This window comes from Veillonella atypica KON (assembly GCF_002959915.1).
GTDB lineage: Bacteria > Bacillota > Negativicutes > Veillonellales > Veillonellaceae > Veillonella > Veillonella atypica.
Genome location: NZ_PPDE01000011.1, coordinates 1 through 57,671, shown reverse-complemented (window position 1 = coordinate 57,671; position 57,671 = coordinate 1). Strand labels below are relative to the sequence as shown.

General features: G+C 40.4%; 54 protein-coding genes and 2 rRNA genes (1 of these 56 running past the window's edge). 53 read left to right on the top strand and 3 right to left on the bottom strand.

Annotated elements, in window-relative coordinates:
- The 22 genes from lptC to VAHSUH02_RS09135 all read left to right on the top strand — a co-directional run.
- Positions 1 to 523, top strand: the 3' portion of a protein-coding gene (gene lptC / locus VAHSUH02_RS09240; RefSeq protein WP_005376610.1) for an LPS export ABC transporter periplasmic protein LptC. 14 nt of this gene lie to the left of the window's left edge; only the last 523 of its 537 coding nucleotides appear in the window; the start codon falls outside the window, past its left edge; its stop codon occupies positions 521 to 523.
- Between the two features lie 15 nt (positions 524 to 538).
- A complete protein-coding gene (locus tag VAHSUH02_RS09235; RefSeq protein ID WP_005383033.1) occupies positions 539 to 1,258 on the top strand; it encodes an LptA/OstA family protein in 720 nt (239 codons plus the stop codon).
- Positions 1,259 to 1,271: 13 nt separating this feature from the next.
- Complete coding sequence (lptB, locus tag VAHSUH02_RS09230; RefSeq protein ID WP_005376602.1) at positions 1,272 to 1,991, top strand: LPS export ABC transporter ATP-binding protein; 720 nt, start codon at positions 1,272 to 1,274, stop codon at positions 1,989 to 1,991.
- Positions 1,992 to 1,999: 8 nt separating this feature from the next.
- The gene (locus VAHSUH02_RS09225) at positions 2,000 to 3,091 is read left to right on the top strand and encodes an LptF/LptG family permease (RefSeq protein ID WP_005376634.1); all 1,092 of its coding nucleotides are present in this window, start codon (positions 2,000 to 2,002) and stop codon (positions 3,089 to 3,091) included.
- Positions 3,092 to 3,136: 45 nt separating this feature from the next.
- A complete protein-coding gene (locus VAHSUH02_RS09220) occupies positions 3,137 to 4,345 on the top strand; it encodes a DUF3084 domain-containing protein (protein ID WP_005376558.1) in 1,209 nt (402 codons plus the stop codon).
- Between the two features lie 96 nt (positions 4,346 to 4,441).
- On the top strand, positions 4,442 to 4,966 hold the full coding sequence (locus VAHSUH02_RS09215) for a RuvC family protein (protein WP_005383030.1): 525 nt from the start codon (positions 4,442 to 4,444) through the stop codon (positions 4,964 to 4,966).
- A complete protein-coding gene (locus tag VAHSUH02_RS09210; RefSeq protein WP_005376568.1) occupies positions 4,959 to 5,828 on the top strand; it encodes a YitT family protein in 870 nt (289 codons plus the stop codon). Before VAHSUH02_RS09215 ends, VAHSUH02_RS09210 begins: the two co-directional genes overlap by 8 nt.
- Before the next feature lie 10 nt (positions 5,829 to 5,838).
- On the top strand, positions 5,839 to 6,411 hold the full coding sequence (gene lepB, locus VAHSUH02_RS09205) for a signal peptidase I (protein WP_005381809.1): 573 nt from the start codon (positions 5,839 to 5,841) through the stop codon (positions 6,409 to 6,411).
- Positions 6,412 to 6,665: 254 nt separating this feature from the next.
- The gene (locus VAHSUH02_RS09200) at positions 6,666 to 7,937 is read left to right on the top strand and encodes an S-layer homology domain-containing protein (RefSeq protein WP_005383024.1); all 1,272 of its coding nucleotides are present in this window, start codon (positions 6,666 to 6,668) and stop codon (positions 7,935 to 7,937) included.
- A 462-nt stretch (positions 7,938 to 8,399) separates the two neighbouring features.
- Positions 8,400 to 9,662 (top strand): S-layer homology domain-containing protein, encoded by a 1,263-nt coding sequence (locus tag VAHSUH02_RS09195; RefSeq protein WP_005383021.1) that lies wholly within the window; start codon positions 8,400 to 8,402, stop codon positions 9,660 to 9,662.
- 559 nt (positions 9,663 to 10,221) lie between these two features.
- Positions 10,222 to 11,502: an S-layer homology domain-containing protein gene (locus tag VAHSUH02_RS09190; protein ID WP_105112060.1), complete on the top strand. Its 1,281-nt coding sequence runs from the start codon at positions 10,222 to 10,224 to the stop codon at positions 11,500 to 11,502.
- Positions 11,503 to 11,609: 107 nt separating this feature from the next.
- Complete coding sequence (locus VAHSUH02_RS09185) at positions 11,610 to 12,422, top strand: Cof-type HAD-IIB family hydrolase (protein WP_005383014.1); 813 nt, start codon at positions 11,610 to 11,612, stop codon at positions 12,420 to 12,422.
- An 11-nt stretch (positions 12,423 to 12,433) separates the two neighbouring features.
- Positions 12,434 to 13,345, top strand: a complete 912-nt coding sequence (gene rapZ, locus VAHSUH02_RS09180; protein ID WP_005383013.1) for an RNase adapter RapZ — start codon at positions 12,434 to 12,436, stop codon at positions 13,343 to 13,345.
- An 11-nt stretch (positions 13,346 to 13,356) separates the two neighbouring features.
- Positions 13,357 to 14,706 carry a uridine diphosphate-N-acetylglucosamine-binding protein YvcK gene (yvcK, locus tag VAHSUH02_RS09175; RefSeq protein ID WP_005383012.1) on the top strand — a complete coding sequence of 450 codons (1,350 nt, stop codon included), beginning with the start codon at positions 13,357 to 13,359 and terminating at the stop codon, positions 14,704 to 14,706.
- A 12-nt stretch (positions 14,707 to 14,718) separates the two neighbouring features.
- Positions 14,719 to 15,666, top strand: coding sequence for a DNA-binding protein WhiA (whiA, locus tag VAHSUH02_RS09170; protein ID WP_005383011.1), 948 nt, complete (start codon positions 14,719 to 14,721; stop codon positions 15,664 to 15,666).
- 4 nt (positions 15,667 to 15,670) lie between these two features.
- A complete protein-coding gene (locus VAHSUH02_RS09165) occupies positions 15,671 to 18,352 on the top strand; it encodes an ATPase (protein WP_038148742.1) in 2,682 nt (893 codons plus the stop codon).
- Between the two features lie 289 nt (positions 18,353 to 18,641).
- Positions 18,642 to 19,592: an aspartate carbamoyltransferase catalytic subunit gene (locus VAHSUH02_RS09160; RefSeq protein ID WP_005383009.1), complete on the top strand. Its 951-nt coding sequence runs from the start codon at positions 18,642 to 18,644 to the stop codon at positions 19,590 to 19,592.
- Positions 19,576 to 20,862: a dihydroorotase gene (locus VAHSUH02_RS09155; RefSeq protein WP_005377927.1), complete on the top strand. Its 1,287-nt coding sequence runs from the start codon at positions 19,576 to 19,578 to the stop codon at positions 20,860 to 20,862. Before VAHSUH02_RS09160 ends, VAHSUH02_RS09155 begins: the two co-directional genes overlap by 17 nt.
- The gene (gene carA / locus VAHSUH02_RS09150) at positions 20,862 to 21,929 is read left to right on the top strand and encodes a glutamine-hydrolyzing carbamoyl-phosphate synthase small subunit (protein ID WP_005383007.1); all 1,068 of its coding nucleotides are present in this window, start codon (positions 20,862 to 20,864) and stop codon (positions 21,927 to 21,929) included. Before VAHSUH02_RS09155 ends, carA begins: the two co-directional genes overlap by 1 nt.
- Position 21,930: 1 nt before the next feature.
- Entirely contained in the window at positions 21,931 to 25,131 is a 3,201-nt protein-coding gene (gene carB, locus VAHSUH02_RS09145) for a carbamoyl-phosphate synthase large subunit (RefSeq protein WP_005377909.1), read from the top strand.
- A gap of 4 nt (positions 25,132 to 25,135) precedes the next feature.
- A complete protein-coding gene (locus VAHSUH02_RS09140; protein WP_005377896.1) occupies positions 25,136 to 25,903 on the top strand; it encodes a dihydroorotate dehydrogenase electron transfer subunit in 768 nt (255 codons plus the stop codon).
- Positions 25,903 to 26,853 (top strand): dihydroorotate dehydrogenase, encoded by a 951-nt coding sequence (locus VAHSUH02_RS09135; RefSeq protein ID WP_005377911.1) that lies wholly within the window; start codon positions 25,903 to 25,905, stop codon positions 26,851 to 26,853. The genes VAHSUH02_RS09140 and VAHSUH02_RS09135 overlap by 1 nt, the downstream gene beginning before the upstream one ends.
- 89 nt (positions 26,854 to 26,942) lie before the next feature.
- Here the strand turns inward: VAHSUH02_RS09135 and VAHSUH02_RS09130 are convergent, their stop codons facing one another.
- Positions 26,943 to 27,833 (bottom strand): LysR family transcriptional regulator, encoded by an 891-nt coding sequence (locus VAHSUH02_RS09130; protein WP_005377941.1) that lies wholly within the window; start codon positions 27,831 to 27,833, stop codon positions 26,943 to 26,945.
- Positions 27,834 to 28,023: 190 nt separating this feature from the next.
- Between VAHSUH02_RS09130 and VAHSUH02_RS09125 the strand changes: the two genes are divergently transcribed.
- The gene (locus VAHSUH02_RS09125) at positions 28,024 to 28,212 is read left to right on the top strand and encodes a hypothetical protein (protein ID WP_005377902.1); all 189 of its coding nucleotides are present in this window, start codon (positions 28,024 to 28,026) and stop codon (positions 28,210 to 28,212) included.
- Between the two features lie 28 nt (positions 28,213 to 28,240).
- Here the strand turns inward: VAHSUH02_RS09125 and VAHSUH02_RS09120 are convergent, their stop codons facing one another.
- Positions 28,241 to 28,891: a YigZ family protein gene (locus tag VAHSUH02_RS09120; protein WP_038148740.1), complete on the bottom strand. Its 651-nt coding sequence runs from the start codon at positions 28,889 to 28,891 to the stop codon at positions 28,241 to 28,243.
- A 339-nt stretch (positions 28,892 to 29,230) separates the two neighbouring features.
- On the opposite strand from VAHSUH02_RS09120, the gene VAHSUH02_RS09115 reads away from it, so the two are divergent.
- Both VAHSUH02_RS09115 and VAHSUH02_RS09110 read left to right on the top strand, forming a co-directional pair.
- A complete protein-coding gene (locus VAHSUH02_RS09115) occupies positions 29,231 to 31,405 on the top strand; it encodes a heavy metal translocating P-type ATPase (protein WP_005383004.1) in 2,175 nt (724 codons plus the stop codon).
- Positions 31,406 to 31,552: 147 nt separating this feature from the next.
- The gene (locus VAHSUH02_RS09110) at positions 31,553 to 32,080 is read left to right on the top strand and encodes an ECF transporter S component (RefSeq protein WP_005383003.1); all 528 of its coding nucleotides are present in this window, start codon (positions 31,553 to 31,555) and stop codon (positions 32,078 to 32,080) included.
- A 129-nt stretch (positions 32,081 to 32,209) separates the two neighbouring features.
- Here VAHSUH02_RS09110 and VAHSUH02_RS09105 read toward each other — a convergent pair whose 3' ends face one another.
- Positions 32,210 to 33,535: an FAD-containing oxidoreductase gene (locus VAHSUH02_RS09105; protein ID WP_005383001.1), complete on the bottom strand. Its 1,326-nt coding sequence runs from the start codon at positions 33,533 to 33,535 to the stop codon at positions 32,210 to 32,212.
- A gap of 190 nt (positions 33,536 to 33,725) precedes the next feature.
- Here VAHSUH02_RS09105 and ylxM point away from each other — a divergent pair, with 190 nt between their 5' ends.
- The 28 genes from ylxM to VAHSUH02_RS08965 all read left to right on the top strand — a co-directional run.
- The gene (ylxM, locus tag VAHSUH02_RS09100) at positions 33,726 to 34,049 is read left to right on the top strand and encodes a YlxM family DNA-binding protein (RefSeq protein WP_005382996.1); all 324 of its coding nucleotides are present in this window, start codon (positions 33,726 to 33,728) and stop codon (positions 34,047 to 34,049) included.
- A 1-nt stretch (position 34,050) separates the two neighbouring features.
- Positions 34,051 to 35,403 carry a signal recognition particle protein gene (ffh, locus tag VAHSUH02_RS09095; protein ID WP_005381771.1) on the top strand — a complete coding sequence of 451 codons (1,353 nt, stop codon included), beginning with the start codon at positions 34,051 to 34,053 and terminating at the stop codon, positions 35,401 to 35,403.
- A gap of 58 nt (positions 35,404 to 35,461) precedes the next feature.
- Positions 35,462 to 35,725, top strand: a complete 264-nt coding sequence (gene rpsP, locus VAHSUH02_RS09090; protein WP_005377914.1) for a 30S ribosomal protein S16 — start codon at positions 35,462 to 35,464, stop codon at positions 35,723 to 35,725.
- Positions 35,726 to 35,746: 21 nt separating this feature from the next.
- A complete protein-coding gene (locus VAHSUH02_RS09085) occupies positions 35,747 to 35,974 on the top strand; it encodes a KH domain-containing protein (protein ID WP_004695567.1) in 228 nt (75 codons plus the stop codon).
- 14 nt (positions 35,975 to 35,988) lie between these two features.
- Complete coding sequence (locus VAHSUH02_RS09080) at positions 35,989 to 36,396, top strand: YlqD family protein (protein ID WP_005377933.1); 408 nt, start codon at positions 35,989 to 35,991, stop codon at positions 36,394 to 36,396.
- On the top strand, positions 36,396 to 36,893 hold the full coding sequence (gene rimM, locus VAHSUH02_RS09075; RefSeq protein ID WP_005382994.1) for a ribosome maturation factor RimM: 498 nt from the start codon (positions 36,396 to 36,398) through the stop codon (positions 36,891 to 36,893). The genes VAHSUH02_RS09080 and rimM overlap by 1 nt, the downstream gene beginning before the upstream one ends.
- Before the next feature lie 113 nt (positions 36,894 to 37,006).
- Positions 37,007 to 37,822 (top strand): tRNA (guanosine(37)-N1)-methyltransferase TrmD, encoded by an 816-nt coding sequence (gene trmD / locus VAHSUH02_RS09070; RefSeq protein WP_005382992.1) that lies wholly within the window; start codon positions 37,007 to 37,009, stop codon positions 37,820 to 37,822.
- Entirely contained in the window at positions 37,819 to 38,865 is a 1,047-nt protein-coding gene (locus tag VAHSUH02_RS09065; RefSeq protein ID WP_005382990.1) for a DUF4178 domain-containing protein, read from the top strand. The genes trmD and VAHSUH02_RS09065 overlap by 4 nt, the downstream gene beginning before the upstream one ends.
- A gap of 44 nt (positions 38,866 to 38,909) precedes the next feature.
- Positions 38,910 to 39,482: a hypothetical protein gene (locus VAHSUH02_RS09060; protein ID WP_005382988.1), complete on the top strand. Its 573-nt coding sequence runs from the start codon at positions 38,910 to 38,912 to the stop codon at positions 39,480 to 39,482.
- Positions 39,483 to 39,496: 14 nt separating this feature from the next.
- Complete coding sequence (locus tag VAHSUH02_RS09055; protein ID WP_005382987.1) at positions 39,497 to 40,804, top strand: glutathionylspermidine synthase family protein; 1,308 nt, start codon at positions 39,497 to 39,499, stop codon at positions 40,802 to 40,804.
- A 104-nt stretch (positions 40,805 to 40,908) separates the two neighbouring features.
- On the top strand, positions 40,909 to 41,979 hold the full coding sequence (locus VAHSUH02_RS09050) for a hypothetical protein (RefSeq protein WP_005382985.1): 1,071 nt from the start codon (positions 40,909 to 40,911) through the stop codon (positions 41,977 to 41,979).
- Between the two features lie 10 nt (positions 41,980 to 41,989).
- Complete coding sequence (locus VAHSUH02_RS09045; RefSeq protein ID WP_005382984.1) at positions 41,990 to 42,421, top strand: DUF350 domain-containing protein; 432 nt, start codon at positions 41,990 to 41,992, stop codon at positions 42,419 to 42,421.
- A gap of 11 nt (positions 42,422 to 42,432) precedes the next feature.
- Positions 42,433 to 42,993, top strand: a complete 561-nt coding sequence (locus VAHSUH02_RS09040) for a hypothetical protein (protein WP_005382982.1) — start codon at positions 42,433 to 42,435, stop codon at positions 42,991 to 42,993.
- Positions 42,994 to 43,050: 57 nt separating this feature from the next.
- Positions 43,051 to 43,623, top strand: coding sequence for an RNA methyltransferase (locus tag VAHSUH02_RS09035; RefSeq protein ID WP_038148738.1), 573 nt, complete (start codon positions 43,051 to 43,053; stop codon positions 43,621 to 43,623).
- 9 nt (positions 43,624 to 43,632) lie between these two features.
- Entirely contained in the window at positions 43,633 to 44,370 is a 738-nt protein-coding gene (locus tag VAHSUH02_RS09030; protein WP_005381764.1) for a YebC/PmpR family DNA-binding transcriptional regulator, read from the top strand.
- A gap of 186 nt (positions 44,371 to 44,556) precedes the next feature.
- On the top strand, positions 44,557 to 45,054 hold the full coding sequence (ruvC, locus tag VAHSUH02_RS09025; RefSeq protein WP_005381796.1) for a crossover junction endodeoxyribonuclease RuvC: 498 nt from the start codon (positions 44,557 to 44,559) through the stop codon (positions 45,052 to 45,054).
- Entirely contained in the window at positions 45,051 to 45,659 is a 609-nt protein-coding gene (gene ruvA, locus VAHSUH02_RS09020) for a Holliday junction branch migration protein RuvA (protein ID WP_005378323.1), read from the top strand. Before ruvC ends, ruvA begins: the two co-directional genes overlap by 4 nt.
- Before the next feature lie 2 nt (positions 45,660 to 45,661).
- Positions 45,662 to 46,666, top strand: coding sequence for a Holliday junction branch migration DNA helicase RuvB (ruvB, locus tag VAHSUH02_RS09015; protein ID WP_005378326.1), 1,005 nt, complete (start codon positions 45,662 to 45,664; stop codon positions 46,664 to 46,666).
- Position 46,667: 1 nt separating this feature from the next.
- Entirely contained in the window at positions 46,668 to 48,263 is a 1,596-nt protein-coding gene (locus VAHSUH02_RS09010) for a SpoIID/LytB domain-containing protein (RefSeq protein ID WP_005382979.1), read from the top strand.
- A gap of 8 nt (positions 48,264 to 48,271) precedes the next feature.
- Entirely contained in the window at positions 48,272 to 49,297 is a 1,026-nt protein-coding gene (gene queA / locus VAHSUH02_RS09005; protein WP_005382978.1) for a tRNA preQ1(34) S-adenosylmethionine ribosyltransferase-isomerase QueA, read from the top strand.
- An 8-nt stretch (positions 49,298 to 49,305) separates the two neighbouring features.
- The gene (tgt, locus tag VAHSUH02_RS09000) at positions 49,306 to 50,421 is read left to right on the top strand and encodes a tRNA guanosine(34) transglycosylase Tgt (protein ID WP_005382977.1); all 1,116 of its coding nucleotides are present in this window, start codon (positions 49,306 to 49,308) and stop codon (positions 50,419 to 50,421) included.
- A gap of 78 nt (positions 50,422 to 50,499) precedes the next feature.
- Positions 50,500 to 50,790 (top strand): preprotein translocase subunit YajC, encoded by a 291-nt coding sequence (yajC, locus tag VAHSUH02_RS08995; RefSeq protein ID WP_005378318.1) that lies wholly within the window; start codon positions 50,500 to 50,502, stop codon positions 50,788 to 50,790.
- Entirely contained in the window at positions 50,790 to 51,356 is a 567-nt protein-coding gene (locus VAHSUH02_RS08990; RefSeq protein ID WP_005382975.1) for a 5-formyltetrahydrofolate cyclo-ligase, read from the top strand. Before yajC ends, VAHSUH02_RS08990 begins: the two co-directional genes overlap by 1 nt.
- Positions 51,357 to 51,371: 15 nt before the next feature.
- A complete protein-coding gene (secD, locus tag VAHSUH02_RS08985) occupies positions 51,372 to 52,646 on the top strand; it encodes a protein translocase subunit SecD (RefSeq protein WP_005381799.1) in 1,275 nt (424 codons plus the stop codon).
- Positions 52,643 to 53,533 (top strand): protein translocase subunit SecF, encoded by an 891-nt coding sequence (secF, locus tag VAHSUH02_RS08980; RefSeq protein WP_005378319.1) that lies wholly within the window; start codon positions 52,643 to 52,645, stop codon positions 53,531 to 53,533. The genes secD and secF overlap by 4 nt, the downstream gene beginning before the upstream one ends.
- A gap of 143 nt (positions 53,534 to 53,676) precedes the next feature.
- Entirely contained in the window at positions 53,677 to 54,852 is a 1,176-nt protein-coding gene (locus VAHSUH02_RS08975; protein ID WP_038148734.1) for an MFS transporter, read from the top strand.
- 507 nt (positions 54,853 to 55,359) lie between these two features.
- Positions 55,360 to 56,922: ribosomal RNA gene (locus tag VAHSUH02_RS08970) — 16S ribosomal RNA — on the top strand.
- Positions 56,923 to 57,497: 575 nt separating this feature from the next.
- Positions 57,498 to 57,671 (top strand): 23S ribosomal RNA (locus VAHSUH02_RS08965); the annotation flags it as partial.

The window sequence follows — 57,671 nt, the reverse complement described above, 5'->3', positions numbered from 1 at the left end:
AAAATTAATCGCTATTGTCGTGGCTATCGTCATTGCTCTAGTTGGTCTAATCGCGTTCATTTTGCACGACTCTGGAGACTCTTCTTCTAAAGGGGCTAATAATGGGCAACTGGTGAATTTCCAAGGTGCCGAGCTTCAAGAAGAGAAGGACGGTAAGTTGGTATGGGCCCTATCTGCAGAGAAAATCGAGTATGACCCTCGTTCAAAATCGATTGTACTCACTAATTTAAAGGGTCTTTTCTATCAAGATGATGTGACAACAACGATTACGGCACCTCATGCTGTATTGTCTGGCGATCATAGTTCCCTTGATATTGATGGTGGTGTAACAGCTACCAATACGGAAGGGGCTAATTTTAAGACCGATGCATTACATTTTGATAACAAAACTAAAATGCTTACATCAAAAACGGCTTTCACTTATGATTCAAAAGATATTACCTTAACTGGTGATAAGTTAGAAGGTAATATGTCGTTGAAACAAATCAAAGCGATTGGTCATGCTAAATTGACGAAAAAGTAAAGTTGAGGAATTGCGATGAATAAGAAAAAATATATGGGATTAGCTGTAATCTCAGCAATGATGATGCTATCTGTTACCGCTTGGGCTGCCAATGAAGGTCCGTTGACCATTAGTGCGGATACATTATCCTATGATGGTAATACAGGTCGTGCAGAGGCATCTGGTAATGTAGTAATTACACAACAAGATAAAACGATGACTGGTGCGAATGGATGGTACAATACTAAAACTCGTGAAGCATCTCTAGAAGGTGGCGTTTCCATGATTGGTGATAATATGTCCATGTCAGCACAATCTGTACATAGTGTAAATGATAACCAGTTCAGTGCACAGGGGGATGTTCATTTGCAACGGGATGATCGCCAAATCTTTGGTGACTCTGTTGAGTACAACTCTGATACTGAATATGGTAAGGTAGTGGGAAATGCTAAATTAATTGCAGAAGGCACTACATTGACAGGTAACCAAGTAGAAGGTTGGTTGAAAGAAATTCGCGCCGTTGCACAAGGTGGTGTAACATTTAATAATCCAGATAAAAATGTATCTGGTTCGGCAGATCGTGCTACATATACGCAAAGGCCTAATCAAAATGATGGGGTTGTATTGCTTACTGGCTCAGCACATGCAGTACAAAATGGCAATGTGTTGAATGCGCCTGAGTTAAAATTGTACTTGAAGGATAACTCTGCGGAAACATTAGGCGGACGTAGTACATTAGTTATCACACCGAACTAGTAAGGATTAATGTATGTATATAGAAACTAAGAACCTAGTCAAAACATTTAATGGTCGGAATGTAGTAGATGGTGTAAGTCTTCATGTTGAAAAAGGACAAGTCGTGGGACTATTGGGGCCTAATGGGGCTGGTAAGACTACATCGTTCTACATGATTGTAGGCATTGAAAAACCGACGACAGGTATTATTACAGTTGATGGTAAGGATATCACGATGTTACCGATGTATAAGCGGGCAGCGGAAGGCATTGGTTATTTACCCCAAGAGGCATCGATTTTTAGATCTATGACTGTTGAGGAAAATATTCGTGCCATGTTGGAAACAACAAATAAAAATCGTGATGAAATCGATCAAATTGTAAACTCTCTTATTGATGAATTTAATATTGGTCATGTGCGAGATCGTAAGGGGATGCAACTATCCGGTGGTGAACGGCGGCGTGTAGAGATTGCTCGTTGTTTGGCTTTAGAACCGAATTTTATCTTATTGGATGAACCATTTGCCGGCGTAGACCCAATTGCAGTTGCCGATATTCAACAAATTATTTTACAAGTAAAAAATAGAGGAATCGGCATTCTTATTACAGACCATAATGTGCGAGAAACATTAGGCATTGTTGATAAGGCATATATTCTAAGCACAGGTAAGATCTTATTGGAAGGTACACCTGATGAAATTGCCAATAACCCAATTGCTCGTGAACATTATTTAGGTAACAATTTTAAATTATAGGAGGGACCATGCGCTTATTAGATAAATATATTTTAAAAGCCTTTGTAGGTCCATTCCTATTTGGGGTATTTGCTTTTACCAGTATTTTCATTGGTACAGGTACATTATTCCGCATTGCTCAATATATAACAGAATATGGTGCTCCGCTACTACTCGTTATGAAAGCCTTCTTTTTAGCTATGCCAAGCATTATTTTATTGACATTCCCTATGTCTGTATTGCTTGGTTCGCTGATGGCTTTCAGCAGACTAAGTAGTACTAGTGAAATCGTAGTTATGAGGGCTGGTGGCCTTAGTTTTTTACGACTTGCAATGCCTGTATATATTTTAGCGTTGCTTATTTCTATTGGTGCTGTAGCATTTAATGAATTTGTCGTACCACGTACAAACAATATGTATCAAACCATTGTGCGCGAAGAAATTATGAAGAATGCATCGCCACAAACGCAAAATCATATTGTGCTAAAATCTATGAATGGTGACAATCTTAGTACATTGATGTATGCTAAACACTATGATAGTGAAAGTAAAAAACTAAGCATGATTACGGTCCAACAATTCAATGACAAAGGTGAACTACAACAGGTAGAAAATGCGGAAAATGCTGAATGGAATGGCCAAGTATGGGTCATGCATAGCGGTATAATCTATGACGTATCGGCCGGTGAAGGTGTAGAGCGGACAATGAAGTTTAAAGAACAAGTATTGCCAATTAAATCTTCACCAAATGAAGTACAACAAGATCAACGTAAACCAGAAGAATTGACGATTAAAGAATTGCGTCATCAAATTAAAGCATATAAAGCTGCATATACAAATTCTAATAAGTTAGAAATGGAAATGTATCAACGTTTTACCATTCCGTTGGCAAGCTTTGTATTTGCCTTAGTAGGCGCACCATTGGGCTTGCAAAAACAAAGGTCTAGTTCGTCTATCGGATTTGGTATCAGTATTTTAATTATCTTTATTTACTATGGTGTCATGACCTTTGCCGGAGCTCTTGGTAAGGGTGGTGCATTACCAACGTGGATGGCAGCAATGATTCCTGATACATTAGGTATCATTGCCGGATTATATTTAAATTGGCGTGTTTCACGCTAATAGATAGTATGTTGGATTACAATTTATTTTGAAAGGAGGGACACCATGCTTGTAGGATTAAAGATTCTCGTTATTATCGCTATCATGGGCGGGCTTATTGCCTATATGGGTGATAAACTAGGAACAAAGGTCGGTAAGCGTAGAATGTCCCTCTTCGGATTGCGTCCTAAGCATACATCGATTATTGTAACGATCGTAACAGGCCTACTCGTTGCAGCTGCAACGGTTGGTGTTCTTACAATTACATCGCAAAGCGTACGTACTGCGCTTTTTGGGATGGATCAATTGCGGGCAGATATGAATCAGCTAACAGCAGAGGTAGCTGCTAAAAATGCTGAATTAGAACAAGGTCAAGCCCTATTGGAAGCTAATAAAAAAGAATTAGCGGACCGTATGGCTGAGATTGAAACAATTCGCAAAGAGGTTGAACAAAGCCGTCAAGAATTAGCTGATGCAGAGGCTGCAAAGGTTGCTACAGAGGCAGAATTATCTGCATTACAAGCCTCCTATGATGAGGCCTCTAAAAAATTAGCTGCCTTGGAAGCTACACGGGCTAGTATGGAAAAACATATTGCGGACTTGCAGAAAACACAAGAAGAGTTAAAAACGGGGATTATTCATCTTAGAGAAGGTACGATTTTATTCCAAGTTGACCAATTATTAGCACAGGCAGTAGTGCGTAATGGTTTATCTCCTAATGAAGCGCGTGATGCGGTTAATAGTATTGTGGAAGATACAAATAAACTCGTTCTTCGTCGCTTAGGCGTTGAAGACCATGGTGAATCCGTCGTGTACGTGGACCGTCAAAATATTGAGGTCGCCATTTCTAAAATTGAAGAATCTAAAACGCCTATGGTTATCCAAGTGGTGGCAGCTGGTAATATCATTGCTGGTGAACCAGCAGTTGCGACGATTCACGTGTATCCACAACAATTTATTTATAAATCAGGTGACGTGATTGCTACGTCTGTTATCGATGGTGGTAGTAATGCTCAAGTCAATATGCTTCGTTTCTTGAAACAAGTCAATGAAGAGGCTAAGTCTAAAGGGGTTATACCAGATTCGTTGTCCGGTGATATTGGTACAATACCTGGAGATGAATTATTTTCGGCGATACGTCGCATTAGCATGCTACATGGCAAGGTATATGTAGAGGCGTATGCCGATGGTGATACATATTCATCTGGCCCTGTACACATTAAATTGCGTATTACACAGATGACAGATACGGGTAAACTTATAAAATCAAATTAGTTTCTATATAAATGGCCTATGTATTAAGATTTAATACATAGGTCTTTTATTTTGTGATAAAATATAACTATTGTATTGAGGAATGAGGAAAATAGTATGAATAATATATCGTATATAGCCGCTGTTGATCCGGGGAATGAAAAGACCGGCGTAGCTATTCTTTCACAAGCAGGTGAGCTAATATATCGAACCATTGTAGAAACTAAGACATTTAATAGTTCCTTTGAAAGTATATTAAGTACTTATCTTGGTATACATCATATCGTATGTGGTAATGGTACCAATCATAAGCATTTGTATCCATCTATACAACAAATTGGGCGCAATCATAAAATTACGACGAGTTTGATCGATGAATCACATAGTACTGAAGAGGCTCGAAAATTGTATTGGCAATATAATCCGCCTACCGGTTGGCGTAGATTCGTACCAAAAGGCATGCAATTTCCACCTGAACCAGTAGATGACTTAACAGCCTATGTCATTGGTAAGCGATATACTAAACAATTGAAGGAAGAGGATTATAATAAACTTCAAGACTGTAAAGTAGAAGAGGATTTAGAAGCTAAACGTTTAGCGGCAATTAAAAAATTATATAATGAAGGAGATACACATGAGTAATGTGATAAAAAAGATGCATTGGTCCAGTATACTACTGCGATGTATTTGGATGATTATAGGGGCCCTGATTTATACGGTGGGCCTAGATCTATTTTTAGTGCCAAATAATATCATCGATGGTGGCGTTGTTGGTATATCTTTGATGACAGCTGAACTTACGGGGATATCGTTTAGTATATTTGTAGTATTAATTAATATTCCATTCTTGTATATTGGTTATCGCATTAATGGCAAGGTATTCACCATATCTACATTGTTTTCTATCGTTTGGATGGCCATATTTTCATCCTTTGCCCATGAATTTACTCCGATTACAACCAATCCTTTTTTAGGTGCCATTTTTGGTGGTATCATACTTGGTATTGGCGTAGGCCTTATTATACGTAATGGGGGCTGCTTAGATGGGTCGGAAATCGTAGCTATTATTTTTGATAAACGAACTACATTTTCTGTAGGCGAGATTGTAATGGCCATGAATTTAGTCATCTTAGGGGCTGCCGGATTTGTATATAGTTGGGATAGTGCTATGTATTCCTTAGTAGCCTATTTTATCGCCTATAAAATGATCGATATTACAATTACAGGCCTTGAGGAATCAAAGGGGGTTATGATTATTACTGATGCAGAGAATTCAGAGAAAATTGCGGATACATTAAATGCAAAACTAAATCGAGGCGTTACCATATTATATGGTGAAGGTGGTTATTTGAAAACACCTAAGCATGCATTGTATTCAGTTGTAACTCGTTTAGAGATTACGCGTTTGAAGGATGCTGTATATGAAGTGGATCCATCAGCATTTATAACCATTCAAGATGTACACGATGTATTTGGTGGACGTTTTACTAAGAGTGGACATTAAGGGGGCTCTAATGAATAATAAATTTGTAAAAGAAACATTAGATTGGATTTATGCCATTGTATTGGCGCTAGTTATTGCAATGGTCATTCATATTTTTATCGTACAACCAACACGGGTATCCGGTGAATCCATGGAGGATACGTTACATAATGGTCAATATTTAATCGTTACCAAGTGGCAACATATTATGCGTGACGTACCTGATTATGGTCAAATCGTTATCATTGATAGTCGAGTGAACCGTGAACGTACATGGACGGATGATGTGAAAGAACCATTGATGAACTATGTTAGTGTTATCGATAAATCTGCTCAAACAAATGATGTGTGGGTAAAACGCGTGATTGGTAGACCTGGTGATACATTGGAGTTTAAAGATGGTCACGTATGGCGTAATGGAGAAGAGTTACAAGAACCTTATACAAAAGATCCAACAATGAACTATAGCCGTTCTACACCTGTTGTAGTACCTGAAGGACATGTTTTTGTAATGGGGGATAATCGAAATCACTCGAGTGATAGTCGCTTTATCGGACCTGTACCTGTAGATCATGTACTAGGTTTTGTAGAATATGCCCTATAACAGATAATAAAATATATAGAAATCTAAGGTCTTACGTGTTACAGCTCAATACTATAATGCTTTATATGAGAACGTATATTACTAAATTGTAATGTACGTTCTTTTTTATATATTATATGAAGTACTATATTGCTTGCAATCTATCTCTTTTATACATATAACGATGAATGATTTGTATAATCAATATCATTTACAATGATATTGAAAACTGATATTATTTTTATGTTATGTGAATTTTTTATTGAGAGGTTTAGATGATGAATAAGAAAAATCTATCTTTAGCAGTTGCCGCATTATCTGTTGTAGGCGTAACGACAGCCTTTGCTGCCAATCCTTTTTCTGATGTAACACCTGATAGCTGGGCCTATCAATCCGTATCGCAATTAGCTAGTGCTGGCATCATTAATGGATATCCAGATGGTACGTTTAAAGGCCAAAAGGATATTACCCGTTTTGAAATGGCTCAAATGGTTGGTAAAGCGATGGCAAACCAAGATCGTGCTAATGCAGAGCAACAAGCGATGATTAATCGCTTAGCTGATGAATTCTCTAATGAATTGTCTAATTTGGGTGTACGCGTAGCCGCCTTAGAGGACCGTGTAGGGAATGTTAAGTTTACTGGGGATGCTCGTATTAACTATGTTGAAAAGGAAGGCATTGATAATCTAGATTCGGAAGGTAAATTTGCAGCTCGTGTACGTTTGAATATGGATGCTAAAGTTAATAAGAATACATCTGTGAAAGCGCGATTAACGACAGGATCTATTGAACTTGGTGATGCAGCAAAAGATCATACTATGTCTTTTGATCTAGCTTATGTAGAGCACAAATTTGGCAAGAATCATATGGTAGATATTGGTCGCTATACACAAAGCTTTGGTGATGGTTTAATTTATTCCAGTAACTTTGATGGTATTGGGTATACAACACAAGTTGGAAAGGTAAAAGTAAATGCCGCTTATGGTTACCCAACAGTAGGTCGATTTAGTAAGGCCTCTAAAGATAATAATACTGAAATGGCGCTTATTAACCTTAGTGCACCAGTAAATAAACACTTAAATGTAGGTGGTATGTTTGCTCATGTAGGTACTACTAATGTTAAAATGGGTAATGGCAAAACTACTAATGATTTTAACAATGTATATGGTTTTAATGCACAATACAATAGTGGCAAATTCGCAACTAATGCTGAATGGGTGACCGCAACAGGTCTTAGCAATAGTGATGTTTGGAATGTCGGCGTAAAATGGGGCGACTACAAAATCACTAAGAAAAACTCCTGGCGTGTAGCGCTTGATTACTACAACCAAGAAAAGAATGCGCCTGTATTCAAGACACAAAAATATGAAGGTAATGACTTGTATGGTAAATCTCGCTATGAAGGCTATAAAGCATGGCAGCTTAGTGCGTCTTATGCACCAGAAAAGAATGTAGGCATTACAACATATTATGGCTTCCATGCTAAAACACAAGAAGGCCATAAGGTAAATGATTACTATCGTGCAGACTTGTTATTTAAATTCTAATTAATGCTTATGAAATAAGATCTATCAGAGATGATAGGTCTTATTTTTTATTAAAACTAATTAATTTGAATGAAGTTTATAAGTTTTACATATTAATTAAGGAAGTATGATAGGTTAAAATACATTATTTTATACGTAAATAAAATGAAATTTTACAAAATTTAATTTTGATAAATGCAGATAAATACTGGTTTTATTGTATAAAATTATTTCATGAAAGAAATTTCATCATATTTAATTGTATAAAATGCTTTACAAATTTGTTGACCGGATGTATATTGACATCACAGAAAGACAACACACCAAGTTGTGGTGATATACAAGAACAGAAGAAGAGGAAACGTGGATACTCATCAGGATGTTCTTATATAGATCATAACTAGATGTACAGTCTTCTGATAATATATATTTTTTTCTAAATTTGTTAGTCAAAAAGACTATATCAGAAAGAAGGAATCTATTATGAAAAAACAATTCGCAGCAGTATTTGCAGCAACAGCTCTTTTAGGTGTAACAAGCGCATTCGCAGCTAACCCATTCTCCGATGTAACTCCTGATTCTTGGGCATACCAAGCTGTATCTCAATTAGCAGCAGCTGGCATCGTTAATGGTTACCCAGATGGTACTTTCAAAGGTCAAAACGATATCACTCGTTACGAAATGGCTCAAATGGTAGCTAAAGCAATGGCTAACCAAGATAAAGCTAATGCAGAACAACAAGCAATGATTAATCGTTTGGCAGATGAATTTTCCAATGAATTGAACAACTTGGGCGTACGCGTTTCCAAATTGGAAGACCGTGTAGGTAATGTAAAAGTTACTGGTGATGCTCGTATCCGTTATCAAGGCTCTGAAGACAAAGGCGTTTACAAAGATGGTAGCAAATCCTTAACTGATGGCCGTGCTCGCGTTCAATTCAATGCAAAAGTAAATGATAAAACTGATGCAGTAGTTCGTGTTAAAGGTGGTTATGAATTCGGTGATGCTTCCAATGGTACAACTGCTAAAATTGACCGTGCATATGTAGATCACAGATTTGGTCAAAACGTATCCGCTAAGGCTGGTCGCTTCAATCAAACAATTGGTGGTGGTTTAATGTACGATGATACATTCGACGGTGCTCAATTGAACGTTGGTAACGATAAAATCCAAGTACAAGGTGCTTATGGTTACATGATGGAAGGCGCTGCAGAAGGCAATGCTAAATCTGATAATCCATCTGTATCTTATGTAGGTGTTAAAGGCAAAATCGGTCAAGAATCCTCCGTTGGTGGTTTCTACTCCAGATTGTCTAGCGGCAATTTAAAACATAATGGTGTAGCAACTCCAAATGACCATCAAAACGTATACGGCTTCAATGCGGACTTCCGCAAAGATAAAGTATGGGTTGGTGGTGAATGGTTGAAAGCTTCTGACGTAGCTAATTCTCAAGCTTGGACAGCTGGTGTAGGTTATGGTAACTACGACATCGCGAAGAAAGGTACTTGGGATGTGAAAGGTCAATACTTCAACCAAAAAGCTAATGCACCAATCGTAAGCTCCACTTGGGATCAAGCATATGACTTAACTAACACAAATAACGGTTATAAAGGTTATGTAGCAACAGTTGATTACGCTGTACAAGATAACGTAGGCTTAAGCGCTGGTTATGGTTTCAACTCTAAAGACCAAAGCGGTAAAGACTTATCCGATTTCTATCGTGCAGAACTTAACTACAAATTCTAATTGATAATCAAATAACACTATTATGAAAACCATCTCTTAATAACATATAATAGTATATATAAAGGAGCCCTCCTTAGAGGGCTCCTTTTTGTATGTGAAAATGGTTACATGCAATATGTAGTATGAGTATAAAATGACTCAAACATGAAGGCATATTAATGAATAGAAATAATTAAAATGTATTTAATAAGTATAATTTAATAATAATGATGAGAATAAATATCATTATAAGAAAAAATGGATAAATTTGTATAAAATTTTGATTTTTTTGAGTTGTAAAAAATTTAGATAAAATCTAACTTTTCCAAGATTTCAAAAAATAAATTTTTTAAAATGAGAACGTAAATGAGAAAAAAGGGTTTACATCAAAATTTCTTCGTGCTAATATCATGGCAACAAGAGGCGGTAAGCAAAACATACTGAAATCTCGATGAAGAATTATGGTGAGGAAACGTGGACACTCCCAAGAGAATTCTAAATCTTGAAATTAGAATGAATTGTGAATCGCAACTTGTGAAAACAATTTTATTCTTATTTTTCAGAAAGAAGGAATTCAACTATGAAAAAACAATTCGCAGCAATCTTTGCAGCAACAGCAGTTTTGGGTGTAACTACTGCATTCGCAGCTAACCCATTCTCCGATGTAACTCCTGATTCTTGGGCATACCAAGCAGTTTCTCAATTAGCAGCTGCTGGTATCGTTAACGGTTATCCAGATGGCACTTTCAAAGGCCAAAACGATATCACTCGTTACGAAATGGCTCAAATGGTAGCTAAAGCTATGGCTAACCAAGACCGCGCTAACGCTGAACAACAAGCTATGATCAACCGTTTGGCTGATGAATTCTCCAACGAATTGAACAACTTGGGCGTTCGTGTAGCTCGTTTGGAAGACCGCGTTGGTAACGTAAAAGTAACTGGCGATATGCGTGTAAAATGGGAAGACCAAGAACATGCTTCCTCCAATACTGATGGCCGTGCTCGTATCCAATTTAATGCAAAAGTAAATGATCGTACTGATGCAGTAGCTCGTATTAAAGCTGGTTATAACTTCGGTGATGCAAATGGTTCCACTGCAGTTTCCATGGACCGTGCATATGTAAACCACAAATTTGGCGAACGCGTATCCGCTAAAGCTGGTCGTTTCGGTCAAACATTCGGTGCTGGCTTAGCTTATGACTCCACATTCGATGGTGCTCAATTCAACGCTGGTAACGATAAAATTGCTTTCCAAGCTGCTTATGGTTACTTGACTTCCGCTAATGTGAAATACAACTCTGGTACTGCTGCAGCTCCAGTAGCAAGTGCTGTAAATAAAGATGGTAACGCAGAAGTAGTATACTTAGGCTTAAACGGTAAAGTAGGTAAACACGCTGATGTAGGCGGTTTCTACGCTCGTTTTAATGACCATAAAGCACTTGGTGCTGATAATGGTGATGGCGTTCAAAGCTACAATACTTTTAAAAATGTATACGGCTTCAATGCTAACACTAACTTCGACAAAGTTTGGGTTGGTGGCGAATGGGTAAAAGCTTCTAACGTTAAAGACTCCACAGCTTGGACTGCAGGCGTTGGTTATGGCGACTACAGCATCGCTAAAAAAGGTTCTTGGGACGTTAAAGGTCAATACTTCAACGCTAAAGAAAATGCACCTGTATTCGATTCCACTTGGAACCACAAATACATCCAAAACGCTAAAGGTTGGATGGCTTCCGTTGATTATGCATTACAACCAAATGTTGGTTTATCCGCATACTACGGCTTCGACTGGAAAACAGCTGATAGCGCAAAAACTGACAAAGCTGACTTCTACCGTGCAGAACTTAACTACAAATTCTAATTTGATAGTTACAAATATAAAAGGGACTCCTTCGGGAGTCTCTTTTTTTGTACCCCTTATAAATGGTATAATAGATAAATACAGTAATTATATAAGGAGGTCTGCCGATGAATCCTTCTTTTTCACATATTCAGATGGTAGCTATCGATTGTGATGAAACCTTGTTGCGTAGTGATAATACGGTATCAGAGTATACTAAGCATGTATTGCATCGCTTGCAAGATAAAAGCATTCGTATCACTATTGCAACGGGCCGCATGTACCAAACGGCAAAGCCTGTTGGTATGTCATTGCAGCTTGGTAATGTGCCGATGATATTATTTTCTGGAGGTCTCATTCAAGAATTAGAATCAGGTCGTAAGCTATTTGAACGGACTGTGCCATTAGATACGGTACAACGCATTTGGAAAATAGCAAGTCAATATGGTTGGCATATTCAATCTTATGTAGATGATCATCTATTGTGTCATCACCAGGATTGGCAATCGGATTTATATGAATGTCAAACAGGAGCTAAAGCTGAATTTTTAGGCGATTCGTTGTATGAACTTTCACAAGAGCCGAATAAATTAATTGCTATAGATACTGTTAAAAACATAGATTCTATCATTGATACATTGACGCCCATTGTAGGTGATACGGCTACGTTAGTGCGGAGCCAAAAGGATTTTTTAGAAATCATTGCACCTCATGTATCCAAGGGCGATGCGTTAGAGCAGTTAGCACAGCAATATGGAATTGGTTTAGAACATATCATTTCATTTGGCAATGCAGAGAACGATATATCTATGTTATCTAAAACGGGGTATGCGGTAGCTGTTGAAAATGCGGTAGATCATGTAAAATCGGTGACTCATGAGGTATGTGGGCATCATAATGAAGACGGCGTAGCTCATTGGATTGAAGAACATTTATTATAATGGAGTAAGGTATGGAAGCATTTCGTTTATTAATCGTAACCGGCATGTCTGGTGCTGGGAAAACACAGGTATTACAGGCTTTAGAAGATATGGGCTACCTTTGTGTAGATAATATTCCGCCTGTATTAATTCCAAAACTGAGTGAAATTTGTCGCCAAGGTGGGGTCCGCACCAATCGTGTGGCCCTCGTTGTCGATATTCGTGGCGGAGAGTTTTTTGAGGCTTTGTCTGCTTCGTTAGAGACCTTGAATGAGATGAAGGTAGATTATGAAATCGTGTTCATGGATGCTAGTGATGAAACCTTGATTCGTCGTTATAAAGAGTCTCGCCGTAGTCACCCGCTCGCACCAAGTGGTCGTATTACAACAGGCCTAAGAAAAGAACGGCAGATTCTAGATTCTGTGCGCCATAAAGCGGATTATATTATCGATACAACGGATATGAAAACCGCATCCTTAAAGGAATACTTGAAAAAACGCTTTACTCAAGTGGCAGATAAACACGGCATGTCCGTAACTGTTGTCAGCTTTGGCTTTAAATACGGCTTGCCATTGGATGCAGATATGATTTGGGATGTTCGTTTCTTGCCAAATCCGTTCTATATTCCAGAATATCGTCATAAAACGGGGCGTGTACAGGTTGTTAACGACTATATTCACTCCTTTGATGTAACGGATGAATTTAAAACACACTATTTTAATACCATGGATTTCCTTGTGCCTAATTATGAGAAGGAAGGGAAAGCTCAATTTATTGTAGCCGTTGGCTGTACAGGCGGTATGCACCGCTCTGTTGCCATGGCAGAGGCTTTGTATGCTCATTTATTAGAAAAAGGTTATCGTGTCACGGTGGAACATCGGGATATGATGAAGAATAATGTGGAAGAAGATTTTAATCCACATCAAGCAGATCTAGGGGATTAAAAGGGGATTATATGTTACGAAAACGTTGGTTCCGGTGGTTAATTCCGGGCCTTAATATAAAACGTTGGCTTGCTCTCTATAGCTTAGGAGTAGGCTTATTAATCATAGGCATTTCACTATTGTTTAACTATCAATGGTTATCGTATATAGAGGATATTGTTCTTGCCTATTCCTATTCCTTAACGGGATATTATAATTACAATGTATTGATTTTAGTGGGCGCAGTTCTTATTGGTATATCGGCTATTTTAATTTTAGTTGGTACGAGCAAGGTTATTAAAACCATTATCCGTGCTGTTTTACCAGATCCATCTAGCAAGGTATCTGATATTATCTTTCAAAATATCCGACTTGATAAAGGCCCTAAAATCGTCGTTATTGGTGGTGGTACGGGCTTATCCAATTTATTGCGTGGTTTGAAAGCTCACACATCTAATTTATCGGCTATCGTTACGGTTGCCGATGATGGCGGTTCTTCTGGTCGCTTGCGAGAAGATTTTAAAATGATTGCACCTGGCGATTTACGCAACTGTCTCATAGCTCTTGCAGAACAAGAAGGGGTTATGGAAAATCTTTTCCGCTATCGTTTTGAAGGGAACAATGAGCTCTCTGGTCATAGCTTTGGGAATCTCTTTATTACGGCGTTGGCACAGGTTTATGATGGCGATATAGAGGAGGCCCTCGAAGCGGCTAGTAAATTATTGCGTGTCCGCGGTCGTGTCATTCCGTCGTCTACAGAATTTATTCAACTCAGCGCTGAACTCATTGATGGCACAATTGTGGATGGTGAAAGTAATATTCCACACTCAGGAAAGAAGATTAAACGCGTATTTAGTAGTCCTGAACATCCAAAACCAGAAGGCGCTGCATTGCGCGCCATAGATGAAGCGGATGTTATCATATTAGGGCCTGGTAGTCTCTATACGAGTATCATTCCTAATTTATTGACCGACAAAATCGCGGACCATGTGCGCGCTAGTAAGGCCAATAAAATTTATATTGCAAATGTAATGACACAACCTGGTGAAACGTCAGGCTACACATTGGCTGATCACGTACAAGCTATCATCGACCATAGTGGGGGAGGCATCATCGATACGGTTCTCGCCAATGATGGACCTTTGCCAATTCAAATGGTAGAACAGTATAGCGCAGTTGGTTCAGAACCTGTGGCCATCGATTCTAAACGTTTACAAGACATGGGGATTCGCACGGTTAGAGCAACGCTCATTAGCCAAGAAAAACCGGCTATTCATGACCCAGAACGTTTAGGTAAGGTCCTTATGGATATCATATATGCTATGAAATCAGATATGGAACCACGGGTATTAGAATATTATTTACGCCGTGCGGATCATTAGAAAGGAAAACCTATGTCTTTTGCAGAAGATGTAAAAAATGAATTATGTGCCTATGAGCCTGAAACGGATACCGATGTGGCCATGAAGATTGAAGCATCCTGCTTATTGCGCATGGGTGGTTCCTTATTGCTCGGTATGAGGGGAGCTATCGGTATACGACTAGCCACTGCTAATAATGCGGTGGCTAGACGTTTGCTAGGCATACTTAAAAAACAATACGAATTGCCGACCCATGTTATGGTGCGCCAAGGTTTAAATTTGCGGAAAAAGAATATGTATACATTAACGGTGGATCCATCTCAAGAGGGGCGTCAAGCCTTAGAAGATTTGGCACTGTGGCCTGTCACCGAACAGTTGCCGCGAAAGTGGTTACACTCAATGGAGGCGCGACGCGCCTTCTTGCGCGGCGCTTTTTTAGGGGGCGGATCCGTTAATAAACCACAAAGTGATTACCATCTTGAGTTTATGACGGGCAACGAAGCTTTTGCACGAGAAATTGTATATGTATTGAAATTATTTCACATTCATGCAGGTCTGACAGAGCGTAAAGAAGAATATGTGGTATATCTTAAAGAAGGCGATGCGGTAACAAATTGTTTACAGGTCATGGGTGCTCAATCGGCATTGATGGAATTTGAAAATGTACGCATCATGAAGACCGTTCGCAATCAGATCAATCGACAGGTAAATTGTGAGACTGCAAATTTACAAAAAACCGTAGATGCAGCGGTACGTCAAGTAAAAGCCATCCGTATATTGGATGAGCATATAGGTATTGATGCATTGCCGGATAAATTGAAAATTGTAGCTAGATTGCGCTGGAATAATCCGGAAGCAAGTTTAAAAGAATTAGAAGAAATGATGAATGGTACCTTATCTAAATCTGGTATTGGACATCGTTTGAAAAAGTTAGAAGCATTAGCCCTTACATATGATCCTATGGGGCTGGAAGAGGTTTAATATTATGTTATTTAAGAAAACATATAAGCTAGCGACGATGTTAGCAGTTATGGGAGCATTAACAGGTCATGCAGCAAGCGATATTGATTTGAACTCCATAGGATATTTTTCGTTTACTCCATTACCAGCGGAATTACAAGCGCAGAAGGATACATTGCTATTATCTGATAGTCCTGAATATGTAGGTCCCGTAGGCGGCGTTTTAAGTGCCGGTAGCATTAATGGGAAAGGGCGTATCTATTTTTACCATGTAAATGAAATGGCTGAACCTCATAAGATTGCCATTATCTTGGAGAATACAGGTAATGAACCAAATGGCATTGCCGTGTTCCGTGAACTAAAATCCATCGCTACATCAGATTATTTTGCGGCGGGCCGTGATTTATCACGAAAGGAATTAGAGCAACCATTGACGGATAAACCATTGTATTCCTTTGTGATGCCTCCCAAAAGTCGTCAACTCGTATTTACCGATTTAGAACATTCCCCAATACCTAAAGATGCTTTATTTACAGGCATCGTAGATTTGCAAACAAGTGCTCCTGTATTTGCACGGGTTATGATGATTCCTATGAATCTGAACTCTATTGAGTCCTCGTATTGGGTGAATAATTTGCCTATAGACCATGTGCGATTGCGTGGTACTTTCACCGGTGCTGAGCGCGAAATGGCAGTAACAAAAGAATATAACACCACATTAGGTGGTGCCTATGTGGAACTGGGCAATGATAGAGAAGACCGTTTTGTAGAGGGCGTGGATGAGCTCGATAATAAAGCCTATGTTAAGGACGCAGGGAACTATGGTATTTCTTATACCGTTAAAATTCCTACAAGCGGCGAGGATCCTTTCCGCCTCTATTTCAATCCATTAGGCGGCGGTTATTCGGGTTCTTTTACTGTGAAAGCACAACGTCGTTGGCAGAAGGCACCTAGTGAAAGCATGACCTATCATATCGGTGGTGACGACGGACTGATGGCATTAGGTCATAATACTGTATTAGATTCTCGATACATGGGGAACTATTACGGTGGCGATACGTTGACCATCGATTTCATGCCGGCTGGTGCTTCGAATTTACCAGTTCGTTTTTTACTGATTCCAGAAGCGTTAGCAAACCCTCAATATGCGCGCGTATTGGCCACTAATGAAGCTGGTCAGCGTGCATTAGAAGCAGAGGCGCAAAAAGAAGCAGCCGAAGCAGCTAAGAAGGTGGCTATTGAAGAAAAATATGTAGCAGCGAAGACTCAAAAAGAAGAACAAGCTCATCAATTAGCAGAGGCAGCTAAATTAGCGGCTGAAAAGGCAGCTGCTGCTCATAAAGCAGCTCAAGATAGACAGGCTGAGCTTGATAAACGAGATGCAGAGGAACAAGCTAAACTCAAGGCAAAAGCCGATGCAGCTGCTGAACGAGCACGTGCTAAAGCGGAAGCTGATCGACAATTGGCTGAACAAAAAGCTAAGGCTGATGCCCAAAAAGCGGAAGCAGCACGCATTGCAGCAGAGCAAAAGGCGAAAGATGATGCGGCTAAGGCTGAAGTGGCTCGTATTGCAGCCGAACAAAAAGCCAAGGCTGATGCTCAAAAATCAGAGGCAGCACGCATCGCAGCCGAACAAGCAGCTCGTGAAAAAGCAGAACGTGAGCAAGCTGCTCGAGAAGCAGCCGAGCAAAAAGCTCGTGAATATGCAGCAAAATTAGAAGCACAACGTTTAGAAGCGCAGCGTAAGGCTGAAGAAGAACGCATTTTGGCTGAACAACGAGCTGAGGCTGCACGCATAGAGGCAGAACACAAAGCGGCAGAACAAGCGGCTAAAAACGAAGCAGAACGCCAAGAAGCGGCTAGAAAAGCAGAAGCGGCACGTCAAGAGGCGGCTCGTCAGGCCGAGGAAAAACGCAAGGTTGCAGAAGCCAAAGCAGAGGCTGATCGAATTGCAGCCGAAGCAAAACGCGCTGAAGAGGCTAGAAAAGCCGAAGAAGCTCGTCAGGAAGCATTGCGCAAGGCCGAAATGGCTCGACAAGAAGCTGCTCGTAAAGCTGAGGAAGAGCGCCTAGCAGCTATTGCAAAAGCTCAAGAAGAAGCGCATAAAGCCGAAGAACGTCGTATTGCAGAGGAAGCAAAACGGGCCGAAGAAGCGCGTAAAACCGAAGAAGCACGCCATGCCGAAGAGGCTCGTAAGGCAGAGGCTGCAAGAATTGCGGAAGCAGAACGTATTGCGGAAGCCGCTCGACAAGCTGAGGAAGCTCGCATCCGCGAAGAAAATCGCGCTGCAGAAGCGGCACGTAAAGCAGAGCGTGAACGGATTGCGAAGGAACAAGCAGAAGCGGCTAGAAAAGCCGAAGAAGCTCGCCAATTGGCAGAAAAACGGTACCGTGAATACGAAATTGCTCAAGAACAAGCCAAAGAGGCACGCCGTCGTGCTGATATTCAACGGGAAGCTCAGAAAAAAGCAGCTCAACGGGCTGAAGAAATCCGCTTAGCTGCACAACGACAAATTATCGCTAAGCGAAATGCAGAAATTGCACGTCAAAAATTAGCCGAAGAACGTGAAGCAGCGCGTATTGCAGCACAAGGTGGTAAACGTCGTAGCTTTGCCGAGTTAGATGATGTTAATACATCTGCCGATCAAGATGAAGATACTACACAAAATGCGGTATCTATTGATCAGTTGACAAGAAAACAACAGTAAACGAATCGGTGGATTTACATATTAAATCGGATGCCTGTTAAGGCATCCGATTTGTGTTTCTTCATGAGAATTACATTGACTTTCACAGGTAATTTCAGTACAATGAATAGAGATAAGTGCAATATACAGTACGAGATACTGTAGCATTACAAAATCCCTTTTAAATTGGTCCAGAGAGGCTAAAAAAGGACATATAGTTGAAGCGCCCTCAAGGGCTTCTTTGTGCAAACTATTCGACCTTTTGCCCTGGGGCAAGAGGTCTTTTTTGTTATACGGTTAGGAGGCAATCATGGGACAAGTGAGCTTGCATGGCAAACATTTGTTAGGGTTACAACATGCTACACCAGAAGAGATTAAATTGATTCTAGATGTAGCGAAAAAGATGAAGAAGGTTGTTTTGTCTGATGACAAAAAAATCCCTTATTTGAAAGGTAAGGCGATTATCAATCTATTCATGGAACCTAGTACACGTACGCGTAGTTCTTTTGAACTAGCAGGTAAATATTTAGGGGCAGATGTAATCAATATTACACCAAGTGGTTCCTCTATGGGTAAGGGTGAAAGCTTCCGCGATACATTATTAACATTGTCCTATATGGGGACGGATGCCATCGTAATGCGCAGCAGTGCAGAAGGGGCTCCTCTTTATGCAACAAAAGCCGTTGATCCTATCATTATCAATGCTGGCGATGGTGCCCATGAACATCCAACACAAGCATTGCTCGATATGTTCTCCATCATTGAACGCAAAGGTTCATTAGAAGGTAAAAAAGTCGTTATCGTAGGCGATATTATGCATAGCCGTGTAGCTCGCTCCGATGTTTACGGTCTTACTAAAATGGGGGCCGACGTTCACTTGGCAGGTCCTCGTACTATGCTCTATCCTGAGCTTGAAAAAATGGGTGTTACCATTCATCACGATGTGCGTAAAGCTGTAAAAGATGCAGACGTTGTCAATGTACTTCGTATTCAATTAGAACGCATTCACTCCGCTCTATATCCAACAAATCGCGAATATGCGCGTATCTTTGGTATTAATAAAGATGTATTAAGCCTAGCAAAAGATGATGTTATGGTTATGCATCCAGGCCCAATGAACCGTGGCCTTGAAATTTCCCCAGATGTAGCCTACTGGGATCAATCCGTAATTCAAGAACAAGTACGCAATGGTGTATCCGTTCGTATGGCTGTATTGTACTTAACAATTCATGGAGGTGACGGTAGTGAGCTTGCTTATTAAAAATGGTACGGTAGTCAATCCGGCAAAACAACAACATGAAGTAGCAGACGTTCTCGTGAAAGATGGTAAAATTGCAGCCATCGGTCAAAATTTAAGTGCAGATGGTGCTGAAGTATATGATGCAACAGGACTTATTGTAGCACCAGGTCTTATCGATATTCATACACATTTGCGCGAACCAGGCCAAGAAGCAAAAGAAGATTTCCATTCTGGTACACAAGCGGCAGCTGCTGGTGGTTTTACACGCGTCGTGACTATGGCGAATACAACACCAGTAGTAGATAATGCGGCTCTTGTACGAGGTTTGAAAAAACAAGCTGAACTTACTGGTGTCGTAAAAGTAGAATTCATCGGTGCTGTATCCAAGAACCTTGAAGGTAAAGAACTTGCTGAATTAGGCGATATGGCTGAGGCTGGTGTTGTAGCGTATTCTGATGATGGACACTATGTAGAAAGTGCTGCTTTCATGCGTCGTGCGTTGGAATATTCATCCATGTTCAATAAAATGGTTATCGACCATGCAGAAGATATTAGCTTGACTAAAAATGGTCATATGCATGAAGGTTTCGTATCTTATGAAATGGGCGTTATCGGTCGTCCAGCTGTAGCTGAAGATTTGGCCGTAGCTCGCGATATTTTACTAGCGGAAATGACAGGTGGTCATATCCATATCGCTCACGTAAGTAGTAAAAATACGGTGGATATGGTACGCCGTGCAAAGGCTAAAGGGGTTAATGTAACTTGTGAGGTAACAAGCCAACATCTATCCTTTACTGATGAATATTTGCGCGAATATAATCCGGCTTTCAAAATGGCACCGCCAATTCGTTCTGAAGATCATCGTCAAGCATTGCTAGAAGGTTTAAAAGATGGCACCATTGATGCTATTATCACTGACCATGCACCACATGCATTCGAAGAAAAAGACCACGAATTCTGCTGCGCTCCAAATGGTTTTAGCGGGCTTGAAACATCTTTGGCTGGCGTTATTACTAATGCCTATGGCCCAGATAAACTTAGTATCGACCAAGTGGTGTACTACATGAGTACACGTCCAGCTGAATTGATGCATCTAGATGCAGGTGTTTTGGAAGTTGGTAAACCAGCGGATATTACAGTATTCTCTACTACAGAACAATGGACTGTAGATAGAAATAAATTCTATACAAAAGGTAAAGTCAGCCCATTTGATGGCATGATTGTGACTGGTAAAGCAAAACTTACCGTTGTAGACGGTAACATCGTTATGAAGGAGGGCGTGGTCCTATAATGAAAGGCAAATTAGTTCTGGAAGATGGTTCCGTATTTGAAGGTTCCCTATTAGGCGGCGCTCCTACAGTGGGCGAAGTCGTGTTCAACACGGGCATGACTGGGTATCAAGAAATTTTGACTGACCCATCCTATGCGGATCAAATTATTACATTAACATATCCATTAGTTGGTAACTATGGCACATTAAATGCTATTACACAAGGTCCTAAACCATACTGTAAAGGCTTTATCGTAGGTGAACTATGTGATTTCCCATCCAATTGGCAAAATGAAGGTTTGTTCAGCGAATATTTACGTTTGCATGGCATTCCTTGCCTCTATGATGTAGATACGCGTGCTATTACGCGTACTATTCGTAACCATGGTGTTATGAAAGGCGTACTTGTGCGTGCTGATTATCCGATGGAAGATATTCAAAAATTATTTAAACAAGATTTGCCTACAGACCAAGTTATGCGCGTCACTACAAAATGGCAAGGCATGCGTGGCGATAAAAATGCAGAATTCCATGTAGCTGTAATGGATTATGGTGTAAAAGAAAATATTCTTCGATCCTTAGAGCTTGCTGGTTTCCGTTTAACTGTATTCCCAGCAGATTCTAAAGCAGAAGACGTACTCGCTGTTAATCCTGATGGCATTTTCTTGTCCAATGGCCCTGGAGATCCTCAAGATCTAGGTTATGCAGTAGAAGAAGTGAAGAAAATGTTTGGTAAGAAACCAATCTTTGGTATCTGCATGGGTCACCAAGTATTGGCACAAGCATACGGCGGCACTACATTCAAACTTAAATTTGGTCACCGTGGTTCTAACCACCCTGTACAAGATCTTCGTACAGGCCGTGTATATATTACATCTCAAAATCATGGCTTTGCTGTAGATGATTCTTCTTTGCCTGATTATATTGAAATCACACATCGCAGTGTGAATGATGGTACTGTAGAAGGTATGCGCCACAAAGAATTGCCAATCTTCTCCGTACAATACCATCCAGAAGCGTCCCCTGGACCTACTGATAACCTATATTTGTTTGATGAATTTGAAGATATGATGAGAAAGGGAAAATAATATGACCACAGAAGCAAAAAAAGTACTCGTAATTGGTTCTGGTCCAATTATTATCGGCCAAGCAGCAGAATTCGACTATGCTGGTACACAAGCGTGCCGTTCCCTTCGTGAAGAAGGCTATAAGGTAGTATTGGTTAACTCTAACCCTGCAACAATCATGACAGATACAGATATTGCAGACCGTGTATATGTAGAACCTATTAGCCTTGAATTCGTAACGGAAGTTATTAAAAAAGAACGCCCTTGGGGCTTATTGGCAACATTGGGTGGCCAAGTAGGTCTAAATATGGCCGTTCAATTATCAGAAGCAGGTGTACTCGAAGAGTATGGCGTTAAGTTGCTTGGTACGACATTAGAAGCTATTAAACATGCAGAAGACCGCGAACTATTCAAGGAAGCGATGAAGGAAATCAATCAACCAGTTCCTGAATCCGACATCTTCAATGACCTTGAAGAAGCCGTAGCCTTTGCAAATCGCATCGGCTATCCTATCATCATCCGTCCTGCTTATACATTGGGCGGTACTGGTGGCGGTATTGCGCATAACGAAGATGAAATGTATGAAATCACACGCCGTGGTTTGAAACTTTCACCAATTCACCAAATCTTGGCGGAACGTTCCGTTGCAGGTTGGAAAGAAATCGAATACGAAGTCATGCGCGATAGTGCAGACAACTGTATCATCGTATGTAACATGGAAAATATTGACCCTGTAGGTGTACATACAGGTGACTCCATCGTTGTGGCACCAAGCCAAACATTGAACGATATTCAATACCAAATGCTTCGTACCGCATCTGTTGACATCATTCGCTATTTGAAGATCGAAGGTGGTTGTAACGTACAATACGCTTTGAATCCAGATAGTAACGAATATATTGTTATCGAAGTAAACCCTCGTGTATCTCGTTCCTCTGCATTGGCATCTAAAGCAACTGGGTATCCAATCGCGAAGGTGGCTGCAAAAATTGCAGTAGGCATGACGTTGGATCAAATTACTAATGCTGTAACAGGTGAAACAAAAGCGTGCTTCGAACCAACACTTGACTATGTGGTAACTAAATTCCCTCGTTGGCCATTTGAAAAATTCAATTTGGCGGATCGTACATTGGGCACTCAAATGAAGGCTACAGGCGAAGTTATGGCTATTGACCGTACTTTGGAAGGTTCTTTATTGAAAGCTATCCGCTCCTTGGAAATCGGTTTAGACCATATTGAGCTTAAGAAAATTGCTCATGAGTCCATTGAACAATTGATTGAACGGTTACATTTAGTAGATGATGAACGTATCTACGTTGTGGCTGAAGCACTTCGCAAGGGGATTAGTGTAGAAAAAATCCACTACATTACTAAAATCGATACATTCTTCATTGAAAAAATCAAGAATATCGTCAATGTAGAAAAAATGTTAACTGAACATGGTTTGACTCAAGATGTATTGCGTCTAGCTAAACGTTATTCCTTCCCTGATACTGTTATTGCGCGCTATGCGAATACAACAGCAGAAGACGTAAAGGCGAAACGCAAAGAATGGAATATTCTTCCAACCTATAAATATGTAGATACATGTGCTGCAGAATTCGAATCTAAAACACCATACTACTATAGTGCTTATGCACAAGAAGACGAAGTTAAACCACTAGGTGAAAAATCCGTTGTAGTACTTGGTTCCGGTCCAATTCGTATCGGTCAAGGTGTAGAGTTTGACTACTGCTCTGTGCATTCCTCTTGGGCACTTCGCAAAGCGGGTTACCAATCCATTATGATCAATAATAACCCAGAAACAGTGTCTACAGACTTCGATATTTCTGATTCCTTGTACTTCGAACCATTAACAGTGGACGATGTTATGGAAATCATTGATAAAGAAAAACCAGCTGGCGTTATTGCTCAATTTGGTGGTCAAACAGCTATTAACTTGGCGGGCCCATTGGCTAAACGCGGTGTAAAAATTCTCGGTACATCCGTAGATAGTATCGACATGGCAGAAGACCGTGAACGTTTTGATGAATTATTGGCAAAACTTGGTATTCCTCGTCCAGTAGGTGCTCTTGTTACATCTGATGAAGAAGCGCAAGCAGCTGCTAAGAACTTAAAATATCCATTGATCGTTCGTCCTTCTTATGTATTGGGTGGTCGTGCGATGGAAATCGTATATAATGATAAAGAACTTGATGTATATATGAAGGAAGCCGTAGTAGCATCCAAAGAACATCCAGTTCTTATCGACCGTTACATGGTTGGTATGGAGGTAGAGGTTGATGCTATTTCCGACGGTACCGATGTATGTATCCCTGGCATCATGGAACAAATCGAACGCGCCGGTGTTCACTCCGGTGACTCCATGGCAGTTTATCCAGCACAACATTTGAGCCAAGAAATTATCGATCAAATCGTAGATTATACACGTCGTATTGCAATTGGCCTTAATGTTAAGGGCGTTCTTAATATTCAATATATCGTGGCTGACGGCGAACTTAATGTAATTGAAGTTAACCCTCGTTCTAGCCGTACTGTACCATTTATTTCTAAGGTTACAGGTATTAATATGGTAGAATGTGCAACTCGAATTGCTCTTGGTGAAAGCTTAAAAGATTTAGGCTTGCCACTTGGTCTTGTACCTAACAAACCATATGTAGCTGTAAAAGCACCGGTATTCTCCTTCTCCAAAATGGGCCTTGTAGAAATCGCTCTTGGACCTGAAATGAAATCTACTGGTGAAGTTATGGGGATTGGTCGTACCTATTCTGAAGCATTGTTTAAAGCTATTAATGGTGCAAACATGCGTATTCCAGAAGATGGTACAATCCTTATGACCGTAGCAGATCGCGATAAAGCAGAAGCTTGTGAACTTGCAAAAGGTTTCATCGACCTTGGCTATCACATCGAAGCGACTGGTGGTACAGGCAAATACTTCATCGAACATGGTGTTAATTGCAAGGTCGTTAATAAAATCCATGAAGGCGAAGACAACTGTGCTGACCACATTCGCCAAGATAAGGTGGATCTCGTACTTAATACATTGACAGCTGGTAAACGGCCTGAACGTGAAGGTTTCCAATTGCGCCGTCTCGCTGTAGAAATGGGTACACCATGCTTAACAAGTCTTGATACAGCTCGTGAAGTATTGCGCGTTGTAGCAAACCGTAAAGATGACGCTAACTACAATGTAGAAGCATTACAAGATTTTGAATTGGAGTAATACCATGAGTGGATATGTAGAACAGGGCGAAGTCGTTCGCAATGAGCAAATAGGCTCTGATGTGTGGATTATGGATATTCACGCACCAAAACAAGCAGCAGAAGCAAAGGTAGGGCAGTTTTGTAATGTTCGCGTAGCGGACTCTACGGCGCCATTATTGCGTCGCCCTATTAGCTATGCTGGATTTGATGCACAAAAGGGTACCATTACCCTTTTGTACCGTGTCGTAGGTAAGGGGACGGATATTATGACTCGCCTCGTGCCTGGTGATACATTAGATTGTTTAGGCCCGTTGGGCGAACCATTTGTAACATCTGAGAATATGCTTCTCGTTGGCGGTGGCGTTGGTATTGCACCGATGCTTTGTATTGCGTCCCATTTACAAGATGGCGAGTCTGCACACGTTATCTTGGGCTTTAGAAATGAAAGCGAAACCTTCTGGGCTGATTTGTTCAAGGATACAGCTGTACAGGTTCATATCACAACAGATGATGGCAGTGTAGGAACAAAGGGGTTCCCAACAGCTATTATGCCTGAACTAATTAATTCTAATACATTCACTTCCGTTATGACTTGTGGCCCTACACCGATGATGAAAGGTGTGGCTCAAGTGGCTAAAGAGCTCAATGTACCTTGCCAAGTGTCCTTAGAAGAACGGATGGGCTGTGGTACAGGTGGTTGTTTAGGCTGTGCTTGTGATGGCGTAGGTGGTAAGCGCTATAAGGTTTGTAAAGATGGTCCTGTATTCCCAGCTGAGGAGGTGTTCTTTTAATGAGTGAACGCGATTTAAATAACACCGTTACACCAAATCCAAAACTCGCCATTGATTATTGTGGTATTAAGATGAAAAATCCTATTATCGCTGCATCTGGTACCTTTGGAAATGGTCCTGAATACGCTGGTTATCTAGACCTTAGTAATGAGGTGGGGGCTATCTCTGTGAAAGGATTAACGCCTAAAGGTCGTCATGGTAATCCTGGCCCTCGTATTGCAGAGACGCCATCTGGTGTATTGAACTGCATTGGCCTTGAGAATCCAGGGGCAGAGCATTTTGTAACGGATATTTTGCCAGAACTTAAGAAATATGATGTACCGTTACTAGCTAATATGTCTGCTGGTACAGTAGAGGAATTTGCTTGGATGGCAGAAACACTATCGGTGGATGGTATTGCAGGCCTTGAAGTCAATGTATCATGTCCAAATGTAGAGTGTGAAGGCATGGCATTTGGCGTAGACCCAAAGGTTGTTGAACAAGTAACTAAAGCGGTTCGTAAAGTAACTGATAAGCCGGTTATTGTAAAACTTTCACCAAATGTAACAGATATCGTGGAAATTGCAAAGGCTGTAGAAGCCGGTGGTGGTAATGGGGTCAGCCTCATTAATACATTGTTAGGCATGGCTATTGATATTCACCGTCGCAAACCATTGTTAGGTAATATTTATGGTGGTCTATCTGGTCCAGCAGTAAAACCTGTGGCGCTTCGCATGGTTCATCAAGTCTATAAAGGGGTTACTATTCCTATTATTGGCCTTGGTGGTATTATGAGTGGCACTGATGCTATCGAATTTATGATGGCTGGTGCTCAGGCCGTACAAGTTGGTACCGCTACGATGGTTGATCCAACCGCTATTTCTCGTATTGCTCGTGAAATGGGCGATTATGTGGAACGATATAATCTAAACAGTATTACTGATATTATTGGTGCCGTACATCAATCATAGTCGAGCTATAACAAAAGCAGGAATTGGCGATGCCAGTTCCTGCTTTTTTGTGTATATGTAATTATTTCGTATCAATATTGGTAAATGTATTATACGTAGGCTTTATAGAAATCTATAAATTGTTGTGCCACCGGTGAAAGGGCATGACCTTTTAAGGTTATGAATGCTTTTTTGTAGTCACCGGAAAATTCAGGTAATTTAATGCGTGACATTTTGCGGTGATTTACCATTTCTTTGGCATCCATTGGGACCAGCGCTACCGTACGACCGGATGATGCCCATTCAATAGCCGATGTTTTTGTAGTCGTAATAGCGCTCACATTTAGATGTTCCATATCTGTTAAGGATGATTGCATAATCATTCTTACGGACCCACCAGATAAGGAGAGAGGGCATTGTCTGATATCATCCCAGGTGATGGTATCGTGTTCACGATCAGTCCAAAACACATCGCGTCTAAACAATGCGTATAGATGTTCCTCTTGGGTTAAGAGAATATCAAATTTTTCAGTATCTACCATTTGGATATTAGCAATTCCAATTTCTGCACTGCCACTGATGAGCTGTTTTACGACATTGGTCATGAGTCCTTCGTAAATCTCAAAGTGTACAGATGGATATTTCATGGAGAATGCCGGCAAATATTGTTGTACGATGGGGGTGGAACGGGATGCGGAGGTAGCGATGCGCAGCGTACCTTCGATACGTGAATTTAACTGTTGTACTGCATTATACGTGGATTCTTCAATAGAACATAATTGCTGTGCTTTTTCATAAAAAATTTTACCTGCATCGGTAAGTTGTAAATTGGAACCTCGTTGACCTCGTTTAATATTGATGAGTTGAGCTCCAAATTCTGCCTCTAAATACTTTAACTGCTTACTCAAAGCCGGTTGTGTAATGTGGAGAATTTCTGCAGCTTGTGTCATGTTTCCTGTTTGAACAAGGGTTATAAAATTGTGATAATACGATGTGTCCATAAAATCCCCCTTTAATACACAAATCATAATAATTAAAATTTATAACTAATAAAGGAATAGTTATTTTACCTTTTAAGAAATGTCATATATACTATACACATCAAGAGAATAAAAGCACATAAAAAGTTGTTTTAATAATCTCATCAATATTTTTGATATAGTTGCATTGACTAGGAAAGTGAGTACTACTATGGGCGTAGTAAAAAGAACATTAAGTAAAGCAATTCGTAATTGGGAAGCACGTAGATTAATGACAGCACATAATGCTGGTGTTAGTCGTAAAAAACAATTAGAACGCGTATGGCCACATCCATTGACAACGGAAAAACGTCATGAAATGAACCAAGGCATTACTGGTTTAGTTCATAATGGCAACTAATTAGTTAGTGTACGAATTGATTGAACACTTAATCTAGTGGTAATACCACTTCGATAGCATCTAATACATTACAAGTAGTAGCTCCATGACTCATGTCTTGGAGCTCTTTTTGTATCCGTTCTATATCGATAGGTGGTACTAAAATCGTAAGATCTATTTTTTGTCCAAAGGTAGCCTCATAATGTAGTTGGGCATCTTGTAGATAGCGTTCTATTGTGCCATATAGTGCATAGTCAATAATCGCTTGTAATTGTGTTCTTGTGGTATGCAATTCCTTTGGTGCAAGACGCAATGTTTCAGCAACGGAGTGGGAGTATGCTCGGATTAATCCACCAGCCCCTAGTTTTATACCGCCAAAGTAGCGCGTTACCACGACGGCTACATTTGTAATACCTGTCTTTTTCAAGACTTCTAGCATAGGCTTACCCGCTGTGCCCGATGGTTCACCATTATCGGACGAGCGTTGTTGTTCTTGCTTTGGTCCTAATGCGAAGGCCGTACAATTATGCCGAGCATCCCAAAACTCTTTATTGATACGGGCGATAAAAGATTGCGCATCTTCTTCGGTACTACATGGATATACGGTAGTGATAAATCTGGATTTCTCCACTACATATTCATGGCGGAATTCTTTGGCAATGGATATGAATTCCACAGTAGGGCTAGTTGTATCTGGCATTTCCTCACCTCCATTCTTATTTCTACCACTATAGTATTTATTCATCATCATCACTTTATTATAAGCTATTTATAAAGGTAATGTATAGATTATGAGCGATAATGTTTAATAATATATATATTTATTTACACAATATATAGCGATACAATCGTAATTATTAATTCCCTTACAGAAAAGGAATAACCCTCTAGTTTTAGTAGGATATTGACGAATGGAGAATCTATGTTATTATAAATAGTAGATATATGAGTATTAGTTCATGTGATAAATATTACAAATATACTGTATTTATCATATTTTATGAATCTCTGATTTGAATTGTATCGAAGGAAGTTATATATGAGTACAAAAAAACAAGAGTTTGACATTACGGGCATGCATTGTGCAGCCTGTGTAAAACGTGTTGAAAACGTCGTATCCAAGGTGGATGGCGTAGCTTCTGTAAAGGTTAACCTACTAACCCGTAAGGGGAGTGTAGAGTTTAAGGATGGCGCTACCGTAGAACCACAACAAATTATCGATGCCATAACGAATATTGGTTTTGGTGCTACTGAAGCGGATGAAACGAAACAAGAAATAGAAAAGGTTAATTTAAAACCACATATTACACGCCTTATTATTGCGGCTTGTATGGCGGTGCCGATGATGATCAACATGACCTTGCATCGTTTTGGTATTCAAGCGTTGCCAGTATGGGTCGAATTTGTATTAGCCACCATTGCTCAATTTGGCCCGGGTCTCATGTTCTATAAGAGTGCATGGAGTGCCGTAAAGAATGGAGCTCTTACGATGGATGTCCTCGTTGTTATGGGTACGACTGTGGCATATCTATTTAGTATTTATAACTGGCAGTTCCATCCAGAACTTGGTCCTCATGGTATTTACTTTGAAACCTCTGCATGGCTTATCACATTTATTCTTCTAGGTAAATTGTTAGAAGAGGTAGCCAAGGGGCGTACGTCTGAAGCGCTTCAAAAACTAATTGCTTTGCAACCGGCAACGGCTCATGTATTGCGCGATGGTGAATTTGTAGATATTCCTACCTCTAAGGTTGTGGCTGGCGATGTTTTACAAGTGCGCGCTGGTGAAAAGATTCCTGTAGACGGTACTATTACAGAAGGTTACTCTACCGTTGATGAAGCTATGCTTACAGGTGAAAGCTTACCTGTAGAAAAACAAGTGGGCTCTGAGGTTATTGGGGCGACTATCAATTTAAGTGGTGCTTTCACAATGGAAGCAAAGCGCATTGGTAGCGACACGATGTTATCTCAAATCATCAAGGTCGTAGAGGAAGCGCAAACATCTAAAGCAAGCATTCAACGTATTGCGGATATTGTGGCTCAATACTTTGTACCAACTGTTATTGGTCTAGCTGTACTAACTGGTCTCGTTTGGTACTTTATTGTAGGCGATTCTATCAATGTAGCCCTTATTAATGCGACCGCTGTTCTAGTAATCGCTTGTCCATGTGCGCTTGGCCTTGCTACACCGACATCCATCATGGTAGGTTCTGGCCTTGGCGCAGAACATGGTGTTCTCATCAAGAGTGCGGAATATCTTGAAAAAGCTGGTAAACTCGATGCTATCGTTATGGATAAAACAGGCACCCTTACACAAGGCGTGCTCGATGTAACGGCTTTCAAAAACTATAGTGGTGATGAAAGTGTGAACATGTCCATCATGATGGCCCTTGAAAGCGGCACATCGCATCCGATTGCTAAGGCTATGGTTTATTATGGTGAAGATCATGGCTACAAGGGGAAGGCTGTTGAACTTGAAAGCTTTGGCGATGTGCCTGGTAAAGGTTTGCAAGGTGCTTACCAAGGTGTATCTGTACAACTTGGTCATAGCCGTTGGATGAGTGAACTCGGTTATGATTTATCTAAGGTGCAAGATGATATTCAACATTTTGAAGAACAAGGTGCTTCCGTATCTGTTCTCGCTGTAGATGGTGTCATCAGTGCATTGTGGGCTGTAGAAGATGAATTACGTCCTGAAACTATTGAGGTTGTAAAAGAATTACAGTCTCAAGGTATCGATGTGTGGATGCTTACCGGTGATAATCGCCGTACAGCTCAATATATTGCAAAACAAGCAGGCATTACTCATGTAATTGCTGAAGTGTTGCCTCAAGATAAAGCTAGCAAGGTAAAAGAATTGCAAGATAAAGGCCTTGTAGTTGGTATGGTTGGCGATGGTATCAACGATGCACCAGCTCTTGTAACTGCAGATATCGGCTTTGCTATCGGCAGTGGTACAGATATTGCCGTAGAAGCAGCAGATATCGTTCTTGTAAGAAATGATTTACACACATTAGTACAAGCAGTACGCCTCAGTCGTAAGACGATGACTAATATTAAACAAAATCTATTCTGGGCATTGATCTTTAACTGCATTGGTATTCCTTTGGCTGCTGTAGGTGCCTTGAATCCTATGATTGCAGGTACTGCGATGGCATTCAGTTCCGTTACAGTTGTGGGTAACTCCCTTCGCTTGAAACGCGCTAAGATTTAAACGGCAAATAAGTTATAATATTTATAAAGCACCTATGCAGTTGTATAGGTGCTTTGTTATTTAATTCCTGCGAAATCGGTGTTTTTAGACTGAGTGAGATTTGTTATACTAAATATAATTATTCAGCTAAAAGAGAGGAACTAGATTATGAAATTAAAAACACGAGATATTGTTTATATTGGCTTTATTGCTGCTTTATGTGCAGTAGCAACTACAATTCGCATTGAAATACCAGGTGGGGCCATGGTTCACTTAGGATCTGCTGCATTATTTACATCATCCATTCTTTTTGGCGGTTTATATGGTGGTTTAGGTGCGGCTATTGGTTCCGCATTATTTGATCTTTTTGGTGGACATACTCAATACATTGTATTCTCTTTCTTTATTAAAGGTATTGCAGGTCTTATTGTAGGTGGTATGACAGCAGGTTACTTGCCACCATCCATTACAAAGCCGACAGCATCCTTTACACGTATTTTGATTGCTCTTATTATTGGTACAATTTGGACTGCATTTGGCTATTTCTTAGCATGGTGGTTTGTTCTTGAAAGTGCAGCCGTAGCAGCTAGCAAAATTCAATACTCCTTAATTACAAGTGCTGCAGGTATTGTGGTGGCTATTATATTGACACCAAAACTACAAAAGGTAGTACGTAGATTATTTACAAAAAACTAATAGAGAATAATTTAAATCGCATCTTATTTCTCTAAATAGTAAAAGGGCGTTTATTAGCATATATATAAGCTAATGAACGCCCTTTTATTTTCATTTTATATCATTTGTTTATTGATTTTGTTTATGGCATTAAAAGTTACAAAGGTCGTTTAGGTTTTCTGCCATGGTAGGATGTGTGAAGATTTGATTTTTGAAGTATGTATATGGAATGTTGTTATCCATAGCCATTTTAATGAGATTAATCAACTCTTCAGCACCTTGAGAATAAAGTGTAGCACCGAGGATTAAATCGTTATCTGCATTTACTACAATTTTAAAAGCACCTTTTAAATAGTCGTTTACATGAGCTCTTGGCATGGTGGCTACGAGCATTTCTTTAGTTTTAACTGTATATCCTTTGTTGATAGCATCTCCTTCTGTGAGACCTACACGCGCCAGTGGCGGTGTTAAGAATGTTGTGTAAGGAATATTTTTGCGATCTTTTAATGTGTATTGGCCATTTCCTGTAAGTGCACCAAATACAATGCGGAAGTCATCGAGAGAAATATACGTAAATTGAGGACCACCGTTTACATCGCCTACTGCATATACGCCAGGAACGGAGCTTTCACACGTATCATTCACTACGATAGCACCGCGTTCGTTAGTAGTGATATCCGTATTTTCTAAACCGATGTTAGCTGTATTTGGTTTGCGACCTGTAGCATATAAAACGGCATCAAATGTATAGTGTTGACCATTTGCAGTAATAACAGGTTTGTTGCCATCATTAGATACAGAGTTTAATGTTATATCGTTAAGAATAGTAATACCTTGCTCAGTCAAGTACTCGTTAGCTAATTCTTGTACGATCGGTTCCTCCCGTTTTAAGATGCTAGATTCAATATTAAATACTGTTACCTTTGCACCTAGTTTAGCGTATAAGCTGGCAAATTCAAGGCCGATAGGACCAGCACCGATAACACCTAGTGTATTTGGTTGAGGCGATAATTGTTGAATTTCTGTGCTGTTATAGAAGCCTGTTGCTGCGCTGATGCCATCAATGTTAGGCTTAATCGCTACAGCACCAGTGTTAATAATAATTGTTTCACCAGATAAGATGATTTTGTCTTCCCCAGCTGTAACGGCGATTTCTTTATTACTAATGAATTCACCATGTCCAGTATATACATCGACATGTTCATTTGTGTCTAACATAGCGAAGTTTTTATTGCGTAAACGAGATGTAACCACCTCGCGTTGGTTTAATACTTGATCGTAAGATAAGCCTTTTGATGCGGCTATAATCATCGTTTTAGTTGGGATACATGCAATATTAATACATGTGCCACCATACATGAGTGGGTTTTCTTCAATCATAGCTACGGCTTTGCCCATGGAGCCCAATTTAGCTGCTAATGTTTTACCGGCTTTGCCGAAACCTAGGACGATAAGATCATAATGTTTGGTATTCATACAATACCTCCTATTTTTTTATATTGAAAATATTAGATATGTTTATTATAACATATTACAGTAGATATAAAAGTAAAATATGAAAATAATTCTCTATAATTTAGATGTTAAGTATTTCTACTTGACACATCTTTTTTTATGCTGTAGTATATGTAAAGTAATATGACTTGACAGTGATGGAGGTGGCGAAATGGAAGAACGAGTACTTATCAGTTTACTCCTTGATTTCTATGGGCCATTGTTGACGGATAAGCAACGCATGTCCTTACAACTTCACCACGAAGATGATATGTCCCTTGGAGAAATTGCTGAGGAGCTTGGCGTATCTAGGCAAGCTGTACATGATAATTTACAGCGTGCACGTCATATTTTGAATGACTATGAATCTAAATTACACTTGGTGGCTCAATATGAGGCACGAGAGCAAGTGATAAATGAATTAAAAGATACGTTGCCAGCGGATGTGCTTTCACAATCGCGGGTACAACAATTATTGACGCAAATGGAGGGATAATATGGCATTCGATAGTTTGTCAGAAAAACTGCAAGACGCCTTTAAATCCTTAAAAGGTAAGGGCAAAATTACAGAAGAAGATGTCAATCTTGCGTTGCGTCAGGTACGAACTGCTCTCTTAGAAGCGGACGTAAACTTTATGGTGGCGAAGGATTTCGTTAAATCCATTAAAGAAAAGGCCCTTGGTGAAGAGGTGTTCGGATCCTTGAACCCAGCTCAAACGGTTATTAAAATCGTTAATGATGAGTTGACAGCTCTCTTAGGTGGTACGCAAAGCCGTATCATGATTTCCAGTAAGCCTCCAACAATTATTATGCTTGTTGGTTTACAAGGTGCTGGTAAAACGACTACGGCTGGTAAATTGGCTGTATACCTTCGTAAACAAGGTAAACATCCAATGCTTGTTGCAGCCGACGTATACCGTCCAGCAGCGATTAAGCAATTGCAAGTAGTAGGTAAGCAAATCGATATCCCTGTATTTGCTGATGAAACACCAGGAGCTAATCCAGTAGATATTGCGCGTCGTGCCGTAGAGCAAAGCACGCATATGCTGAAAGATGTTGTTATCATCGATACAGCAGGTCGTTTGGCTATAGACGAAGTCCTTATGGACGAGTTGTCCAACATTAAAGCTGCTGTTCGACCTCATGAAATTCTACTCGTTGTAGACTCTATGATTGGTCAGGACGCGGTGACGACAGCACAAACGTTTAATGAAAAATTAGGCGTTGACGGTGTTATCCTTACTAAACTCGATGGTGATGCGCGCGGTGGTGCTGCATTATCCATTAAGGCTGTAACTGGTTTGCCAATCAAGTTTACGGGCGTAAGCGAAAAAATGGATGGTTTCGATGTATTCTATCCAGACCGCATGGCTTCTCGTATCCTCGATTTAGGGGATTTCAAAACTCTTATTGAAAGCGTACAAGGCGCTATTGATGAAGAAGAAGCTCGTGAAATGGCGCAAAAAATGGCGAAAAACAATTTCACCTTAGATGATTTCTTGAAACAGATGAATCAGGTGAGAAAGTTAGGACCATTGCAAAATATTATTGGCATGTTACCAGGCATGGGTCAAATTAAGGATCAATTAAAAGACCTTGATTTGAATAGTAAAGAAGTACGTCGCATTGAGGCTATCATCAAATCCATGACGGCTGCAGAACGACAAGATCCAAATATTTTAAATGGTTCTCGTCGTAAGCGTATTGCGATGGGGTCAGGTACACAAGTACAAGACGTCAATCGCTTATTAAAACAATTCGAAGAAGCGCGGAAGATGATGAAGCGTTTACAAGGATTGCGTGGCGGTAAGGGTGGCTTCCCTGGAATGCCAAAATTACCGTTTATGTAATACATGGACAGGGGCGCTGAACCTGTCCAGCACATCATTATAAGGAGGTGAATCCCACATGTTAAAAATTCGTTTGACTCGTTTAGGTGCTAAAAAAGCTCCTTTCTACCGTATCGTAGTTGCTGACTCACGTGCTCCACGTGAAGGTCGTCCTGTTGACACAATTGGTCAATATGATGCTACTAAACAACCAGCTATCGTTAATGTAGACGAAGAAAAAGCTTTGGCTTGGTTAGCTAAAGGTGCTCAGCCTACTGACACTGTTCGCTCCTTGTTCAAAAAACAAGGCGTTATGCAAAAATTTGCAGACGCTAAAAAGTAATTAATAGAGAGGCATACTGTGATGATAGAATTAATTTCATTAATTGCGAAATCATTAGTGAAGCAGCCTGATGCCGTTTCTGTTACCATGGTCCAAAAGGGCAATGTTGAGGTCTATGAACTTCATGTAGCTCCAGAGGATATGGGTAAAGTCATCGGAAAACAAGGTCGAATTGCAAAAGCAATTCGCTCTGTGGTGAAAGCGGCGGCTATTAAAGAGAACAAAAAGATATCTGTTGATATTGTCTAAAAGGGAGTGTTCCAATGGAAGAAATGACATTACGTGTCCCTGTAGCAGTAAAAGCAAAAGTAACAGAAGATTTGAAAGCGAAAATTGTATCCGATCTTGAAACTCGCCTTGATATGGTGAATAAAGATTTGGAAGCAATTGAGTTTCAAGCTCAACGTATTTTAGCTGATGCAGCTAAAGTTGATGCGACAAGTCTTACTGCAATTCGTCAACAAATCGACGAAGAGAAAAATAAACGCTTGGCTTTCAAAGAAGAAGTAACAGCTAAATTGAAAGACGCTCAAGAATTGACATTGGGGACTGAAATTCCTCAAGGTACATTAGAGCAAACAGTTACCGTTAAAATCGGGGATAATTTGGATGCCATGATGGGCGCTGAAATCCTATTAGAAGACGGTAAAATCGTTGCGTTTCGTCAATAATGAAGCCTAACGATTTCATCACTATAGGTGTTATCATCGCCCCGCACGGCGTGCGGGGTGATCTTCGTATTATGCCTAGAACCGATTTTCCAGAACGGTTCATGCATATGGATGCCTGTTACATCGATGGTAAAGAATACCACGTTGCATCCGCACGATTTCATAAACAATTCGTATTAGCTTCGTTTAAGGAAATTCCTGATCGCAACGCGGCTGAATTATTCTCTAAGAAAGAGATTCAAGTACGTCGTGAAGATTTGGTAGAATTACCAGAAGGCCGTTACTATATCTTTGATATGATTGGCCTTGAGGTGCAAGATACAAAGGGCAATGTACTTGGTACATTGACGGATGTATTACAACCGGGAGCTAATGATGTATATGTGGTTTCCAAAGAAGGGGAACCAGATCAATTATTTGCGGCCATTGATGATGTTATCATTGACATCGATATGGACAAACGCATGATGATCGTTGATCCGCCTGAGTGGGTATAATCCATTTAGGCGGTTTTTTATATCTATTTATAGGTGTCTTATGATAGAATTAATTATAAGATAGCTATATATAGATATATGATAATAATAAGTGTATTCGGGGGAGGCCTGTTGTGAAAATAGATATTATATCCTTGTTTCCAGAGTTTTTTGATGCCTTCTTTAGTCATTCCATCATAAAACGAGCTATAGAGGCGGGACGGCTAGATATGGCTGTGACGAATCCGCGCGATTTTAGTCATAATAAACATGGACAAGTGGATGATACACCGTATGGTGGTGGGGCCGGCATGCTCATGATGGCGCCTCCTATTTTTGAGGCTGTAGAATCTGTTGTCTCTAACTATGATAGTGCTATTAATGGTGCCTACGAAACGGATGAGATGTGTGATGAGATGAGCCTCATTGGTAATCCTAGTGAAAGTATACGTCGTCGCATTGTATTTATGGGTCCTACGGGTCAACCTTTCACACAGGAAAAGGCTAGAGAACTAGCAACTTATGATCAACTGATTCTCGTATGTGGCCATTATGAAGGTGTTGACTATCGTGTAGAGGAGCATCTAGTAGATGAAACCATTTCCATTGGTGACTATGTGTTAACAGGTGGCGAGTTGCCTGCTATGGTCGTTGCTGATGCGGTGGCTCGTATGATTCCTGGCGTATTAGGGGCTGCTAGTGGGGCCCAAGAGGATTCATTTTATGAGCCCCTTTTAGAATGTCCGCAATATACAAAGCCTCCAGAATTCAGAGGATGGGTTGTTCCTGACGTATTGCGTAGCGGTCATCATAAAAACATTGCTACGTGGCGACAAAAGGAAGCACTAAAACGGACACGATTGTTGCGTCCTGATTTATTGGAACGACCATTAACAAAAGAGGAAATTAAACTTTTAAAAGAAATTGTTGAAGAAGAGTCTAGGCTATGAATTTTAAGTGTTATGATGTTGTAGAGATTCAGGGAAAGCGATACGTAGTTACTGAAGTTATCTCCTATCAAGAATTCATCATAGAAAAGACAGTGAATTATACTCTTAATGATGAAATGTATAATAATGAATTAGGTACTCATAAAGGGGCTAAGAATTGGACCGAATATGGTCTTATGCCAGTGGATGGTGAAGATAAAAAATGGCTCACCATTGTAAATGGAGAAAAAGACTATTGTACCTTTTCAGAGACTGTTTTACGTTCAACGCCGCCTAAAGGATATAAACTGTACGATAAAGGCTTACAACGCGTCATGTCTGTTGAGGGTGAAAGTAAAGCTAGAAGCGGTGATAAGGCCGATTATAAAGAATATAGATCAATTAAAAAGGATAAAACCAATGTATTCTTTATTGAGGACTGGCATGGTGGTTTGATGGATCAGGCTCAAGGTGAGCGGATTCGTTTGGCTGATGTACATCGACGGCGAGATCAGGCTGCTCAAGCAGTGAGTAAAAAGATTCGTAATGCAGCTCGCAGAAAAGAATGGACACGATTGGGTCTGAGTTGGGGAATCATTTTATTCTTTTTGGGTTATTTATTCGTAGGAGATATGACTTGGCATGAATTGCGTGATGAAGTGGGATTCCCCTATACCATGGAGGAGCGAATTAAGGATTCCTATTATTATGAACCGCAGGGTACAAAAGACGGTTTGATGGTATATACGTCTAAGCAAGATCCTAATGCAACGGCTATCGACCTTATCGATGCTGTGTATGGCAAGGTTTATACCATTAAACAAGATACTAAGTCTCCTGAGCGATGGATTGTTATTTATACGACTAAAGAGGTATCTGTTATTAGTGTGGTTAATGGCACTACGTATGTTGAAGTGGGGCAATTAAAAAACTTGTCAGATTCGGAGAATACACGCATAGCGACTATTAGAAATGACAGTGAAATATTGTTACGATATGCGTATATGGTGGAATTAAAGAATAAGCAGGGACGTAAGACGTTATCAAATATAATAAAAGATTGAGATAGTATTGATTTCAGTTACGAAATCAAACGAAGGAATATTATATGTATGAACCAAGTAAGAATACTGTTTACATAGCCATAGCCTTTACATCTATAGCAGCTCTTGTAGGTGTTTATTCCTATTGGGATGATATTAGTTATGCTTTGTGTGATGTGGTCAAACCAGAATCGAATAATGGTGAAGTACGGCTCATAGATGATGAAGGTAAAAGCTATACCTTGATTAATCATGGTGATGGAAAAGAAACGGCACTTTATGATGATGCTGAGAAGTCTGTTACCTTTCATCGTGATGAGAAGGGTGATATTATATGGGATGCAGGCTTAGCCAGTTTGATTCCAACTTTGGCGGTAGGTTACTATGCATTTCATGGTTTTTCAGCTCCAACGGCATATATGGATGCACCTAGTATGACCTATCGCGCTACATCACCTCTTACCCCTTTTGATGCAAGTACAGGCGCTAGTAAATCTAATAGTGCAAGAGTGGCTAGAACTATTAATGAAATGACTAGAAATCGTTACAATACTAAAACGAGTAATCGAGCACATAGAATTGGTGAAAAGTATGGCTTTGGTAGTGTAGGGGCTCGAACTTCGAGCGGTGCCTCTTAATGAAAGGATGAACAATGAAATCCTATATTGATGAGCTTGATAGAAATATATTTAATTTCGTGGAATATGAAGGATATGATGATCGGTATCCTTCCTTGTCTATGCAGGCCTTTTCATCCGACTTTTACGATGAAATTCGCCATGCTTCGCGTAGATTATTTCAAATATTTTGTAAAGCTGCAAAAGTATTTCAGATGGCACCAGATGACTTTGCTCGAAATATGGATATGCCAGACAATTTAATTCCTTACTTACATAAGTCGAATGCCTTAGGGTTGCCGACGTGGTTATCTCGTTTTGATTTTGTTCTCGATGTAAATGGCAATTTGCGGATGGTAGAACTTAATGCAGATACGCCATGTTTTCTTATTGAAAGCTATTATGCCAATGAAGTGGCAGCTAATTATGTAGGACGAAAACATCCTAATATAGAATGCCGAAAAGAATTACATACATTTTTAAAGCGCATGTATGACGCTGTTTTATCTGCTAAGTATGGTAGAAACCAATATGACTCTATGCGGGCAAATAGAGAGAGCCTACCTAAGGATCCCTTTGTATTCTCTTGTTTTCATGATTATTTTGAAGATTATGGAACAACACAGTTTCTTATGAATGAGCTAAAAACAGCCTGTCCTGAGGCAGACACGCGATTCATATCCTTTTATGATATGAAGATTGATGATGAGGGCATTCCTTTAGAAGATGGTAGTCATGCGACTCTATTATATCGATTGCATCCTATGGAACTTTTGATTGATGAACAAACACCTGATAATGAACCTTTGGGTGAGATGTTCTTAGATTTGTACGAGGATGATACATTCGCACTTTTTAATCCGCCAGAGTCAATTATTTTACAAAATAAATCCTTTATGTCCTTAGTATATGCATTGTATTTAACAGATCAATTTTATACGAAACCGGATCGGGATATCATCGAGCGTTATTTGGCACCATCCTATTTTGAAAATGATTTTTCAGCTCTTGATGATGGTCTTTATATTCAAAAGGAAATTTGGGGCCGTGAAGGAAGGCATGTACAAGTTGTTCAAAAGCGTGGTGATACATCTGAGCTTTACATGGAAAAGTTAGTTGATAACTATGACGATATCGTTTGTCGCGATAGTAAAAAGGTGATGTATCAAGACTTTATACAGCAGAAACGTTTTACTCATACAGTGGATTGTGGAGTGAAAGATGGATTTTTAACCTTATCCTGTTTTATGCTTGGCGATCAAGCCTCCGCGGTAGGATGCCGTTTTTCTCCGGAAGAGATAGCTGGTACAGAAGCATATTTTGTACCATTACTAATAGAGTAAGAGAAATACTATGTAATTTTTGACCATATAGAGTATGGTTAAACGAAGGATAATAGGTGTACTTCGTAGTGGTCGTGGTTATGTCTACTTTAGAGAGGGTGCGTATGGAGTTTAATTGTTATGATGTCTTAGAGGTTCATGGCAGCCGTTATGTAATCACTGAGAAAATTAAATATATAGAGATTATTCCAAAAGCAGATAAGGAACAATCCTATAGGGGCCAGCCGTCTATGACCAAATCACCTGGTGATTATTGGCATGAATATGGACTAGAGGCTGTTGAGGGAATCGATAAAATATGGTTAACCATTGAGTATAATGATAATGAATGGTGTACCGTATCTAGAACATCCTTTCATACGCGGCCGGGGAAAGATTTTACATTACATCAAATCGGTTTAGAAAAGGTTGTCGATGTGGATGGTGAAAGTGGTGCCTCCGTAGGGGACCGCGCAGGATATCGAGAATATCAGCTACCTTGTGAAGGTGGTGCTAGTGTATTCTTTGAAGAAGAGTGGTTTGAAGGTAAAAAAATGTTTGCCGAAGGATCACGAGTGCCCTTGGTGAACATTCGTCTTTGTAATGATGCAGCCGCTCAAGCTATTAACCAAAAAATGCGTAACAAATCAATGAAAAAGAGGTTTGGATCTATTGCTGTTGGCGTAGGGTATGGTGTACTATTTTTACTATTTTTATTTTGGTCGGACAATGATTTGTCTTGGCATAGTATACGCGCTATGTTTGGGGTGCCTTACACGGTAAAAGAACATATGCATGACACATCTGTATATTATACAAAAACAGATTCGGATAGCGACTATGTATACACGTCTACACTAGATCCTGTTAGTACCGCATTAGATTTGATTGATTCTGTGAATGGTGATATTAAGAATGAGCGGGATAACTTAGAAGAGGGACATGAAGTTATTGTATTTTATTCTGGGGACTTGGTGTATCTCATCACTAATACGGATGGACAAACTAGGGTTAAGGTATGTGAACAATCAAAATTAACACAAGAGGATTGGAAAATTATTGATCGTACATTAATCAGCTCTCATATACTCGATAACTATGCGACCATGGTTCGACTAGGGGATAATACGGGACGCGAACGATTGTATCCTACCAGCAACTCTAACAACACATCCAATACAAAATTATATTATTAGGAGGCTTATTATGATTTATATACCAGATGTATTATTGACAATTTTTTATGCTTGTTTTGGCATTATACTGATGTTAACGGCGAATACGGTTATCGATTTCTTCGTGCCTGGAAAATTTAGTGAAGAAATTAAGCGTGGTAACTGTGCTGTGGCGTGGCTTTCAGCGGGATCATTTATCGGTATCGGTGAAATTTTGCGCGCTGTTATTATGTCACCCGCCGTGACTATGGCTGATACGTCCCTGTTACACGGCATTGTAGCCAGTGTTGTATACGCTGTGCTAGGTATTATACTATTTGTAACGGGCTATATGTTTATCAATATTTGGCATCGTAAATATAAATTATCCGAAGAAATTATGCGTGGTAATACAGCGGCTGGTATTCTTGTATTTGGCATTTTCGTTGGTCTTGCTCTTGTTATTAGCGGTGCTGTGCACTAAGGGAGCGTTTTATGTATAAGCCAAGTAAGAAAACCATATACCTTACAGGCGCTTTTGCCGCAGTTGCTGGTCTTGTAGGTGTGTATTCATACTGGAATGATATCTCCTATGCTGTGTGTGATAAGGTTTATCCAGAGGCAAATGAGGGGGAGGTTCGATTAAAGGATAGTCAAGGTAATCGGTATTCTCTTTTAAACCATGGCGATGGAAAAGAAACCGCCTTGTATGACGATAATCGTTCAGTTACCTTTCACCGTGATAATGGTGGAAACTTAGTGTGGGATGCTGGTTTGGCAAGTTTGTTACCAACTATTGCAGCTGGGTATTATATGTTTCATGGGTTTAATCCTCCTACGGCACGTATGGATGGACGAACTATGACATATCGCGCGGTATCGCCATTAAAACCGTATGAACAACCTAATGAATATACGTCATCAGGATCAATTATACATGGCTATGGAGGTGGAAGAACCTTTCGTAGTTATGAGAATAATAGAAGTAAGAAAGCATCATCTATAGGGCAAAAGTCTGGATTTGGCAGTGCTGGTGCACGGTCTAGTGCTTCATAATGGATGCGATGATACTATATGTTGATGGAAGTTGTTTAGAAATTAGGAGATTTAGCATTGGCAAATTTATATATTGGGCTCGTTCATTATCCGATTATGAATAAGCATAAAGAGGTAATAACGACGGCCATTACCAATTATGATATTCACGATATTGCACGCGCATCTATTACCTATGATGTATCTAAATATTTTGTGATTCATAATATACCGGCTCAACGAGAGTTAGCGGCTACTATTATGGAACATTGGAAATCTGGTTTTGGTAGTACCTATAATCCAGATAGAAAAGATGCTTTCACAGGCGTTGAACTCGTTAATTCTATCGCTGTGGCAGTGCGTACTATCGAGGAACTGGAAGGGGTAAAACCTATCGTGGCAACTACCGATGCTAGAACTTATGATAATACAATTTCCTATGCACGGATGCGTGAACACCTTGAAAATGAGGGCCGCCCTGTGTTAGTATTATTTGGTACCGGTTATGGTATGACAAAAGAAACGATGGAAAGCTTTGACTATATTTTAGAACCTATATATGGCCATGGTGAATACAATCATTTATCTGTGCGTAGTGCCGTTTCAATCATCTTAGATCGATTGCGGGGCGAAGCATGGTGGAATAAATAGGAGGCGTCTATGTCAGGACATTCAAAATGGGCAAATATTAAACATAAAAAAGGTAAAACCGATGCGTTGAAGGCTAAATTAGCTACGAAAATCGGTCGTGAAATTACAGTAGCAGCACGCATGGGTGGTGCGGATCCAACAGGTAATATGCGCTTGAAATTGGCTTTGCAAAAAGCTCGTGAAAACAATATTCCTAAGGATAATATTCAACGTGCTATCGATAAAGGCGTTGGCGCTACGGATATGAACGCATACGAAGAAATCGTATATGAAGGTTACGGTCCTGCCGGTGTAGCTGTTACTGTAGAGGTTATGACGGATAATCGTAACCGTGCAGCTGCCGATGTGCGCCATGCCTTCTCCAAACAAGGTGGTAATCTTGGTGAAAGCGGTTGTGTAGGCTGGATGTTTAAATCTAAAGGTGTATTCGTTATCGATAAAGAAGGTCACGATGAAGATGAATTGACATTGTTGGCTCTTGATGCGGGTGCAGAAGATCTTAAAGCGGAAGATGATGTATTTGAAATCTATACAACACCAGAAGATTTTGATGCAGTAGAACAAGCCTTGGCTGATGCGGGTATAGAAACTGAAGTGGCGAAGATTACCATGATTCCAGATACAACTATCGAATTATCTGGTGACGATGCTGAAAAAATGCAAAAAATGCTCGATGTTTTGGATGACCTTGATGATGTACAAAACGTATATCACAATGGTATTTTGCCAGACGACGAAGAAGAATAATAGAAACAGGGAGTGCTCTAGGAGCACTCCTCATTTTTTGTCTTCCTCTAGTTTCTCCTTGTAAAAAGGTAATAAAAATATCGTGATTTCATGAATTTCGATGTTCTAATATGCTATAATAAAATAGATTATGAGTGTTACGAGGTAAGCTTTGGCTTATCTCATTTTTAAACTGAGGGGGATGGAGTGCGGATTATAGGAATCGACCCAGGTACGGCAATTTGTGGCTATGGCATTATTGACGTGCAGGGAAGCAAGCTAACGCCAGTAGCCTATGGGGCTATTACGACCCCGAAGGAGCTAACGGATGCACAGCGTTTAGAAATCTTATTTAATGATTTAAGCGATATTTTAGAGGAATATAAGCCGGATAAATTTGGTGTAGAAGAACTCTTTTTTAATCGTAATGTAACGACGGCGATTAAGGTAGGTCAAGCGCGTGGGATTATATTGCTGGCCGCAGAGCAACAGAGAATACCTATATATGAATATACGCCATTACAAATTAAACAGGCTGTTACCGGTTATGGTAAGGCCGATAAAAATCAGGTTATTTACATGACCATGAATATTTTGGGGATTCGTGAGAAAATTAAGCCCGATGATACGGCGGATGCATTAGCAGTTGCCATTTGTACGGCGCATAGTTCTCACCAAGATAGATTGATGAGGTTAATTAAATGATTGGGTATGTACGAGGCATTGTAACACATCTATTCAAGGAATCTTGTTATGTAGATGTACATGGTGTAGGGTACCGTGTGTATGTGCCAACCACTACACGACAACAATTAATAGAGGGGCAAGAGGCCACATTGTTTACCTATCTCAATGTTCGGGAAGATGCGATGCAACTATACGGATTCTGGACAGAGGATGAGTACGAACTTTTTATTCTGCTCATTTCTGTTTCTGGGATTGGGCCAAAGGTAGGCTTAGGCATATTGTCAGGCATGACGCCAGAGGCTTTCAAATTGGCTGTTATTAATGGTCAGGTACAACAATTAACAAAATTACCGGGTATAGGGAAAAAGTCGGCAGAGCGTCTTGTCCTAGAATTAAAGGATAAGTTAGTGAAGATGACTCAGATTAGTGTTGAAACACCTTCAGCCATCCAATCAATTGGTGTTACTCATAGCGGACCGAGCGGGGAGGCGATTGAGGCACTGGTATCATTAGGATATGCGCAAAAAGATGTGGAAGCACTAGTTGAATCCTTAAACGATGGTTCAAAAGATGTATCTGCATTGATAAAAGCTTGTTTAGTTGAACTTGGGAAAGGACGTTAGCCATGAACGAAGAAGTACGCCTCGTAGGCGGCGGTGATCGAGAAGAGGACGTATGGCAATATAGTCTTCGACCTAAGTATTTTAATGAGTATATTGGCCAACGAGAGGCTAAGGATAATCTGAATATTTATATTCAAGCTACTAAACAGCGTGGTGAAGCCTTAGATCATGTTCTGTTATATGGTCCTCCAGGGCTAGGTAAGACCACATTAGCTGGCATTATTGCTAATGAGCTGGGTGTTAATTTTCGTATAACATCAGGTCCTGCTATAGAAAAGGCCGGAGATTTAGCTGCTATTTTGACGAATCTTGATGAACATGATGTTTTGTTTATCGATGAGATTCATCGACTTTCACGAAGTGTAGAAGAGGTATTGTACTCTGCTATGGAGGACTATGCCTTGGATATCATCATCGGCAAGGGACCAAGTGCGCGTTCCGTCCGCATTGATTTACCCAAATTTACCTTGGTTGGTGCGACGACACGAGCTGGGGCATTGGCTGCACCATTGCGTGATCGATTCGGTATCGTGAGTCGTTTGGAATATTACAAACAAGAAGAATTAGAATTTATCGTAACTCGTGCAGCGGATATTTTGAATATCGGCATTGAGCAGGCTGGTGCTAGTGAAATAGCACGCCGCTCAAGAGGAACACCGCGTATTGCGAATCGATTGTTGAAACGGGTTCGCGATTTTGCACAAGTTGTGGGGAATGGCGTTATTACTGCGGATATTGCAGATGAAGCGCTAAAACGTCTACATGTGGATAAGATGGGACTTGACCGCATTGATAGACGAGTGTTGAAGTGTATTATTGAAAATTATGATGGTGGCCCTGTGGGGATAGAAACAATAGCGGCTGCTGTTAGTGAAGAGAGAGATACCATCGAAGATGTGTATGAACCATATTTGATGCAATTGGGATTTTTAGGTAGAACACCGCGGGGGCGTGTGGCTACTAAATTGGCTTATGATCATCTAGGTATTTCGCAAACAGGGAAATAAAATGAAAAAGAAACAATTACCATTAATGATTATGACAACATTATTGTTAGGCATTCATAGTTTTGCAACTGTTGAGGCTGCACAGGTAGTAGGTAAATCGGGAACAAAACCTGTTGTAGCTAAATCATCAACAACGGTGTCGGGAAAAACTCCTGTAAAAGCTGTGCGTGGAACTATTGGAAAATCCACGTTTAAACCGCTTGTTACAAAACCGGTGCCAAAGGTTACTGCATCTACGACTATTAGACCTAAAGTTACAGCAACTACAACTGTTAAACCTAAGGTTACTGCACAATCAAGCGTAAAACCAAAGGGTACGACCGTAGCCAATGCAAAACCAAAGGTTGCTAATACTACTGCTGTAAAACCGAAGATTACAACTTCTACTACAGCATCTCGTGCAACGGCCGCGGTGGTGACGAAGAATCAAGTAGAACAAGTAACAACGCGCGTTCGTGTAGAAAATACACCGGACGTTCGCGTTTTACTTGGATCTCGTCGTCAAGATGCCTCCGTATCGAGTGCAAATGGTGTAACCGTTCTTACTAGCAATAATGGTAAGGTTGGTAGTCATAAGGTTGTATCCGTAGGTGTACGAGGCAATAAGATTGCTGTTAATGGCAAAGCTCTTGATTCTGTTGTCACATTAAAACCTACGAGTGGTGATATTTTTACCTTTGAAGGCAAAGCGTATCGAGGGGCTCTTACATTGCGGGCCAATAATGGAGCTATGATGGTTATTAATGCAGTTCCATTGGAATCGTATTTATATGGTGTTGTTCCACAAGAGGCGATTCCATCTTGGCCAGCAGCGGCCTTAGAAGCGCAAGCTGTAGCGGCTCGTACGTATGCACTACATACGATGGAGCAAAATAAAAATCAGCTCTATGATGTGAGCACGTCTACAGATCATCAAGTATATGGTGGTGTGAGCGGTGAAACACAAAGTACTACGGCTGCTGTTAATCATACTAAAGGCGTTGTTATGCTATATAATAATCGTCCTATTAATGCCTTGTTCCATTCTGATGGTGGTGGCTATACTGAGGACAGTGTCAATGTATGGGGCAATGATATTCCGTACTTGAAAGGTGTTAAAGATTTTTCAAATAGCAATTCTAGTGCGTCAAATTGGACAGTATCCACAAGCCGTAGCACTTTAGAGGGCAAGTTAAATGCTGCTAGTAAGGGAGTGGGTAAGTTGAAAAGTATTCAATTAACCCCATTGGGAAATCCTGGCAAGGCTACAGCCGATAGAGGCGTATCTGGGCGTATTAAATCGGCGACCTTCGTTGGTACTGCTGGTAAGGTTACGGTAAGCGGTGATGATTTGCGGGGCATGTTAGGTTTAAAGTCAACATTATTTGATTTTTATGTCAATCAAAATCCAGCAAGTTCAACCGGTAAGTCGTATCATACTTTCACAGGCAAGAATGATACAGTGTACATTAAAGGTCATGGGTGGGGCCATGGTCTTGGTATGTCACAATGGGGCGCCGCTGAAATGGCGAAACGAGCTGGTACGGGTGATACCAATTATTATCAAACAATTTTAAGACATTACTATAGTGGTATTACATTGAAAAAAATGTATTAAGGATAAGAATGAAAGTTACAGATTTTGATTATGATTTACCAGAGGAGCTTATTGCTCAACATCCTGTAGAGCCTCGCGACACATCGCGCTTGCTTACATTGGATAAAATAACTGGTGAGTATACACATAAAGCGCATTTTTACGATTTACTTGATGAATTACAAGCAGGAGATGTCCTCGTGTTTAATAATACGAAGGTTATCCCAGCTCGATTATATGGTCAACGAGAGGGTTCCGGTGGCAAGGTTGAGGTTTTACTACTAACACCATGTGGAGAAAATCGCTGGGAATGTCTCGTTAAACCTGGCAAGAAATGTCCGATTGGACAGGTTATTGTGTTTGATGAGCGGTTGAAAGCAACTGTATTAGATAAAACTGATTTTGGCGGTCGTATCGTGGAATTTACCTGCGATGGTGTATTTGATGATATTATTCAAGAAATTGGTGAAATGCCGTTACCACCATATATTCATGAAAAACTTGAGGATAAGGATCGCTATCAAACGGTGTATGCAAAGGAAAAAGGATCTGCTGCAGCTCCAACAGCGGGACTACACTTTACACCGGAACTATTAGAAAAAATTAAAGCTAAAAGTGTAGAGCTCGAGTTTGTTACCCTTCATGTTGGTTTAGGTACCTTTAGACCTGTATCCGTAGAAACTATTGAAGATCACGATATGCATAGCGAATTCTACAGCGTATCTGAAGATACAGCGCGTCGTATTAATGAAGCAAAATCTAAGGGTAAGCGTATTATTGCAGTAGGTACTACATCGATTCGCACCTTGGAATCAGCCTCTACTGATGATGGTATACTACATGCCACAAGTGGGTGGACAAAAATCTTTATCTATCCGGGCTATAAATTTAAGATGGTAGATGCATTGGTAACCAATTTCCATTTACCACAATCTACATTATTAATGCTCATTAGTGCACTAGCCGGTCGTGAACATTGTTTAGCAGCTTATAAAGCAGCTGTAAAAGAACGATATCGATTCTTTAGTTTTGGCGATGCTATGTTTATACGTTAGGAGATTCTATGCCGAGTATTACATATGAATTACAGAAAACATGTCCTCACACAGGTGCTCGTGCGGGTTTGTTACATACGCCACATGGCACGTATGAAACACCTATGTTTATGCCCGTCGGGACACAGGCGACAGTAAAAACGATGACGCCAGAAGAGCTAAAGGCCATTGGGGCACAAGTGATTTTAAGCAACACCTATCATTTGTTCTTGAGACCTGGTCCTGAACTCGTAGAGGAAGCTGGTGGCCTTCATAAATTTATGAACTGGGATCAAGCAATCCTTACGGATAGTGGTGGTTTCCAAGTATTTAGCTTAGGCGATATGCGTAAGATTACCGAAGAAGGGGTAACATTTAGATCTCATATCGATGGATCTAAACAATTTCTTTCCCCGGAGGTGGCCACAAAAGTACAGGAACAACTTGGATCTGATATTGCGATGGCCTTTGATGAATGCATTCCTTATCCTGCAGAACATGATTATGCGAAACGCTCTACAGCGCGTACTACGCGTTGGGCACATCGATGTCAAGAGGCTCGTCATGCTCATGATAGACAAGGTATGTTCGGTATTGTGCAAGGCGGTATGTATAAAGACTTGCGCAAACAAAGTGCAGCTGAATTAGTGGCGATGGACTTTGAAGGATACAGCATTGGTGGTTTATCTGTAGGGGAACCACATGATTTGATGAATGAAATTCTCGAATATACAACACCGTTGTTGCCAACCAATAAAGCTCGTTATTTGATGGGCGTTGGTACAGCTGACTGTTTGGTAGAAGGGGTGGCTCGCGGAATTGATATGTTTGACTGCGTATATCCTACACGAGTTGCGCGAAATGGGATGGCCATGACTTGGCATGGGCGTCTTAATATTCGAAATGCTCAATATGCGCATGACTGGGGCCCTCTTGAAGAAGGTTGTCAATGTTATACATGTAAAAACTATTCTCGTGCGTACTTGCGTCATTTATATAAGGCGGAAGAAATTTTAGCATTGAGACTTGTTACATACCATAATTTATATTTCTTATTAGAGTTTATGCGCCAGATGCGTAAAGCTATTTTAGAGGATCGATTCTCTCAATTTAGAATGCAATTTTGGGATAACTTTAATAAATAATATAAAAAAACTAGTCAAATTCATTTTGAATAGATATACTTATAAAGATAAGATGAATTTTAGTGAGGAGGATTACCCATGGGTGATATCGAACAAATTTTACAAACTAGCTGGCCAATCCTTTTGATGGTCGTAATTTTTTATTTTTTGTTGTGGCGTCCACAAAAGAAACAACAAAAAGAACGTACTAATTTGTTGAGCAGCTTGAAAAAAGGCCAAAAAATTGTAACTATTGGTGGTATCTATGGCGAAATTATCGAACTTGATGATGAAAAAGTTAAGGTACAAGTAGCGGAAAAAGTAGAAATGACATTTGCTCGTACTGCTATCGCATCCGTAGTTTCTAAAAAAAATAAGGAAACTAAGTAATGATAACAAAAGAAGCAGTGCGCCAGGCGTGCAAGTCCCAGCGCGCTGCTTTATCTATTGCAGATTGTGAATCTTGGGCACCTAAGCTGTGTCACGAGATTGTTCAATTACCTCAGTATGAACAGGCACAATCGATTATGGCCTATTTAGCGATGCCTAAAGAAGCCAATTTGGATGATGTTATAGAACATGCTTTACAGGCAGGTAAACGCGTTTATGTACCTGTTTGTACTGATAAGACTACGATGATTGCTGTACGACTTCATAATCTTCACGATGTAGTGCATGGCGTCCTAAATATCCGTGTCCCAAAGGAACCCTATGAAATCATTGATCCTAAGGATATTGATTTTGTGCTAGTGCCTGGTGCCGGATTTGATCGGCTTGGTGGTCGTATGGGAATGGGAAATGGTTATTATGACCGTTTTCTTAAGGGGCTTTCACCATCGAACTATATTGGTGTCGCATGGGAAGCGCAAATTATGAAAAATCCGATTCCAATGGAACGCTATGATCAACGTATGCCCGCTATCGTTACAGAACAGGGTGTAATTCATGTTATTTAGAAGGGAGCAACGATTTTGAAAGGCAAGGCTATAGTTAAATTCTTAGTCGTTATTGCTGCAATTATTGGTTGTTTTGCGTATTTTATTGGACCCCTAGCCGGTTCATTAAAGCAAGGCCTTGATTTACAAGGTGGTACGCATATTGTGCTAGAAGCAGAGGATACTGAGCATGGTACAGCTGATAATGATGCGGTAGAACGAGCAAAACAAATTCTTGAACGACGCATTAATGAAATGGGTCTGTCTGAACCTATTGTGCAACGGGAAGGGGCAAAACGTATTATCATTGAATTACCAGGTGTCAAAGATCCTGATGAAGCAATGAAACGTATCGGTAAAACAGCGGTCCTTGAATTTAAAAATGAAAAAGGCGAAACTGTTATGACCGGTGATGACCTAAAAGATGCAAAAGAGGAAATGGGTCAAAATAAACAACCTTTAGTTGCTATCGAGCTTAGTGATGAAGGGGCAAAGAAATTTGCTGATTTAACATCTAAAAATATTGGTCGTCATATTTCCATTACTCTCGATGGTGAAGTATTAACCAACCCTGTAGTACAACAAGCTATTACTGGTGGTAAGGCTACTATTTCTGGTAGTAAGTCCTTAGATGAAGCAAAAGATTTAGCAATTTTATTGCGTTCTGGTGCATTACCTGTAAAAATTAATGTCCTTGAAGTTCGTACTGTAGGTCCTTCTTTGGGTCAAGATTCAAAGGATAAATCCGTAGTAGCATTTGGCGCTGGTATTGCCATGATCATGGTATTCTTACTTTTGCTCTATCGTTTATCCGGCTTTGTTGCCAATGTAGCATTGCTTGTATATGTTATGTTATTACTTCTCGTGTTAGGTAAAGGTTTTAATGCAACTATGACCTTGCCGGGCATTGCGGGTATTATCTTGTCTATGGGTGTTGCGGTAGATGCGAACATCCTGATTTTCGAACGTTTTAAGGAAGAGGTTTTCTCTGGTAAATCCATGCGTGTTGCTATGGAGGCTGGTTTTAAACGGGCTCTTTCTACAATCACTGATGCGAACGTATCCGTTATCATCACAGCTGGTATCTTGACACTCTTAGGCTCTGGTCCGGTAAGAGGGTTTGCTATCAGCTTGGGCGTAGGTGTTGTTGTAAGTATGTTTACAGCGATTACTGTCAGCCATTTCTTGCTTCGCCTATTAATTGATTGTAACTTTACTAATCATCCATTCTGGTTTGGTGCTAATATCTCACCAAGTAAAAGTTCTGATGATTTTGCACCAAAATCTTTGAAAGGAGGTAAGCGCAAATGAGTTTCAACGTAATTAGACATCATCGTTGGTGGTTTGTGATTTCCTCCATTCTAGTAATCATTAGTTTAATTTCTATTTTTACAAAAGGCTTTAACTTTGGTATTGACTATACTGGTGGTACCATTGTAGAGGTTCAATTCACTAAACCTGTAGAGGTTAGCCAAGTTCGTGATGTATTGAAAACATTCGACCTTGAAAATGCACAAATTCAATTGTCTGGTGATACTGCAGAAACAGCAGGCGAAGATGTTATGATTCGAACTCGTAACTTGGAGCCAAGTGAAAGTGCAGCTGTAGTAGAAAAATTGAATAGTGATATCGGTGAAAACACAGTAAAACGTATTGAAACCGTTGGTGCTGTTATCGGCTCTGAAGTAACGCAACATGCGCTATTGAATCTTGTTATTGCCTTTGCTGTATTGGCGCTCTATATTTCTTATCGTTTTGAATATAGAATAGCCGTATCTGCATTGACTGCTATTTTCCATGATTTGATTATGGTATTAGGTGTATTCTCATTCTTCCAATTAGAAATCGATGCATCTTTCTTGGCGGCCATCTTAACCGTTGTAGGTTATTCCATGAACGAATCTGTAGTTATCTTTGACCGCGTTCGTGAAAATGCTCATACTCATAAACGTACTGATACATTTGAAGATTTGGCGAATGCTTCTATTGCACAAAGTATTCATCGTAGTATCTATACATTAGCTACTGTAATGTTTGCCTGTGTATCTCTATTTGTATTTGGTGGGGATACAACAAAAAACTTCGCTCTATGTATGATTATTGGTTTCGCCAGTGGTGCATACTCCTCCATCTGTGTCGCTACATCTTTATGGGTGCTCTGGAAAAATAGAAATAAGAACGACATTCGCAATCAATAATTTGATTGTTATGGTGAAAGCTATAAACCCTAATCGCATTTTATTGCGATTGGGGTTTTTCTTATGAGTGAGATCATTGTGATTCAAAGAGAAATAACATACAATAAAGACTATATAAGGTTTTAAGTAGAAAGAGTGATATAGTGAGTTCAGAACGTTTATGGAGTCCTGCTTTTATCAATTATGGTGTAAGTAGTGGCATTTTTTATATGACCCAATATGTCTTAGTGGCGGCATTGCCCATAATTTTAACAGCTGAATTAGGTGGTACCGCTTTAGATGCGGGATTGGCTATGACATATTTCCAAATCGGGACCATCTTATGTCGTCCTTTTGCAGGACGTTTAATTGATGGGTTGGATAAACGCATAATTTTATTGATTTCATCTGTTTTATTCTTTATTATTATGGGGTTGTTTAATTTAACCACATCGTTACAAACGATTTTTGTGCTACGGGGCATACATGGCGCTATATTTGCATTAGGTACTACTGTTATGGCAGCACTGGCCGTAGTTGTTTTGCCTGCTTCACGCAAAGGTGAAGGCATCAATATGTTTGCTGTATTCTCAAATATTGCTATGGTATTAGGGCCTGCTGTTGGTTTATATACATTACAAGCCTATGGAAGTTCAGCGCTATATATTTTTCTGACTATAATGACTGCGCTAGCTTTTATTTTGAGTAATGTCATTCGATTGCCAAAAGAGTTAGCTAAACCGAAACAAAAATCTTCTAAGGGATGGAGTATATCTCAGTTTATAGAGAAACGAAGTCTTCCTTGGGCATTAATGGGATTGTTTATAGGTTTTACATATTCTGGTGTTCTAGTATTTATTCCTATTGAATTGAATAGTATGGGAGCAGGTGTATGGGGGAGTGTGTTCTTTGCTTTGTTTGCGCTCATGATAATTATTAGCCGACCATTAGTAGGCAAAGTATATGCTAGATATGGATCACGGTTCGTCATCTATCCTGGTGTAGGCCTATTTATCGTAGGCCTCGCTATTCTTGGAGTGGTATCGACTCCAGTTGGGATTATTTGTACTGCGCCATTACTTGGGCTAGGCTATGGAGCTGCTCAACCTGCATTTCAAGCGTTAGCAGTTCAATCAGCACCAATAGAACGTGCAGGCGTTTCTACAGCAACATACTTTTTAGCACTTGATATAGCCGTCGGGGCTGGATCGGTTATCTTAGCCTTAATTGCAAATGCATTAGGCTATCAATCTTTATATCAAATTACATCACTCATAATGATCATAGCACTAGCTTTATATCATTTCGTAATTCGTAAACACTCATATATAGCGGAATAAGCATTATAAAAAGCACGTATTTCTTATAGTATGTATGATAGTAAACTATCAAAATACTAGGTAAATACGTGTTTTTTATATGAAATAGTAATGATATAGTAACAAGCTACGTAAGGCAAAATATTGATTATAAATGAGTTAATAATGAAGTTGTAAAAAGTGATGAAAAAGCGGTTGACGTTTTCTTTGTTTGTGATATACTAATACAAGTCGTTAGGACACAGCGTAAATCGGATGACAGCACATCATTAAAACATGTGAATTTAATTCAAAAAGTTTTAAAAAAGTGCTTGACGAAATACTCTGAACTTGGTATTATAATCAAGTCGCTAGCGCACGACAGTGACTAGCAAACAGATCTTTGAAAACTGAACAATGATAGGTAATCAATCATATGATTGAACATATGCCAGAGTGCGGGTTTTGACATAGTCAAAACCAACCATAATTCAAAGTTACTTACATGTAACGACAACAAATAATGAGCTATTCAAATAGCTTCAAGATATCTTGGAGAGTTTGATCCTGGCTCAGGACGAACGCTGGCGGCGTGCTTAACACATGCAAGTCGAACGAAGAGCGATGGAAGCTTGCTTCTATCAATCTTAGTGGCGAACGGGTGAGTAACGCGTAATCAACCTGCCCTTCAGAGGGGGACAACAGTTGGAAACGACTGCTAATACCGCATACGATCCAATCTCGGCATCGAGACTGGATGAAAGGTGGCCTCTATTTATAAGCTATCACTGAAGGAGGGGATTGCGTCTGATTAGCTAGTTGGAGGGGTAACGGCCCACCAAGGCGATGATCAGTAGCCGGTCTGAGAGGATGAACGGCCACATTGGGACTGAGACACGGCCCAGACTCCTACGGGAGGCAGCAGTGGGGAATCTTCCGCAATGGACGAAAGTCTGACGGAGCAACGCCGCGTGAGTGATGACGGCCTTCGGGTTGTAAAGCTCTGTTAATCGGGACGAATGGTTCTTGTGCGAATAGTGCGAGGATTTGACGGTACCGGAATAGAAAGCCACGGCTAACTACGTGCCAGCAGCCGCGGTAATACGTAGGTGGCAAGCGTTGTCCGGAATTATTGGGCGTAAAGCGCGCGCAGGCGGATCAGTTAGTCTGTCTTAAAAGTTCGGGGCTTAACCCCGTGATGGGATGGAAACTGCTGATCTAGAGTATCGGAGAGGAAAGTGGAATTCCTAGTGTAGCGGTGAAATGCGTAGATATTAGGAAGAACACCAGTGGCGAAGGCGACTTTCTGGACGAAAACTGACGCTGAGGCGCGAAAGCCAGGGGAGCGAACGGGATTAGATACCCCGGTAGTCCTGGCCGTAAACGATGGGTACTAGGTGTAGGAGGTATCGACCCCTTCTGTGCCGGAGTTAACGCAATAAGTACCCCGCCTGGGGAGTACGACCGCAAGGTTGAAACTCAAAGGAATTGACGGGGGCCCGCACAAGCGGTGGAGTATGTGGTTTAATTCGACGCAACGCGAAGAACCTTACCAGGTCTTGACATTGATGGACAGAACCAGAGATGGTTCCTCTTCTTCGGAAGCCAGAAAACAGGTGGTGCACGGTTGTCGTCAGCTCGTGTCGTGAGATGTTGGGTTAAGTCCCGCAACGAGCGCAACCCCTATCTTATGTTGCCAGCACTTCGGGTGGGAACTCATGAGAGACTGCCGCAGACAATGCGGAGGAAGGCGGGGATGACGTCAAATCATCATGCCCCTTATGACCTGGGCTACACACGTACTACAATGGGAGTTAATAGACGGAAGCGAAACCGCGAGGTGGAGCAAACCCGAGAAACACTCTCTCAGTTCGGATCGTAGGCTGCAACTCGCCTACGTGAAGTCGGAATCGCTAGTAATCGCAGGTCAGCATACTGCGGTGAATACGTTCCCGGGCCTTGTACACACCGCCCGTCACACCACGAAAGTCGGAAGTGCCCAAAGCCGGTGGGGTAACCTTCGGGAGCCAGCCGTCTAAGGTAAAGTCGATGATTGGGGTGAAGTCGTAACAAGGTAGCCGTATCGGAAGGTGCGGCTGGATCACCTCCTTTCTAGGGAGACATACACCGAGCCAAGAGCTTGGATGTCACTTAGGTCGACACTTTGGCCAGTAAGTAGACGTAGCATATGCGCTAGCTGTACTTACAACCTACATTGTTCGGTTTTGAGAGATCTGTAAATGATTTCTCAATTTAATATGACGTATAAATTACGCGTTAATCTATGCGCATGAGTTGAACGACGTCGCCACGTAATGGTAATTACGTAAGACAAGTGAAACGAATGCAACGACGAGTAACACGGAATTTATCGGCAGATTTGTTCTTTGAAAACTACATAGAAGATAATTATTATATATATTTGTAAGGTCATCTCTTAGAATTTCTAAGTAGGTTGACCCGAGCACATAGGAAATAATTCTCTGACTTATTGGTGACGTACATGAAAATGTACGGCTACAAAAAACGACAATGTATCTAATGCATGTCTAAAAATCAAATTGATTTTCGTCAGAATTTGATGAATATCGAGGCGTACCAATGAAGCAAAATCGCCGCGTATTTGTATACGCAAGATGAGCTGAATGCAGTACAACGAAGATAGTCGCAAATTATGGCGCAAAATAAGTAAAGATTTTAAGGGCGTACGGTGGATGCCTTGGCGATATCAGCCGAAGAAGGACGCGGTAAGCTGCGATAAGCTACGGAGAGGTGCAAGCAACCTTTGACCCGTAGATTTCCGAATGGGGGAACCCGGCAGTGGTTATGCACTGTCACCCATACCTTTGAGTATGAGGAGG

What these genes read in the sequence shown, in the direction of transcription:
- VAHSUH02_RS09130 (WP_005377941.1), bottom strand. Translation starts at nt 27,833, where the DNA reads ATGGACACATCGTATTATCACAATTTTATAACCCTTGTTCAAACAGGA.
- VAHSUH02_RS09030 (WP_005381764.1), top strand. Translation starts at nt 43,633, where the DNA reads ATGTCAGGACATTCAAAATGGGCAAATATTAAACATAAAAAAGGTAAA.
- VAHSUH02_RS09010 (WP_005382979.1), top strand. Translation starts at nt 46,668, where the DNA reads ATGAAAAAGAAACAATTACCATTAATGATTATGACAACATTATTGTTA.
- ruvA (WP_005378323.1), top strand. Translation starts at nt 45,051, where the DNA reads ATGATTGGGTATGTACGAGGCATTGTAACACATCTATTCAAGGAATCT.
- ylxM (WP_005382996.1), top strand. Translation starts at nt 33,726, where the DNA reads ATGGAAGAACGAGTACTTATCAGTTTACTCCTTGATTTCTATGGGCCA.
- VAHSUH02_RS09045 (WP_005382984.1), top strand. Translation starts at nt 41,990, where the DNA reads ATGATTTATATACCAGATGTATTATTGACAATTTTTTATGCTTGTTTT.
- queA (WP_005382978.1), top strand. Translation starts at nt 48,272, where the DNA reads ATGAAAGTTACAGATTTTGATTATGATTTACCAGAGGAGCTTATTGCT.
- VAHSUH02_RS09065 (WP_005382990.1), top strand. Translation starts at nt 37,819, where the DNA reads ATGAATTTTAAGTGTTATGATGTTGTAGAGATTCAGGGAAAGCGATAC.
- tgt (WP_005382977.1), top strand. Translation starts at nt 49,306, where the DNA reads ATGCCGAGTATTACATATGAATTACAGAAAACATGTCCTCACACAGGT.
- ffh (WP_005381771.1), top strand. Translation starts at nt 34,051, where the DNA reads ATGGCATTCGATAGTTTGTCAGAAAAACTGCAAGACGCCTTTAAATCC.
- secF (WP_005378319.1), top strand. Translation starts at nt 52,643, where the DNA reads ATGAGTTTCAACGTAATTAGACATCATCGTTGGTGGTTTGTGATTTCC.
- VAHSUH02_RS09215 (WP_005383030.1), top strand. Translation starts at nt 4,442, where the DNA reads ATGAATAATATATCGTATATAGCCGCTGTTGATCCGGGGAATGAAAAG.
- VAHSUH02_RS09195 (WP_005383021.1), top strand. Translation starts at nt 8,400, where the DNA reads ATGAAAAAACAATTCGCAGCAGTATTTGCAGCAACAGCTCTTTTAGGT.
- VAHSUH02_RS08990 (WP_005382975.1), top strand. Translation starts at nt 50,790, where the DNA reads ATGATAACAAAAGAAGCAGTGCGCCAGGCGTGCAAGTCCCAGCGCGCT.
- lepB (WP_005381809.1), top strand. Translation starts at nt 5,839, where the DNA reads ATGAATAATAAATTTGTAAAAGAAACATTAGATTGGATTTATGCCATT.
- whiA (WP_005383011.1), top strand. Translation starts at nt 14,719, where the DNA reads ATGTCTTTTGCAGAAGATGTAAAAAATGAATTATGTGCCTATGAGCCT.
- VAHSUH02_RS09040 (WP_005382982.1), top strand. Translation starts at nt 42,433, where the DNA reads ATGTATAAGCCAAGTAAGAAAACCATATACCTTACAGGCGCTTTTGCC.
- carB (WP_005377909.1), top strand. Translation starts at nt 21,931, where the DNA reads ATGACCACAGAAGCAAAAAAAGTACTCGTAATTGGTTCTGGTCCAATT.
- VAHSUH02_RS09085 (WP_004695567.1), top strand. Translation starts at nt 35,747, where the DNA reads ATGATAGAATTAATTTCATTAATTGCGAAATCATTAGTGAAGCAGCCT.
- lptB (WP_005376602.1), top strand. Translation starts at nt 1,272, where the DNA reads ATGTATATAGAAACTAAGAACCTAGTCAAAACATTTAATGGTCGGAAT.
- yajC (WP_005378318.1), top strand. Translation starts at nt 50,500, where the DNA reads ATGGGTGATATCGAACAAATTTTACAAACTAGCTGGCCAATCCTTTTG.
- VAHSUH02_RS09135 (WP_005377911.1), top strand. Translation starts at nt 25,903, where the DNA reads ATGAGTGAACGCGATTTAAATAACACCGTTACACCAAATCCAAAACTC.
- VAHSUH02_RS09190 (WP_105112060.1), top strand. Translation starts at nt 10,222, where the DNA reads ATGAAAAAACAATTCGCAGCAATCTTTGCAGCAACAGCAGTTTTGGGT.
- VAHSUH02_RS09210 (WP_005376568.1), top strand. Translation starts at nt 4,959, where the DNA reads ATGAGTAATGTGATAAAAAAGATGCATTGGTCCAGTATACTACTGCGA.
- rpsP (WP_005377914.1), top strand. Translation starts at nt 35,462, where the DNA reads ATGTTAAAAATTCGTTTGACTCGTTTAGGTGCTAAAAAAGCTCCTTTC.
- VAHSUH02_RS09050 (WP_005382985.1), top strand. Translation starts at nt 40,909, where the DNA reads ATGGAGTTTAATTGTTATGATGTCTTAGAGGTTCATGGCAGCCGTTAT.
- rimM (WP_005382994.1), top strand. Translation starts at nt 36,396, where the DNA reads ATGAAGCCTAACGATTTCATCACTATAGGTGTTATCATCGCCCCGCAC.
- VAHSUH02_RS09165 (WP_038148742.1), top strand. Translation starts at nt 15,671, where the DNA reads ATGTTATTTAAGAAAACATATAAGCTAGCGACGATGTTAGCAGTTATG.
- VAHSUH02_RS09080 (WP_005377933.1), top strand. Translation starts at nt 35,989, where the DNA reads ATGGAAGAAATGACATTACGTGTCCCTGTAGCAGTAAAAGCAAAAGTA.
- VAHSUH02_RS09225 (WP_005376634.1), top strand. Translation starts at nt 2,000, where the DNA reads ATGCGCTTATTAGATAAATATATTTTAAAAGCCTTTGTAGGTCCATTC.
- VAHSUH02_RS09055 (WP_005382987.1), top strand. Translation starts at nt 39,497, where the DNA reads ATGAAATCCTATATTGATGAGCTTGATAGAAATATATTTAATTTCGTG.
- carA (WP_005383007.1), top strand. Translation starts at nt 20,862, where the DNA reads ATGAAAGGCAAATTAGTTCTGGAAGATGGTTCCGTATTTGAAGGTTCC.
- VAHSUH02_RS09125 (WP_005377902.1), top strand. Translation starts at nt 28,024, where the DNA reads ATGGGCGTAGTAAAAAGAACATTAAGTAAAGCAATTCGTAATTGGGAA.
- VAHSUH02_RS09235 (WP_005383033.1), top strand. Translation starts at nt 539, where the DNA reads ATGAATAAGAAAAAATATATGGGATTAGCTGTAATCTCAGCAATGATG.
- VAHSUH02_RS09060 (WP_005382988.1), top strand. Translation starts at nt 38,910, where the DNA reads ATGTATGAACCAAGTAAGAATACTGTTTACATAGCCATAGCCTTTACA.
- VAHSUH02_RS09105 (WP_005383001.1), bottom strand. Translation starts at nt 33,535, where the DNA reads ATGAATACCAAACATTATGATCTTATCGTCCTAGGTTTCGGCAAAGCC.
- VAHSUH02_RS09140 (WP_005377896.1), top strand. Translation starts at nt 25,136, where the DNA reads ATGAGTGGATATGTAGAACAGGGCGAAGTCGTTCGCAATGAGCAAATA.
- VAHSUH02_RS09220 (WP_005376558.1), top strand. Translation starts at nt 3,137, where the DNA reads ATGCTTGTAGGATTAAAGATTCTCGTTATTATCGCTATCATGGGCGGG.
- VAHSUH02_RS09185 (WP_005383014.1), top strand. Translation starts at nt 11,610, where the DNA reads ATGAATCCTTCTTTTTCACATATTCAGATGGTAGCTATCGATTGTGAT.
- yvcK (WP_005383012.1), top strand. Translation starts at nt 13,357, where the DNA reads ATGTTACGAAAACGTTGGTTCCGGTGGTTAATTCCGGGCCTTAATATA.
- VAHSUH02_RS09160 (WP_005383009.1), top strand. Translation starts at nt 18,642, where the DNA reads ATGGGACAAGTGAGCTTGCATGGCAAACATTTGTTAGGGTTACAACAT.
- VAHSUH02_RS09110 (WP_005383003.1), top strand. Translation starts at nt 31,553, where the DNA reads ATGAAATTAAAAACACGAGATATTGTTTATATTGGCTTTATTGCTGCT.
- rapZ (WP_005383013.1), top strand. Translation starts at nt 12,434, where the DNA reads ATGGAAGCATTTCGTTTATTAATCGTAACCGGCATGTCTGGTGCTGGG.
- VAHSUH02_RS09120 (WP_038148740.1), bottom strand. Translation starts at nt 28,891, where the DNA reads ATGCCAGATACAACTAGCCCTACTGTGGAATTCATATCCATTGCCAAA.
- VAHSUH02_RS09115 (WP_005383004.1), top strand. Translation starts at nt 29,231, where the DNA reads ATGAGTACAAAAAAACAAGAGTTTGACATTACGGGCATGCATTGTGCA.
- ruvB (WP_005378326.1), top strand. Translation starts at nt 45,662, where the DNA reads ATGAACGAAGAAGTACGCCTCGTAGGCGGCGGTGATCGAGAAGAGGAC.
- VAHSUH02_RS09200 (WP_005383024.1), top strand. Translation starts at nt 6,666, where the DNA reads ATGATGAATAAGAAAAATCTATCTTTAGCAGTTGCCGCATTATCTGTT.